Genomic DNA, 57,671 nt, shown 5'->3' with positions numbered 1-57,671 from the left:
GAGCTTGAGCAGCTTGTGCAGCTCGATGTATTCGGTGGTCAAGGCGAAATCGATATTGGGCATGGATGGATTGCGAGATTTATTGGGGCGTGGCTTCCACGCTGATGTCGAGGTCGACGCGGTCACCCACGTCGGGCAGGAAACGCGTCATGCCGAAGGCGCTGCGGGCAATGGCGAGGTGGAAGTCACCGCCGCAAACGTGGCGCGTGCTGCCGGGCATCTTTTCGTCGCCGCAACTGAAACGGCGCACCTCTAGCCGCACAGGCTGCGTCACACCGTGCAGCGTCAGGTTGGCCTCAATGGCGATGAGCTTGCCGCCTTCCACGACAAAGCGGTCGCTGCGCAGGCGGATGACCGGAAACTTCGCAGCGTCGAGAAACTGCTCCGATTTCAGCACGCCATCCAGCACGCGCAGGCGCGTGTTGATGGAGTCGGCGTCGACGGTGAAATCGAAGCCGCCCTGGTGGGTGGCTTCATCGAAGTTGATGGCGCCGTCGATCTTGTCGAAGCGGCCGCGCATCGTGCTCCGATCAAAATGCGATGCGCCGAAGTAGACCGATGTGTGCGCCAGGTCTGGCGCAAATGACGCGGCGAAGGCGGGAGAGGTGAACAACCCCGCCAGCAATAGAATCCATGCACGCATGATGCCTCCGATTATCAGAGGCCCATGGCGCGCATGGGCCTGTGCTTACTTGCCCCAGCTGTCCTTCAGGCCGACCACGCGGTTGAATACGGGCTTGCCCGGCTGCGAGTCGATGCGGTCTGCCACGAAGTAGCCATGGCGCTCGAACTGGAAGCGGTCTTCCGCCTTGGCCGTAGCCAGCGTCGGCTCCAGGAAGGCCGTGACGATCTTCTTGGAGTTCGGGTTCAGTGCATCCAGGAAGTTCTTGTCGCCCGAATCCGGCTGCGGGTCGCTGAACAGGCGGTCGTACAGGCGCACTTCAGCTTCCAGCGCATGTGCGGCGCTCACCCAGTGGATGTTGCCCTTCACCTTCACGCTGTCAGCACCCGGCGTGCCACTCTTCGTGTCCGGAATGATGTTGGCGTGCACGGCGGTGATGTTGCCGTCGGCATCCTTGTCGCAGCCGGTGCATTCGATCACATAGCCGTAGCGCAGGCGCACCTTGTTGCCCGGGAAGAGGCGGAAGTAGCCCTTGGGCGGCGTCTCGGTAAAGTCTTCGCGCTCGATCCACAGCTCACGCGTGAGCGGGAATTCGCGGCGGCCGAGTTCGGATTGCTTCGGGTGCACGGGTGCGGAGCACGGCTCGTTGAAATCGGCCGGCACGTTGTCGAGCACCAGTTTGACCGGGTCCAGCACGGCCACCGAGCGCGGCGCACGCGCGTCGAGGTCGTCGCGCACGGCGCCTTCCAGGATGCTCATGTCGATCCAGCTGTCGGCCTTCGACACGCCCACGCGTTCGCAGAACAGCTGGATCGATTCGGGCGTGTAGCCACGGCGGCGGATGCCAACGAGCGTCGGCATGCGCGGGTCGTCCCAGCCGTCGACGCGCTTTTCCGTCACCAGTTGCAGCAGCTTGCGCTTGCTGGTGATGGCGTAGGTGAGGTGCAGGCGCGCGAATTCGTATTGATGCGGCAGCGGGGCGGCCAGCACGCCGGCATCACGCAGGTGGTCGAGCACCCAGTCATACAGCGGGCGGTTGTTCTCGAACTCCAGCGTGCAGAGCGAATGCGTGATGTTCTCCAGCGCATCGGAAATGCAATGCGTGAAGTCGTACATCGGGTAGATGCACCACGCGTCGCCGGTGCGGTGGTGATGCGCATGGCGGATGCGGTACAGCACCGGGTCGCGCATCACGATGTTCGGTGCGGCCATGTCGATCTTGGCACGCAGCACGTGCTCGCCGTCCTTGTACTTGCCGGCGCGCATGTCGCGGAACAGCGCCAGGTTTTCGTCCACCGAGCGGTCACGGAACGGCGATGGCGTGCCCGGGCGGGTGAAATCGCCCCGATTGGCGGCGATCTGCTCGGCGCTCTGGCTGTCGACGTAGGCCACGCCGCGCTGGATCAGCACCTCGGCAAAGCCGTAGAGCTGCTCGAAGTAGTCGCTGGCGTAGTACAGGTGTTCGCCGCCGGCGTCGCTCCACGAGTAGCCGAGCCAGTGCACGGCGTCGATGATGGAATCGACGTATTCGGTGTCTTCCTTGACGGGGTTCGTGTCGTCGAAGCGCAGGTGGCAGCGGCCGTTGTAATCGCGGGCCATGCCGAAGTTCACCCAGATGCTCTTGGCGTGACCGATGTGCAGGTAACCGTTGGGCTCCGGCGGAAAGCGCGTGACCACCGGCGGAATCGGCTGGCCAGTGGCGTCCTTGCGATTGGCGTAGGTGCCTTGTGCGAGATCGGCGTCAATGATCTGGCGCAGGAAGTTGGACGTCGGGGCGGTGGCGTTGTCTTGGCTCATGGGAGTGCGTGATTCGGCAATCCCGGGATTTTACCGTGCCCGGCGCTCCGCGCCCCGGGACGCTATTTACGCTGGGCCAGGCCATCGAGCGCCTGTGCGCGCAACAGCTCATGCGAGGCGGTGAAGGTCTGTTGGCGCAGTTGTGCGATTTGCGCGGCCCGATCGGCATCCGACAGGCCGGCAAAGGCGTTGATGCGATCGCGTTCACGGGCGTACGCGTCGTAGCGGTTGCGCCAGTCGGCTTCCTCGCGATTGCCCTGGATGAGGCGGTCGGCTACCAGGTTGTCCACCCCCCGGGCCGACAGGCGCTGGCGCATCTCGGCTTCGCTCATGCCCTGCTTTGTCCACGTTTCCATGTCGGCGGCGAGCTTGAGCGGGGCGGAGGCGTCGCGGCGCGCCTGCTGTACCGATGGCGGGAGATTGGCGTCGATGGCGGCGATCCTGGCCGTACGCTGTTCCGGCGTGAGCGACGGGTCGGCCATCACAGCGAGGCGGTCGAGCGCGGCGGCGTCCATCGCGTCGTCATCGCCATACCAGGCCTGGGCGACGTCCGCGCCAAGGTATTGGCGACGCAGCGCGGTGCGCTCGCTCAACTGCTGGCGCAGCGTGGCGATCAGCTCCGGGCGCTGCTGGACCTGTTCGAGGCTCGGCTTGTTGCGGCTGGTGGCGCCGGTTTGAGCCGCCGCCTTGCGATAGGCCAGGTAGTGCTGGAGCAGCGATTGCGCTTCTGCCAGTGCCGGCGTGATCAGCTTGGCGCGCAGATGCGCCTCGGCCATCGACACACGCTGCACCTCGGGCAGCGAGGCGGGCACGTCGAGGAAGTAGTCGAACACCGCGCGATTGGCGGCTTCGAGGATGAGGTGGCCGCTCGTATCCACATGCAGGCCGTCCGGCGCCTGTGTATCGGCCAGCTCCGGTGCAGGCGCGGCCTGTGCCGAAGGTTCGGCGCCGACACTGCCGATGAAGGCGCCCTTGGCCGCCTGCGGCTGCGCCATGGGGGCGTCAGGCGCGTCCGACGCATGCCACCAGTAGACTCCGCCCGCCATCGACACCGCCACCAGCACGGCGACAACAAACGTCATGGGCTGTATCGAGGGCGATTGGGGCTTCATGGTGGCGAATGCCTTGGGTGGTCGAATGCTCGGATGGTCAGAGACCGGCCGTCTTCAGCCGATTGGCCTGCGTGCGGATCACCGCGACCGGGTCGGCCGCGCCCCAGCCGATCAGGCCGAGCAACTGGTTGACCTCATCCAGGTGGTTCCACGCGTAATCCGTCGACAAGACCTGCCCGAACTTCGCGCTGCATACGGAGACAAGCCCGTCGTTCGTCCCCGAACCGCGCGCCTGCATGACGCCGCCGCTGAAAATCAGCACCGGATCAAACACGTCGAGCACGTTCGTGGCAGTGGAGCGGCCCGTCCACGAATACAGCTTCTGCAGGTTGCCGTTGCGCACGTCGGTGGCGCTGCCGGTGTTGCATCCGCTGGCGAGGCCCGCGCTGGGGAACGCCTTGTTGAAATCAGCCGCACCCGATGTCGACAGGATATGCAGCGCCGCAAAGCCGTTCTGCGGATTGCTGTTGCCGTTGAACCAGCCGAGCACCGAGCCGAAGACGTCGGCACCGAGGTTCACGAGCGCCTTGAACGGGGCCGGTGTCGATTCCACAAAGTCCGCGAACTCGGACCCCTTGTGCGGCGTGCCGATGGTAGTGACGGAGGCTACGAGGTTCGGCACCACGGCGGCTGCATAGCGCGATGTCAGTCCGCCCTGGCTGTGTCCGATGAGGTTGACCTTGGCGGCGCCCGTCGTAGCCAGCACGCTGCGGATCTGGCTGACCAGCTGTTCGCCGCGCACGGTTTCATCGTTGAAGGCGGAGACGTCGGCCACGTAGACATTGGCGCCGTTGGCACGCAGGTCTTCGGGGATCTGATACCAGTAATCGACCACGCCGAGAAACTTGCTGGTGCCCGACAGGCCATGCACCAGCACGATCGGGTACTTGGTTGCCGCATAGGTGCCGGCGGCCTGCGCCGGGGCGACGGTACCCAGGGTGAGGGCGGAGGTGGCCAAGACGGCGGCTGCAGCGTGCGTGCGCAGGAAGCCGCGCACTGATCCATACACAACATGGAACAGGGAAGTCTGTGACATTCGGTTGTCTCCTGGACATTGGATAGGTGGTCGACCTCTTTGGGTCGATCGCCCTCCGTTATCCGAAGCGCCGTGCCCAACGTCAACTGGAGTGGAGGTTTGGCTCTAATGCTGCGCCGCCGCGTGCGCAAACAAAAACCGGAGGGCAGGCCTCCGGTTTCGTAGGGTGCGATGCAGCAACATCGCCACGCTTATTCTTCTTGAAACGCTTCCACGCGTTTTCTGTTGATGGCGGGCAGCGCCACCAGCAGGACGAGGATGCCCGCCGCAATCAGCAGCCCCAGCGACAGCGGCCGCGAGACGAACGTGGAGAAATCCCCGCGTGACAGCAACAGCGCGCGGCGGAAGTTTTCTTCCATCATCGGCCCCAGCACGAAGCCGAGCAGCATGGGCGCTGGCTCGCAGCGCAGCTTGACGAACATGTAGCCGATCAATCCGAACAGCGCCGTCTGGAAGATATCGAACGTCGTATTCGACACTGAATACACGCCGATGCAGCAGAACACCAGGATGGCCGGATACAGGAAGCGATACGGCACCTTCAACAGGCGTACCCACACGCCGATCATCGGCAGGTTCAGCACGATCAGCATCAGGTTGCCAATCCACATCGAGGCGATGAGGCCCCAGAACAGCGCCGGGTTGCTGGTCATCACCTGCGGGCCGGGCTGGATGTTGTGGATGGTCATCGCGCCCACCATCAGCGCCATCACTGCGTTGGGCGGAATGCCCAGCGTGAGCAGTGGGATGAAAGACGTCTGCGCCGCAGCATTGTTGGCCGATTCCGGGCCCGCCACCCCTTCGATGGCGCCCTTGCCGAATTCGCTCGAATACTTCGAGGTTTTCTTCTCCAGCGAGTACGACGCGAACGATGCCAGCGTCGCGCCGCCGCCGGGCAGGATGCCCAGGAGCGAGCCCAGCGCCGTGCCGCGCAGTACGGCCGGGATCATGCGCTTGAAGTCTTCGCGGCTAGGCCAGAGGTTGCGGACGTGCTCGACAAAGGTTTCACGATGCTCCTTCTGTTCGAGGTTGGCGATGATCTCGGCAAAGCCGAACACGCCCATCGCCACCGACACGAAGTTCAGCCCGTCGGCCAGCTCCGGCACGTCGAACGAATAACGCGCGGTGCCCGAGTTCACATCGGTGCCGACCAGGCCCAGCAGCAGGCCCAGGACGATCATCGCAATCGCCTTGATGAGCGAGCCCGACGCCAGCACCACCGCGCCGATCAGCCCCAGCACCATCAGCGAGAAATACTCCGCCGGCCCGAAGTTGAACGCGAATTCCGACAGCGGCGTGGCAAATGCCGCCAGGACCAGCGTGGCCACGCAGCCTGCGAAGAACGAGCCCAAGCCCGCGGTGGCGAGCGCCACGCCCGCGCGCCCGCGCCGCGCCATCTGGTAGCCATCGATGGTGGTCACCACCGAAGAGGATTCGCCCGGCAGATTGACGAGGATGGCCGTGGTGGAACCGCCGTACTGCGCACCGTAGTAGATGCCGGCCAGCATGATCAGCGCGGCCACCGGCGGCAGCGCGTACGTGGCCGGCAGCAGCATCGCAATCGTGGCGATGGGGCCCAGGCCCGGCAGCACGCCGATCAGCGTACCGAGCACGCAGCCGATGAACGCGTAGATCAGGTTCTGGATGGAAAGCGCGGTCGAAAAGCCGAGCGCGAGGTTGGCAAAGAGGTCCATGGTGTCGTGTGCCTCGCGCTCAATTGCCGATGAAGGCGGGCCACACCGGGAACTGCAGCTTGAGCCCGTAGACAAACGCCGCGAGGCTCATCACCACCATCACGATGGCGGTGCCGGCCGCGCCCTTCAGCGTGAACTCGTGGCTGGCCATGCTGGAGACCAGCACGAGCACCACAAGCGAGAGCACCAGCCCCAGCGGTTGCAGCAGCAGCCCGAACAGCACCACGGAGCCGAGAACCCACAGCAGCGTCTTGACGTCCCAACGCGGAATGCGGTCGACCACGCCCTTGCGCGACAGCGATTGCACGACTACCACCACGCCCAGCAGCACAAGCACCACGCCCAGCCAGAACGGGAAGTAGCCCGGGCCCATGCTGCCGGCCGTGCCCATGCGGTAGCTGCGCGCCAGAAGGGCAAACGCCGCTCCGGCGACGATGAACATGACGCCGGATGCAAAGTCCTGGTGACTGCGGATCACCGGACGACCTCGTGGATCGTTCTGCAAGTCTGGTCTCCTCGGGATGGCGTGCCGCGCGGGTTCGGCGGGCCGCCTTATGCCTGGTAAGGCGACCAAGTTTGCACGCTAAGCAGACCGGCTTTCAAGCAGCTTGCGGAGGGGAGGGTATGCCGCTTCATGAGCCGGCGCGGCGCCCCGGGCAAACGGTTCAGGGTTTGTCCCTAGCGTTGCCCTGGGCAACATTGGGGCCGCACCGCGCGGTTGCGCGGTCCCCGGTGCAATTACATGCCGATACCGCGCGCCATCAGCACGGCCGCCAACGGAATGAAGATGATCAGGTGCGACTCGACCATGACCCAGCGGCGCGTCTTGGCAATCTCCGACGGCGTGGGCACGAAGTCGGGCAGCGTCTTGCCCTGCTTCTTCCAGCGCAGGATGTTGATGGTCGGAACAATCGACATCAGCCCCACGAGAATGAACAGCCCGATCTTGATGTGGAAGATCGGGTTGTGGACATAAAACGCGTAGCCCTTCGCACCGTAAATCACACGCAGCACGCCGGTGACAACCACCGCGACGGCCGCCACGCCGTACACAGCGTCATAACGTCCCAGGCGTTTGCGGATCTCCGGCGTCATGTCGGGACGCAGCACCACGGCCTCGGCGGTGAGAAAGACGATTAGCGTGAAGATCGAGATGTAATGCAAGTAAGCCAGCAACGCATCAAGCCACATGTGGACCTCGTCAGGGGTGGGGAAATGGTTTGCGCCAAATGCTCCGGTTCAGATCACGCCGCGCCTGCGCAGCGAGTCGACCTGGTCCGCGCTCAGGTTCAACACGTCGCGCAGCACGGCCCCGGTGTGCTCGCCAAGCAGCGGCGGGTGGCTGGCGGCCTTGGGCGGCGTGGCGCTCATCTTGACGGGGCTGCCGACAAGCTTGACAGTGCCCGCGCTCGGATGCGGAAGATCGACACGCAGGCCACGCGCCTGCACCTGCTCGTTGTCGAACACCTCGTCGAGCGAATTGATCGGGCCGCACGGCACCCTGGCGGCTTCGAGCTTGTCGATCCATTCGCCTTTGCCGAAGCGCTTGACCATTTCGGCCAGGATCGGCACCAGCACGTCGCGGTTGGCCACGCGCTGCGGGTTGGTGGCAAAGCGCGGGTCGTCGGCCAGCTCGGGCATGCCGCCCGCATCCACAAAGCGCCGGAACTGCCCGTCGTTGCCGACCGCCACGATGATCCAGCCATTGGCTGCCTGGAACGTCTGATACGGCACGATGTTCGGATGCGCATTGCCCCAGCGCTTGGGCGCCTGGCCGCTGGCGAGGTAGTTGGTGTTCATGTTGGCCAGCATGGCGACCTGCACGTCGAGCAACGCCATGTCGATGTACTGGCCTTCGCCGGTGCGGTCCCGGTGCGCGAGCGCGGCGAGCACGGCCACGGTGGCGTACATGCCGGTCATCAGATCCGAGATAGCCACGCCGGCCTTTTGCGGACCGCCGCCGGGCAGGTCGTCGCGCTCGCCGGTCAGGCTCATGAAGCCGCCCATGCCTTGCACGATGAAGTCATAGCCGGCGCGGGCGGCGTAAGGGCCGGTCTGGCCGAAGCCCGTGATCGAGCAGTAGACGAGGTCTGGCTTCACGGCCTTGAGCGATGCATAGTCGAGCCCGTATTTCGCGAGCTGGCCGACCTTATAGTTCTCGAGCACCACATCGGCGTGCGCGGCGAGCTGGCGGACGATGTCCTGGCCCTCGGGCGTGCTGATGTCGACGGTGATCGACCGCTTGTTTCGATTGGCGGCGAGGTAATAGGCGGCTTCGGCGGTGTTGTTGCCCGCTTCGTCCTTGAGCCACGGCGGGCCCCATGTGCGCGTGTCGTCGCCGGCGCCGGGACGCTCCACCTTGATGACGTCGGCGCCAAAATCGGCAAGGTTCTGTGCGCACCAGGGGCCGGCAAGCACGCGGGTCAGGTCGAGAACACGGAGATGGCTCAGAGCGCCCATGGATTGACGAATCGACACGATTGGAACGGGTGCACTCTACACCACGCTCCGGGGTACCCCCAGCCCCATGCGACGAATGGGCGCTAATACATTAGCAACCCCGTATAATCAATGGTTTGCACTGATCCAAGATGCGCCGGGCGGTTGCCCCAGGCGCCATGCTGACTCCGGCACCCCGCGACATGAAAGCCTCCGATATCCGCCAAAAATTCCTGACGTTCTTTGAGGGCAAGGGCCACACCGTGGTGCGCTCTTCGCCGCTGGTGCCGGGCAACGACCCGACGCTGCTGTTCACCAACTCCGGCATGGTGCAGTTCAAGGACGTCTTCCTCGGTACCGACAAGCGCCCGTACGTGCGCGCGGCCTCCGTGCAGCGCTGCCTGCGCGCCGGCGGCAAGCACAACGACCTGGAAAATGTCGGCTACACGGCGCGCCACCACACGTTCTTCGAAATGCTCGGCAACTGGTCGTTCGGCGACTACTTCAAGCGCGACGCACTCGTGTGGGCGTGGGAGCTGCTGACGCAGGAATACAAGCTGCCGGCTGAGAGGCTGTGGGCCACCGTCTACCAGACCGACGACGAGGCCTACGACATCTGGACCAAGGTCATCGGCCTGCCGCCCGAGCGCGTCGTGCGCATCGGCGACAACAAGGGCGCGCCGTATGCCTCCGACAACTTCTGGCAGATGGCCGAAACCGGCCCGTGCGGCCCGTGCTCGGAAATCTTCTACGACCACGGCCCGGACGTCTGGGGCGGCCCCCCGGGAAGCCCGGAAGCCGACGGCGACCGCTACATCGAAATCTGGAACAACGTGTTCATGCAGTTCGATCGCCAGCTCGATCCGGCGACCGGCGAATACACGCTGACTCCGTTGCCCGCACCGTGCGTCGACACCGGCATGGGCATGGAACGCCTGGCTGCCATCCTGCAGCACGTGCACAGCAACTACGAGATCGACCTGTTCCAGGCGCTCATCGCTGCCGCTGCGCGCGAGACGAACACGAAGGATCTGGCCAACAACTCGCTGCGCGTGATTGCCGACCACATCCGTGCATGCTCCTTCCTGATCGTCGACGGCGTGATCCCGGGCAATGAGGGCCGCGGCTACGTGCTGCGCCGGATCATCCGCCGCGCCATCCGTCACGGTTACAAGCTCGGCTGCCGCGCAGCGTTCTTCCACAAGCTGGTGGACGACCTCGTCGCGCAGATGGGCGAAGCCTATCCGGAACTGCGCGAGGCGCGCGACCGCGTGGTCGAAGTGCTGCGCACGGAAGAGGCGCGCTTCTTCGAGACCATCGAGCACGGCATGTCGATCCTCGACGCCGCGCTGGGCGAGCTGAAGACCTCGGGTGCCAAGATGCTCGACGGCGAGCTGGCCTTCAAGCTGCACGACACCTACGGTTTCCCGCTGGACCTGACGCAAGACGTCTGCCGCGAGAACGACGTGATCGTCGACGAAGCCGCCTTTGACGCCGCCATGACCCGCCAGCGCGAGCAGGCACGCGCCGCCGGCAAGTTCAAGATGGCCGCCGGCACGCTCGACTACACCGGCGACAAGACGACGTTCCACGGCTACGAGCAGCTTGTGCGCGAAACCGCGCGTGTGACGGCGTTGTTTGTCGACGGTGCATCGGTGCAGGAAATGCATCCGGGCCAGACCGGCGTGGTGGTACTGGACCACACCCCGTTCTATGCGGAATCGGGCGGCCAGGTTGGCGACCAGGGCACGCTCAAGGCTGCGACCGTCTGGTTTGATGTGGTCGACACGCTCAAGGTGCAGCCGGACGTGTTCGGCCACCACGGCGAGCTGCGCACCGGCGTGCTGAAGGTTGGCGATGCCGTGGCGGCGGAGGTGGACGCAGTGCGCCGCGCGCGCACCATGCGCAACCACTCGGCCACCCACCTGATGCACAAGGCCCTGCGCGAAGTGCTGGGCAGCCACGTGCAGCAGAAGGGCTCGCTGGTGGATGCGGAAAAAACCCGCTTCGACTTCTCGCACAACGCACCGATGACGCCGCTGCAGATCCGCGAAGTGGAAGCGCGCGTCAACGCAGAAATTTTCGCCAACGCGGCCACGAGCGCCCAGCTCATGGGCTTTGACGACGCAGTCAAGAATGGCGCAATGGCGCTTTTCGGCGAGAAGTACGGCGACGAAGTGCGCGTGCTGTCGATCGGTTCGTCGAAGGAACTGTGTGGCGGCACGCACGTGGCGCGCACGGGCGACATCGGCCTGTTCAAGATCGTGAGCGAATCGGGCGTGGCGGCGGGGATTCGCCGTGTGGAGGCCATCACTGGCGACAACGTGCTGCATTACCTGCAGACGCTCGATACGCGCATCAACGAAGCGGCTGCCGTACTGCGTGCGCAGCCGTCGGAACTGACGTCGCGCATCGTGCAGGTGCAGGACCAGGTCAAGACGCTCGAGAAGGAACTGGAGCGCCTGAAATCGAAGCTGGCCGCAAGCCAGGGCGACGAACTCGTGAGCCAGGCCGTGGACGTTGCCGGTATCAAGGTGCTGGCTGCCAAGCTGGACGGCGCCGATGCCAAGACGCTGCGCGAGACCATGGACAAGCTCAAGGACAAGCTGCAGACCGCCGCCATCGTGCTGGGCAGCGTGACCGACGGCAAGGTCGCGCTGATTGCCGGCGTGACGGCTGATGCCACGGCCAAGGTCAAGGCGGGCGAACTGGTCAACTTTGTCGCCCAGCAAGTCGGCGGCAAGGGCGGCGGCCGCCCGGACATGGCGCAGGCTGGCGGTACGGAACCGGACAACCTGCCGCAGGCGCTGGCCGGCGTGGCGGCGTGGGTGCAGCAGAAGGTCTGATGTAAGCCTTCGCACCGGATGCGCTGAACGGCGCGCGTTCCTGGAAACGGGGCGCGCGCCGTTCGCCTTTGGGGCCCCATTCCGTGCGCCGCGCACGCATCGCAGTCTTGTATAAGCCAGCTTGACAAGTTGGCTGGCAAACGCCAGCCGCTAGAGACAGGCCCCGCCATGGCCTATACCGGAACACGTTGCCGATTGCGTAGAGATTGTGTGCCCCCTGGCAGGCAATTTGCATCGGTGGCGCGCGCTGTTCCCCACAGCGCGGGTTGATCCCATCCCTACCCCCAAAAATCCGAGGAGAACCATGAGCGTCCTATCTGACAAGGTCGACGCCCCGCCACCGCAGCCGCCGCACCGGCTGCTCGGGCGCAAAGGCAAACGATTGGCCCGTGCCGTCGCGGTTGGCGCGCTGCTGACGGCGGGCGTTGGCGCGTCGACGCAGCCGGGTGCGCAACTCGCACCGGAATCGCACGCGCGCAAGGTCAAGGTGCTGATCATCAGCATGTTCGCGCCCGAGGCGCAGCCGTGGATCGACAAGCTCGGCCTCACGCAGGACGTGCCGGTGCCGGGCCTGTCCATCGACTACCCGAACGTGCATTGCAATGCCAGCGACGTCTGCCAGCTCACCACGGGCATGGGCAAGGCGAATGCCGCGTCGTCGGTCTCGGCGCTCATCTACAGCGGCAAGTTCGATCTGCAGCGCACGTACTTCCTGGTGGCGGGCATTGCGGGGATCGATCCGTCGCAGGGCACGCTCGGCAGCGCGGCGTGGGCGCGCTTCCTCGTCGACAGCGACATCGCGTGGGAGATCGATGCGCGCGAGGTGCCCGCCAGCTGGCCGAACGGTTTCATCGGCATCAACACGCAAGGCCCAGGGCAGAAACCGCCGCTGGATTACAAGACCGAAGTCTTTCGCGTGAACGAGGCGCTGCTGCAGAAGGCCCTGGCGCTCTCCAAGGGCGCGGTGCTGGACGACAACGCCACCGCACGGGCCTATCGTGCCAACTACCCGAGCGCACCCGCCAACCAGCCGCCCTCTGTCGTGCAATGCGACACCGCTGCCGGCAACACGTACTGGCACGGCGCCAAGCTGGGCGAGCGCGAAGCCGCGTGGGTCAAGCTGCTGACGGACGGGCAGGGCACGTATTGCACCACGCAGCAGGAAGACAACGCCACCTTTGAGGCGCTCACGCGCGGCGCGAAGGCGGGGCTGCTCGATCTGCAGCGGGTGGCCGTGCTGCGCACTGCATCCAACTTCGATCGGCCGTATCCGGGGCAGACACCGTACGACTCGCTGGTCAACAGCAAATCGGGCGGGTTCGTGCCTTCGCTCAACAACCTGTACTTGGCGGGCGGTCCGCTGGTCAACGAGATCGTCACGCGCTGGAGCGTGTGGAAACACGGAGTGCCCTCGCCATGATCGATTCCCGATTCAAGATGCCCGTACCGCGTTTGCGTACGATCGCCAAGCTCTGCGCCGTCGGTGCCGCAGCGCTGACCTTGAACAGCTGCGCGTATGACGGAGTGAAGGTCATCGTCATCAACATGTTCCAGGGCGAAGCCCAACCCTTTATCGACCGCTACGACCTGAAGGAGAAGGTCTACATCTCCGGCCTGTCGCCCGACGCGCCCAACATGCTGTGCAACTACGACGGCATCTGCCAGGTCACCACGGGCATGGGCTACGCAAATGCCGCGTCGACGATTTCCGCGCTGCTCTATCGCAGCAAGCTGGATCTCTCGCACACGTACTTTGTGATTGCCGGCATTGCGGGCATCGATCCGCGGCAGGGGACGGTGGGCTCGGCGGCGTGGGCGCGGTATGCAGTCGATTACGGTCTTTCGCACGAGATCGATGCGCGCGAGATGCCGGCGGGCTGGCCGTACGGGTACTTCGGCATCGGCACCAAAGGCCCCGGCGAGAAGCCACCGATGGACTATCGCACCGAAGTCTTCCAACTCAACGAGACGCTGCTGCAGAAGGCCTACACGCTGTCGAAATCGGCGACGCTGGAAGACAGCCCCGAGGCCATCGCCTTCCGCAAGAACTACGCGTATGCGCCGGCCAACCAGCCGCCCGCCGTCATCCAGTGCGACGTGGCTTCCGCCGATACATGGTGGGCCGGCCGCAACCTCGGCCAGCGGGCGCGTGACTGGGTGAAGACGATGACCGACAACAAGGGCAACTACTGCACGACGGCGCAAGAAGACAACGCTACGCTGGAAGTCCTGACGCGCGGCGCCCGTGCCGGCAAGGTCGATTTCAGCCGTGTGGCATTGCTGCGTGCCGGGTCCGACTTCGATCGCCCATACGACGGCCAGAGCGCCTCCGACGGGCTCATCAACTACGCGCAGCAGGGCGGCTTTGTGCCGGCCACGCACAACCTCGTCAATGCGGCCAAGCCGTTATTGGACGACATCGTGCAGCACTGGCCCCAGTGGAAACAGGGGGTGCCGGCGAATTAACAGTTGCTGACATCACATTTCAATCTATATAATGCGAATCATTCTCATTTGATGGAAGGCCAGGGGCGAATGCCCGACCGCTGACCACGCTCCCACCGGGCGAGCCAGCAGGTTTCCACCTGCCAGCCAACGGATCGACGCGCCGCGTGATGTATTGCGGCGCGTTTTCTCTTCTCTCAGCGCATTTCCGCGCGTCCGGTTTCGCCAATCCTGATCGACCCTTTGCCCGCGATGAACCGTCATCTCGCGGCTCGCGCCTTCTCGTGCGCGCTCGCCGCCATTCCTCTTGCCGTTTCCACATTGGCGCATGCCGAAGCAGGCCAGCCGGCCGCAGGTAGTGCCACGCTCCACCTGAACGAGGCGACCGTCACGGCAGGCAGCCAGCGGGGCTTTGCAGCCAGCACGGCACAGGTCGGAGCGTTCCGCGGGATGGCGTTGCGCGACATCCCTGCCACCGTGAACGTGGTCACGCGAGAGGCGCTCGACGCGCAGCAGGACACGTCGCTGTACGACGCCCTGCGCAATACGGCCGGCGTGACGCGCCAGCAGCTTTCAGGCGAAACGTTCGACAACCTCGCCATCCGCGGCGTGACGCTGGAGAACCGCACCAATTTCCGCTTCAACGGCTCGATGCCGATGGCTGCACTCACGGCGATCCCGCTGGAAGACAAGGAACGCGTGGAGGTGCTCAAGGGTGTATCGGCGCTGTATTACGGCTACACAACGCCGGGCGGCGTGGTGAACCTCGTGACCAAGCGGGCCGGCAACACGCCGGTGATGACGCTGGGCATGCAGTTCGACAGCAACGGCAGTGTGGTCGGCACGCTGGACGTGGGGCGCCGTTTTGGTGAAGACAATCAATATGGCCTGCGCTTCAACGCGGCGGGCGGTTCGCTGCAGTCGCCGACGAGCGGCATTGACGGTACGCGCCAGCTCGCCGCCGTGGCCTTCGACTGGAAGGTCAGCAGCCGGCTCAGCCTGAAAGCCGACGTGGAATATTCGCGCAAGGTCATCACCGAACAGTCGGTGGTGACGCTGCCCGCCGCAAAAAATGGCGTCATCACGCTGCCGGCCATGCCCGATCCGGCCAAACGCATTGCGCCGGGCTGGGCCGATTTTGACGGCAACAACACCAACGCATTGCTGCGTGCCGATTACACGCTCGCCGATGCATGGCTGCTGACGGTAGAGGGTGGCGTGTCGGAGACGGCGCGGACGCGGGCGTTCTCCGAATTTCGGCTGACGAACACGCTGACGGGCGCCGGCATGTTGTCGGGCCAGCGGCAGAGCGGTCGCTGGAATACCAGCCACGTGCGGGTAGACGTTTCCGGTACCGAGAAGACGGGGTGGATCACGCATGACCTGACCTTTGGCGTGGCGCGATCCGACATGCGTCAGGCGGCCGTGTACTCGGACCGCTTCTCAGGCGCGCAGAACCTGTACAACCCGGTCGACCTTGGCTGGCTGCCGACCACCGGCACCGGCTTTACCGCCGAGCAGCGCGCCGTAGACAGCGGCGTCTACGCGCTGGATCGCATGACGCTGTCGGAGCACTGGCAGGTGATCGCCGGACTGCGCTACACGCGCTATACCAGCGAGCAGGCGCCCAACCGTTATGAAGCCAGCAAGACCACGCCGCTGGGGGCGGTCATCTACAAGTTCACGCCGACGCTGTCGGCGTATGCGTCGTACGCACAAGGCCTGGAAGCCGGAGCGCGCGCCCCAAATACGGCCGCCAATGCCAATGTGGCCATGCCGCCCGCGCTGTCGGAGCAGAAGGAACTCGGCCTGCGTTACGAAACACCGGCCGGCACACAGCTCGCCGCTGCCGTGTACGACATCGACCGCGCGGCGAGCTACACCAACGACGCGAACATCTTCGTGCAGGACGGCCGCGAGCGGATTCGGGGTATCGAGCTGACCGCGCAAGGCCGCGTCACCCAGGATTTGTCGCTGCTGGCCTCGGCCGGCTGGACGGACGCGAAGTTCCGCGGCGTCGGCAACGGCCTCGACGCAAAGACGCCGGAAAACACGCCGCGCAGCACCGCCAGCATCTTTGCCGAATACACGTTGCCGATGCTGCGTGCTGTCTCGTTCAACGCGGGCGCCTACTACCTCGGCCCACGGCCTGTGAACGACGCCAACCAAGCAGAGCTGGGCGGCACGACGCTCTTCAGCGCAGGCGTGCACTATGTGACGCGGATTTCGGGCAAGCGCGCGACGCTGCAATTCAATGTCGACAACCTGACCGACAAGCGTTACTGGGCGGGCGCCGGGAACAATCGTCTGTCGATGGGGGCGCCGCGGCTGTTCAAACTCGGCATGAAGATCGATCTGTGATGCGTGTCAGCCAGCGGCCGCTTTCTTCACTGCGCCCAGCACTTCCATCGGCAGCGGAAAGACAATCGTCGAGCTTTTGTCGCCGGCGATCTGCGTGAGCGTCTGGAGATAGCGCAACTGGATTGCCTCGGGCTGCTGGGCCAGCATGCGTGCGGCTTCGAGCAGCTTTTCCGACGCCTGCAGTTCGCCTTCTGCGTGGATGACCTTGGCGCGGCGTTCGCGCTCGGCCTCGGCCTGACGGGCGATGGCGCGGATCATCGATTCGTTCAGGTCGACGTGTTTGATCTCCACGTTCGCGATCTTGATGCCCCACGGGTCGGTCTGGATGTCGAGCACCTTCTGGATGTCGAGGTTGAGCTTTTCGCGCTCGGCCAGCATCTCGTCCAGCTCGTGCTTGCCCAGGATGGCCCGCAGCGTCGTCTGGGCGAGCTGGCTGGTCGCTTCCAGATAGTTGGCCACCTGGATGATGGCGCGCTCCGGATCGACTACACGGAAATACACCACCGCATTGACCTTGACCGAAACGTTGTCGTGCGAGATCACGTCCTGCGGCGGCACGTCCATCACAACCGTACGCAGATCCACGCGCACCATTTGCTGGATCGCCGGCACGATCAGCACCAGCCCCGGGCCCTTCACGCGCCAGAAGCGGCCCAGCAGAAACACCACGCCGCGCTCGTATTCGCGCAGCACCCGGAACGACGAGATGACCAGCAGCACGGCCAGGAAGATCAGGCCGCCTGCGCTGAAGAAGCCGTAAAGCATTTTTCTTCTCCTTATGAAGACGCCGCGAGGGGGGCAACGGGTTCCACCATCAGCGTCAGCCCACGCCGGCCGATCACGCGCACCTGATCGCCACGCGCGATGCCACCATCGCAGCGCACACGCCAGCGCTCGCCATGGATGCGCGCCCAGCCGTCACTGTCGGCATCGGCGTCCGGTGTATCGACGTCCACTACTTCGCCTGTCATGCCGATGAGCGTATCGCCGCCGGTCACGATCGGCCGCCGTCGCGCACGCACCGCCAGGCTGGAGAGCGCTAGAACAACGGTCAGGCTCACGAAAGCCAGTCCGATGATGAGCGGAAGCGGCACGCCAAAGCCCGGCGTTTGCGTATCGATCAGCATCACCGCACCCAGCACGAACGCAACGATGCCGCCCACGCCGAGCGCGCCGAACGTCGGCAGGAATGCTTCAGCCACCATACAGCCGAGGCCAAGTGCAATGAGGGCGAGCCCCGCGTAGTTGATCGGGAGCATCTGCAGCCCGTAGAGCGCCACCACGATGCACACGGCGCCGAGGATGCCGGGCACGACCATGCCAGGGGTCGAGAATTCGAAGATCAGTGCGTACACGCCCACCGTCAGCAGTAGCAGCGCCAGGCTTGGGTCGGTAATGACGCCGAGGAAGTGATTGCGCCAGTCGGGCTCCAGCGTGACGATCGTGGCTTCGGCTGTACGCAACGTGACCATGCCGGCGGACGTGCGCACCGCGCGGCCATCGACTTGTTTGAGCAGATCAGGGAGGTTTGCCGCAACAAGATCGATCACGTGCTGGCTGGCGGCTTCGGGCGCGTCGAGGCTCACGGCCTCACGCACGGCGCGCTCAGCCCATTCCGCGTTGCGACCGCGCAGTTGCGCCAGGCCCCGGATGTAGGCCGCCGCGTCGTGCATCTGCTTGCGGGCGAGGGTGTCTTCGTTGCTGGAGGAGGCGGCTGGCGCGCTGGCCGGTGTGGCGCCAGGGCTGGGAGCGTGCCCGCCCATGCCGATCGCTACCGGAGAGGCCGCACCCAGGTTCGTGGCGGGCGCCATTGCGGCAACGTGGCATGCATAAAGGATGTAGGTGCCCGCGCTCGCTGCCCGCGCGCCACCGGGGGCCACGTAGCCAGCCACCGGCACGGGCGACGCAAGGATGGCCTGAATGATCTGGCGCATCGACGCATCGAGGCCGCCGGGCGTATCCATTTGCAGTACGACAAGCTGCGCACCTTGGTCGCGCGCCTGTTGCAGGCCGCGGATCACGTAGGCCGCGCTGGCTGGCCCGATGGCACCGTTGACCGGCAACACCACGACCGGCGCCGCTGCCACGGCAAGGCTGGTCCAGACTGCGGCGACGACCGCTGCCAACCATCCCATCCAACGCCGCATCCGCAACGACGGTCGCATTCGCGCCTCCGTCCGTGATTGCCGCGCTTTGCCCGATCAGACCGGCGGCACGGTCCCAGCATCCGCTTTCAGTTTAGGCGGCAATGGCTTCCCGCGCGGTCTTGCTTGCCGCTGCTTGGGGCTCGCTCAGCACCTGCAGGAGCGCCTGCAGGGAGGGTCCGGCCATGTCGCGGTGCCAGGCAAGCAGCGTGTCGACACGGCCCGGCTTGCCGAGCGCGTGGATGCTGATTTCCGGAGCATTCGTATACAGCTCCAGCACCGAGCGGGGCACGAACGCCACACCAATACCGGCTGCCGCGCACGCGATGATGGCGTGGTACGAGCCAAGCTCCAGCACCCGCGATGGCGCCACACCGTCTGCCGCAAACCAGTCTTCGATCAATTGCCGATAGGCGCAGCCGGCTTCGAACGCGAGCAGGCCCGTGGTCTGTACATCCGAAGCGCGACGGATCGGTGGATGGGCGCGGTGGGCAATCAGTACCAGTTCTTCCGAGAAAGCCGGCAGCGTTGTCATGGCGGCGCGCCTGTTGTTCGAGCACGCGGTTTCGGCAACGAACGCGCAATCGACTTCAAAGTTCGATAGTGCCTGGAGGGAGTGGCGCGTGGTCATCGTCACCAGTTCAAGCTGCACGCGCGGCCAGCGTTGATGCAGCGTGGCCAGCAGGGCAGGAAGGCGGCTGGCCGCCGTGCTTTCCATCGAGGCGATGCGCAGGCGCCCGTGCGGTTCGCGCGGCTGCACGGCCTGGCGAGCCTCGGCGGCCAGGCGGAGGATGTCGTCGGCGTAGGTCAGCAGGGTCTGCCCGGCGGGCGTGAGCACCATGCGCTTGCTCTCACGTACGAAGAGTTGCACGCCGAGCGAAGTCTCCAGCTGTCGGATGCGGGTCGTCACATTCGACTGCACGCGATTGAGCTGCTGCGCCGCCCGCGTGACGCCGCCTTCGCGCACGACAGCGCGGAAGATCTCGAGCGAGGACAGATCCATGATGTATCTCAAATGCTAATGGGTTTGTTCAATATAATTCATTTTTCAGGATGAGCGGCCTTGCGTACGATGAAGTGCCAATTCCCTCATCCGGGCCCACTCCATGGAGCACACGCTGTCTTCTCCCTCAGCCTTGTCCGCCGCGCATTCCCAGCGAGCCAGCGCTTGGCGCGTGGCGATTGCGGGCATGGTGGCGCTGTCCGTGGCGATGGGCATCGGCCGTTTCGCCTTCACGCCGATCCTGCCGATGATGCTGCACGACGGCAGCCTGACGCTGGCGCAGGGCAGTTGGCTGGCCACCGGCAATTACCTGGGCTATTTCGTGGGCGCGCTGGCCTGCATGGCAGTGCGCGGCGATGCAGCGCGCCTCATCCGCATCGGTCTGGTTGCGACGGTGCTGCTGACCGCCGGGATGGGCGTGTTGCAAGGGCAGCCTGCGTGGCTTGTGCTGCGCTTTGCGGCCGGTATGGCCAGCGCGCTGGTGTTCGTATTTACGGCGGGCTGGTGCCTGCATCGGCTGACCGAACTGGGCCACGCGGCGCTCGGCGGCATCATTTTCTGCGGGCCGGGTCTCGGCATCGCCATTCCGGGCCTGGCGGCCAGCGGCATGGTGGCGCTGGGTTGGCATGCAACGTCGGCGTGGATTGCGTTTGGCGTGCTGTCTGCGCTGCTTTCGGCGGCGGTGTGGTCGACCATTCGGCCCGAGGCACCGGCGCATGCCGCTCCGGCGCCCGCCGCGTCCGGCAAGGCACCCGGCCTGGATGCGCCCACCAGCGCGCTCACGATTGCCTACGGTCTGGCCGGGTTCGGCTACATCATCACCGCCACGTTCCTGCCCGTGATCGCCCGCAAGGTGCTGCCTGCAGGTTCGCTCTGGCCCGATCTGTTCTGGCCGATGTTCGGTGCCGGCGTGGCGCTCGGGGCATTCCTTTCCACGCGGATCAGCCTGGCGCGCGACAACCGTTCGCTGCTGGCCACGGCCTATGGCATGCAAGCGGTTGCCGTGACCATCAGCATCGTCTGGCCGACAGTGGCGGGGCTTGCGCTTTCGAGCACGCTGCTAGGCCTGCCATTCACGGCGATCACGCTGTTCGCCATGCGCGAGGCGCGCCGGCTCTGGCCGCATGCCGCGCCGCGTCTGATGGGGCTGATGACGGCCGCGTATGGCATCGGCCAGATCGCCGGGCCGCCGCTGGCGAACCGGCTGTTTGCGGCCACGGGCGGCTTCAATGCATCGCTTGCCGTGGCAGCCGTGTCGCTCGTGGCCGGCGTGGTCATCTTTCTTGTGGTCAAGCGCGTTGCCCCGGCGCGTGCGTGATGCGCGGCATGTAAAGGCGCGGACAGCGCGGTCGGTGCACCCGTTCTAGAATGCCTCCTCCATTGGAGGAGCCTCATGTCTTTTGCCCTGCGCCCCGATGCCGTTGTGCCCGGCGGCGAGATCAGCCAAGCCGAGCGTGCGGTGCGCGTCGATCTGGCAGCCGCGTATCGACTGGCCGCGCTCAACGGTTGGGACGATCTGGTCTACACCCATCTGTCTGCGACCGTGCCGGGCGAGCCCGATCACTTCCTGATCAACGCTTTCGGCCTGGCGTTCGACGAAATCACCGCATCCAACCTCGTCAAGATCCATGGCCGCGGCCAGCTAGTCGGCGATTGGCCCGAGGGCGCTGCGCGTCCGTCCGTCAACGTCACGGGCTTTGCATTGCACGCGGCCGTGCATGCCGCACGGCGCGACGCGCAGTGCGTGATCCATCTGCACAATACGGCGGGCATTGCTGTGTCCGCGCAGAAGCGCGGGCTGCTGCCGCTGTCTCAGCATGCGCTGCGGTTTCATCGGCGCATCGCGTATCACGATTACGAAGGTCTTGCCTTCACGCCGGAAGAGGGCGCGCGCCTTACCGCGTCGCTCGGCCATCATTTCGCCATGCTGCTGCGCAATCACGGCACCCTCACCATCGGCCGGACCGTGGCCGAGGCGCACGTGCTGATGGCCACGCTCATCAAGGCATGCGAGATCCAGCTCCAGGCGCTTGCCGGCGGCGAGGTCGTCTCGCCCGCGCCGCACGTGGCAGATCGCGCGGCGGAACAGCTCGAAGATGGCGGCGCCATCGAAGGCGTGATCGAGTGGCCGGCGCTGTTGCGCAAACTGGATAAAATCGACGCTTCGTATCGCGACTGACGCGACTGATACAACCGCCGCGACTATCAGAGCGACGCACTAAACAGGAGACACCATGCCGACTTTCCATATCGAGATGTTCGAGGGCCGCAGCGTTGAGCAGAAGCGCAAGCTCGTCGAAGAGGTGACGCGCGTCACCTGCGAATCGCTGGGCTGCGCCCCGGGCGCCGTCGACATCATCATCACCGACATCAAGCGCGAGAACTGGGCCACCGGCGGTGTGCTGTGGTCCGAGCAGAAGTAACCCGTCCTCTTCCACCTCCATTTGCCGGCCCGCCATGCAGCCCAAGCAGCATTTCGCCTCAGACAACTACGCGGGCTTCTGCCCGGAGTCGCTGAAGTATTTCCTGGAGGCCAACGGCAGCGGCCATGAGCCGGCCTATGGCGATGATTCGTGGACGCAGCGCGTGTGCGACCGCATTCGCGACCTGTTCGAGACCGATTGCGAAGTCTTCTTCGTCTTCAACGGCACGGCGGCCAATTCGCTGGCGCTGTCGTCGCTATGCCAGTCGTATCACTCCGTGATCTGCCACGAGCTGGCGCACATCGAAACCGACGAATGCGGCGGCCCCGAGTTCTTTTCCAACGGCTCGAAGTTGCTGACCGCCAAGGGCGAGAACGGCAAGCTGACCCCGGATGCGGTGGAAGCCCTCGTCACGCGGCGCTCCGATATCCACTACCCGAAGCCCAAGGTCGTTTCGCTGACGCAATCGACGGAAGTCGGCACCGTCTACACCGTCGACGAAGTCCGCGCGATTGCCGCGATTGCCAAGCGTCGGCAGTTGCGCGTGCATATGGATGGCGCGCGTTTTGCCAACGCGGTGGCCTCGCTTGGGGTGCATCCGTCCGAGATCACGTGGCGTGCCGGTGTGGATGTGCTGTGCTTTGGGGGCACGAAGAACGGTCTGCCGGTCGGCGAGGCGGTTGTCTTCTTCGACCGCCGCCTGGCCGAGGACTTTGCCTATCGCGTGAAGCAGGCTGGGCAGCTGGCGTCGAAGATGCGCTTCATCTCGGCGCCGTGGCTGGGTCTGCTCGAGAACGATGTGTGGCTGCGCAACGCGCGTCACGGCAACGCGATGGCGCAGTTACTGCACGCGCGCATTGCCGACGTGCCGGGCGTGCGCATCATGTTCCCGACCGAGTCGAACGCCGTGTTCGCCGAGTTGCCGGTGCCCGCCATTGAGGCGCTGCGCGCCCGCGGCTGGCGTTTCTACACCTTCATTGGTGCCGGCGGCTGCCGCCTGATGTGTTCGTGGGATGTGGAGCCCGAGACGGTGGAAGCCTTCGCCGCCGACATCCGCAACGCCTGTGAGCAAGCTGTCTAACGCATCTCTCTGCCATGAGCTTCGACTACCGCTTCTGCCCCCAATGCGCTACGCCGCTCGTCGAGCAGCACAACGCCGGCCGCCTGCGCATCGCGTGTCCGGTGCCGGACTGCGGCTTCGTCCACTGGAACAATCCGTTGCCCGTCCTGGCGGCGGTTGTCGAATATCGCGGGCAGATGTTTCTCGCGCGCAATGCGCTGTGGCCGGAGGGCATGTTCGCGCTCGTCACGGGTTTTCTCGAACGCGACGAGACACCCGAAGAGGGCATCGCGCGCGAACTGAAGGAAGAGACGAACCTCGACGCTCGCTCGATCTCGCTGATCGGTGTGTATGAGTTCATCCGCAAAAATGAACTGATCATTGCGTACCACGTGGTGGCCGATGGCGAGATCGCGCTGTCGGAAGAGTTGGTTGAATACCGCCTGAAGCCGTTCGAGAAAGTCCGCCCCTGGACGGCCGGCACCGGTTATGCCGTCGCCGATTTTCTGACCGCGCGCGGGCTGCCCGTCAACTACATCGACATCCGCACCGGCGAACCGGCCGAGCCGCCGCCGCGCCAGTGGCAACCCACCCGGCTCGTTACAATCCCGGAATGACTGACGCGAGTGGCACTGCGCCGCTGGCCCGTACCACTGAGGAAGACATGGAGTTTCAAAAGGAAATCGACGCGCGCGGCCTGAATTGCCCGCTGCCCATCCTGCGCACGAAGAAGGCGCTTGCCGACATGCAAAGCGGCGACGTGCTCAAGATTCTTGCCACCGACCCCGGCGCCACGCGCGACTTCCAAGCGTTCGCCAAGCAGACCGGCAACGAGCTGCTGGAGCATAGCGAGCACGACAAGGTGTTCACGTTCTACATGCGCCGCCGCTGATCTGGCAGCGCGTTCAATGAAAACGGGGCGATCCGGCCAAACCGGATCGCCCCGTTTTGATTTGGCGGCGGATCGTTTCACCGACTTTGTGTGGCTACTTGCGCGCTTCCATCGCCATGCGCAGCGCCAGGCTGGTCAGCACGGTGCCCATCAGGTAGCGCTGAACCGATAGCCAGCTCGGCTTGCGCGAGAGGAATGCCGCGATGCTGCCCGCCGTGGCCGCGATCATCGAATTGACGGTCACGCTCACGCAGATTTGTGTCAGCCCCAGGCAGACCGACTGCACCAGCACGCTGCCATGCGCCGGCTCAATGAACTGCGGCAGCAGCGACAGATAGAGCACTGCGACCTTCGGATTGAGCAGGCTGGTCAGCAAGCCCATCGTGTAGAGCTTGCGCGGGCTGTCCACCGGTAGTTCACGCACCTGGAACGGCGCCCGGCCGCCGGGCCGCACCGCCTGCCAGGCGAGGTACAGCAGATAGATCGCGCCGCCAAAGCGCAGCGCATCGTAGGCAAACGGCACGGCCATCAGCAAGGCGGTGATGCCGAATGCGGCGCACAGCATGTAGAAAACGAAGCCCGTGGCGATGCCCGCCAGCGACACCAGCCCGGCGTTGCGCCCCTGGCAGATCGAACGCGAGATCAGGTAGATCATGTTCGGGCCCGGCGTCAGCACCATGCCGAGCGCAACCAAGGCAAAGGTGAGCAGGTTGGTGAGGGTAGGCATGGCGAAATCGCTGTCTGCGGAAAGGGCGAAGAGCTTGCAGGCTAGCACTGGCCGCGATTCGGCCAACAGGTACAGAAATCCATAAATTTTCGCGATTCTGTATCGGTCCCACGTAGACAACACGCCGACGGCAGCGTCGACGCTTGTTTCATTTTTTGGTGAGCGCGGGCTGCGAGGAAGGAACGGCTTACAGAATGCTGAACGATCGGTGACGGCACGCCATGCGTGCGTCATCGGCGTTGCTGAGGGTATGCCGAAATCCTTTTATTCCCCAACCCCCCCGTCCCCATGCGCCTGCATTTCCTCCTTGCCGCCGTGCTGTCCGTGGCGTTGCCTGCTCAAGCCGAGCTTCTCATCAGCGAGTACGTAGAAGGCAGCTCGAACAACAAGGCCATCGAAATCTACAACCCGGACGGCGCCGAAGCCGATCTGTCGGTCTACAAGATCGAGCAGTACAACAATGGCGCCAGCACGCCCACCGCGTCGTTTGCGCTCTCGGGCAAGCTGGCGCCAGGCGCCGTCCATGTGATGGCCCACAGCACACTGGCCAGCGTGCTCGGCAGCCGCGTCAATCAGACTGCGGCGTTCTCCTTCAATGGCGACGATGCGCTGACGCTCACGCGTTCCGGCGTGGTTGTCGACCGCATCGGCCAGGTTGGCTATCAACCGCCGTCCGGCTTCTGGGGTACAGCCAGCGCCGGCACGAAAGACCACACGCTGCGCCGCAAGGGCTCGGTGAAGCAGGGCGATACGGCAGCGACGGCTGCTTTCGATCCGTCCCTCCAATGGGACGCGTTCGACGTCGACGACTTTTCCGACCTTGGGTTGTACAACGGGCAGGGCACCGTCACGCCACCGCCTGCCGCTGCCGTGTGCGGGGCGCCGGCAACGCACCTTGCGGATGTGCAGGGCGCCGGCCCGACCTCGCCGCTGGCCGGTCAGAACGTCGAGATCGAAGCCGTGGTGACCGCCGACTACAGCGGCACCAGCGGTTTCAACGGCTTCTTCGTGCAACAGCCCGACGCGCAGCGCCGCAGACTGCCCGGCGTATCGGAAGGACTGTTCATCCACGCGCCCGGCGTCACAGCCCGTGCGGGAGACCTTGTCCACCTCGTCGGCAAGGTGGAGGAGAAGTATGGCCAGACGCAGTTGACGCTGGCCACCAACGGCATCGCAAGCTGCGCCGGCGGCAACAGCGTGACGCCGATCGACGTGACATTGCCCGTGGCCGATGCGAGGGCGTGGTCCGCGTATGAAGGGATGCTCGTGCGCCTGCCGCAGACCCTCACGGTAAGCGAGACGTACGAACTTGGACGCTACGGCAGTCTGCTGCTCAGCAACGGTCGCCTGCCATTGCCGACAAACGTGGCACGGCCCGCAACTGGCGCGGCCCAGGCATCGGTCAATGCGCTGAACCGCATCGTGCTTGACGATGGCTCCAATCAGCAAAATCCCGCCAGCGTGCGTTACCCGGCGCCGGGCCTGTCGGCGGCAAATCCAGTGCGCGCCGGCTATACCGTGAGCGGTGTGCAGGGCGTGCTTGAAATGCGCTACAACGCCTGGCGCCTGCAGCCTGTCCCGGGTGCGGCCGCGCCGGCTTTCAATGCTGCTGCGAACCCGCGTGCGGGTGCCCCTGCGCGCCACGCTCAGGCCGATGTGCGCGTCGCTTCGTTCAACGTGCTGAACTACTTCAACGGAGACGGCAAAGGGGCTGGCTTTGATGATCCAGCCAATCGAGGTGCCAAGACACGGGCCGAGTTCGAACGCCAGGAAGCCAAGATCGTCGCCGCCATCCGCGACCTCAATGCCGACGTGGTCGGCCTGATGGAAATCGAGAACGACGGCTACGGCGAGCTCAGCGCCATCCGCCGCCTGACGACCCAGCTTGGCGCCGACTGGCGCTATGTCGACCCGGGCATACCGAAGCTCGGCGGCGATGCAATCACGGTGGCAATCATCTACAACGGCCGCACAGTGGAGCCCGTCGGCACGCCGGCCACGCTTGCCATCGACGACAAGAACCGCCAGCCGCTCGCGCGCAGCTTCCGACGCATCGGCGGCACGCAGAACTTCACCGTGGTCGTCAATCACCTGAAGTCCAAGGGCTGTTCTGGTGCGAGCGGCAAGGACGCCGACCAAGGCGATGGCCAAAGCTGCTGGAACCCCACCCGCGTCCGCGCTGCCGGCCTGATCGCCGACTGGCTGGCGATCTCGCCGACCGGCGTGGCGGACATCGGCAAGCTCCTGATCGGCGACCTCAACAGCTATGCCAAGGAAGACCCCGTCGTGCTGTTCGCCGACAAAGGCTATGCCGACATGGTGGCGAAGTTCGTCGGCACGGATGCGTACAGCTACGTCTATGGCGGCGAAGCCGGCTACATCGATCATGCGCTCGCCACCTCCGGCCTGGCCGAGCGCGTGCGCGCCGTGCACGAGTGGCACATCAACGCCGATGAGCCGATTGCGCTGGAATACTCGTTCGCCCACAAGAGCGCCGAACAGCAGCAGACGTTCTACGCGCCGGACGCCTACCGCTCGTCGGACCACGATCCGGTGCTGGTCGACCTCGCGCTCAGCACGCAGACGGCAGGCGGCGGCACGAATCCGGAAGCCGATGCGGCGGCGGGTGCGGCCACGGGCAGCACAGGGGTGGGGGGTGCCGGTGCGGTGGACCCGATCCTCGGGCTCGCACTGGCCGCCGCTGCGGTAGCCCTCGCGCGACGTCGTGCGTCTCGGTTCTGAGCGTCTGCGCTTTTCCTCGGGCGACGCGCGGCAGCTCCATCGCCAGTCGAATCGCATCCATGCGTTCGTTGACCGTTCGACACAGCCTTCAGGTCGTTTCCGGCCATCCGGCTCGGGACTGAATTAAGCTTCTGAACTGGCGCGATCAGCAACATCGCGAACCCGACGCGCCGAGGCAATCGATTCCGGTATGGGGATGGGGGGGAGATGTGAGCAATGTAGCCGCGGCGGTCCGCGCGCTGATCTTAGGCTTCTGGCTCGGCTTGATGTCCGGCGGCAGCAATGCGGCCCCAACTTCGCTGTTCACCCCCGAAGAGGATGCCTGGATCGCCGCGCATCCGATCGTGCGCACCTGCGTGGATGCGCATTGGCGTCCGTTCGAGTTTGTCAAAGCCGGCAAGGTGGCCGGCATGGTTCCATCGTTCCTCGATGCGGTTGCCCATGTGAGTGGGCTGCGTTTCGAATATGTGGAAGGTGCGTGCTGGAACGGCTCGCTGGCTGCACTGAAGCTCGGGCAGGTGGACATGCTCCCCGACTGGAGCAAGGACGAAGCCGTGGCACCCTACCGAGACGGTTACATCGCGAGCACGCCGTACTATGTCGGGACAATCGCCATCGTTACGGCGGAACAGGAAAACCTGTTCGCCAGTTTCTCGCAACTGTCCGGCAAGCGGCTTGCGATCAAGGGCGGCGGTGGTCTTGAACTGGCCATCCGCCGCAGCTCCGTCCCCGTGAAGTTGGTAACGTTTCAAAACGAGTCCGACGCGTTGCAGGCGGTTGTTGACGGCGTTGCCGACGCCGTACTCGGGACGGACGCTTCGATCGTTCCGCAACTGCACCGGCAGTTCAAGGGCCGGCTGTTTCTCTCGGGCAGCCTCTGGGACCGGCCCTATGCGTTGACGATGGTCACGCGCGATGACAATCCCATGCTCGCGTCGATTCTCGATAAATCGCTGACCGCCATTTCGGCGTCGGAGGCCGACGCTATCCGGCAGCGGTGGCAGGAAACGACCGACTACGGCGCGCCGTCGCTCGCCTCGATCCTGCATTACCGCTGGCGCCAGGTCGCTCTCGTTGCGGCCGTTGTTCTGGCGTTTGCGGTGTTGGCCTATGTGCTATGGCGTGCGCGTGTGGCCGCCGTTCGCAGTGAGCGTGACAAGGCGATGTTCCTCGCATTCATCAGCCACGAAATCCGCACGCCGATGCACACGATTCTTGCGTCGCTGGAACTGCTGCAGCGCTCGCAATTGACCGGCCAGCAAGCCAGTCGCACGGATGCCGCTGTCTCGGCGTCGGAAACGCTCTTGGCGCTGCTTGACGATGTCCTTGAATACTCGCGTCTCGAATCTCGCAGCGTGACACTCGCGCTTCAGCCTACGGCGATCGGGCCGTGGGCCGAGCAGACTCTGGACATGGTCCGTTGGCGCTCCGATGAGAAGAAACTGGCGTTATCGCTCGATCTCGCCTGCGCGCCGGATTTCAGCGTGGAGATCGACGCCATGCGCGTACGGCAGATCGCACTGAATCTGCTGGTGAACGCCATCAAATTCACCGCGGCCGGCAAGGTCGTTTTTCGCGTCGACTATCTGCCCGGAAGGCGGCGCGGCACTGGAACGCTCGTGCTCGAGGTCAGGGACACGGGCATGGGCATTCCGCCCGAGCGCCAGCGGAACATTTTCGAGCCGTATGCACGTGTGGAAAGCCCGGGAAATCGCGGTGCGAGCGGAACTGGGCTGGGCTTGTCGATCTGCCACGAACTCGTGGAGTTGATGGAGGGCGTGATCACCGTCAGCAGCAGCCCCGAAGTCGGCACGGTATTCACCGTCATGTTGCCGACACGCGAGGCGCACGCAGCGGTGGCGTTGCCGAAGGCTGCGGAAACAGCATTGGCGTCTGCGCCTCACGCAATATCGCCTCCTCGGACGGTAAAGGCGCCGTCGCCGGAATCGGAGGAGGGGCCGCTGGTCCTAGTGGTGGATGACCACGAAGCGGTGCAACACGCGATCCAGCATCAGCTTGAGGCACTGGGCTGCCGGTCTGCAATCGCCGGCACCGGTGAGGCCGCGCTCGAACAGTTTGCGTCAGCAGCGTTTGACATGGTGCTGCTCGACTGCAATCTGCCGGGGATTGATGGATATACCGTCGCGCAGCGCATGCGAAACATCGAACATCAGCGCGGAGGCGAGCGCACGCCCATTGTGGCCATCTCGGCTGTGACAGGCGACACGCACCGCGTCCGGTGTTTCGACAGCGGCATGGACGGCGTCCTTAGCAAGCCGCTGCGCCTTGCCGCCTTACGGGAACTGATCGCGCTTTGGTGCGGCCATGGTGATTCCGGCTCCCGTACGGTGCAGGCAGAGCGCGAGACGGAATCGACGGTGGACGTGCTGGCGATCTATCGAGAGACCATGAAAACCGATCTTGAAATGCTCGCGCAGGGTCTCGCAGATCGGAATATCGAGCAGGCACGTCGCGCGGCACATCGGATATCCGGTGCCGCTGCCGTTGTGGACGACCTGCGAACGCGCCAAGTGGCAAGCGAATTGGAGCGGCATCTTTCGAAGGCGTCGGGGGGCATCACGGCAGACGCGCATGCGCTCCTGGCGGAACTCCAATCGCTGCACCCGACGGACAGCGCCACTACCTGAATTTGTCAACGGAGCGAACGTCGCTCCGGTTCCGTATCCCCCCACATATGCCGTGTACGCCTTGCCTGAGGCGGCACGGAGCCTTGTGCTGCAACGATTTCCGGGTTCTGCCGCATGCCTAGCGAGTCGCCTCGTTCGTGACGAGAATGTCTCCGCGCGCCCCAATGCCTAAAGCGGAGGCGTGCGAGCAGAACGCAAGAATCCCTCCGCTTTTTCAGAACAGTCTGATATGGCGCAGCCGCCACGCTTGGAATACTTGCGCCTGCCTTCTTCGATAGGCATTTGTTCTCGACCAAATCCCGCACGTTCGTGCTGCGGATTCAATCTAAGGGTAAGTCAATGAAAGCAAAACTGTTCCTGGCTGGCGTCGCCGTGTCTGCTCTTTCTTTCGCCGCAATGGCGCAAGCAGCGCCTGCGTCGGTGGATGGCGTTATCAATTTCCAAGGCACGATCCTGAGCGACACCTGCAAGGTGTCTTCGCTCACCGGCGATGCAGGCACCATCAACGTGAACATGGGCAAGATCGCTGCGGACGACATCGGCACGGTTGCTGCACCGAAGCTTCTGACCAGCGGTTCTGGCTCGGCCAACATTGACGTGGTGTGCAAGACGGGCGCCAAGGTCAGCATGAAGTTCGCCGGTAAGGCGGCCGACCTGAGCGCCGACAAGAAGACGCTGCGCGTGAATAGCGGCAACACCGCTGCAGGTTTCGCACAAGGTGTGGGCATCGCCGTGTACGAAGGTACGGGCGCAGGTGCAAACGCGTTCGACCTGAGCAACGGCGATCTGCTGGCACAGACCACGGTGCCGGCGACCGGCGGGGCAGTCAACGTCCGGTTCTCCGCCGCCTATGTGGCCGCAGACGCGGCCAAGATCAAGCCGGGTATTGCCAACGCCAGCCTGCCGTTCACGCTCACCTACGAGTAAACGTAAGCCAAGCGCCAGCCAACGCGGCTGGCTTCAATCGGCAGCGGTCATTACCCCGCTGCCGCCTATTTCTTCACAGGCAGTTCCGGATATGAAAGCAAAACGATACGCCGTTGGCGCGGCGTTGGCGTGCGCGTTGGTTGCGTCCGCGAGCCACGCCAGCATTTCACTCAGCACCACGCGCGTCATCTTTGATGGAAAGAACAAGGAAAGCTCAGTCGTCGTCAGCAATGATGGTCAAGATGCGCTGCTCCAGGCGTGGCTGGATCCATTGGAAGACGTAGCCAATGCCCAACTGCCGTTCGCAATTACACCGCCTTTGGCAAAGGTTGGTGCCAAGCAGCAGCAACTGCTGCGTGTGCTGTACGAAGGCGTCGGCATGCCAACGGATCGCGAATCCGTATTTTGGCTGAACGTCCAGGAGATTCCTCAGACCGCCAAAGAAGACAACGTCCTGCAATTGGCTGTTCGTCAACGCATCAAGGTGTTCTACCGGCCCACCGGTCTGGCTGGCGATCCGGTCAAGGCGCCTACACGCCTGCAATGGCAGTTGAACCAGGGCGCCGGCAAAGGGCTGCTGCGCTTGACCAATCCGAGCCTGTATCACGTGACCGTGGTGGACGCCAAGGTGCATGTCGGCAGTGCAGAGGAGCCCGTCATCGACGCGAAGATGATCGCGCCTAACTCGACGGTTGCTGTGCCCGTCAAGCTGCCGGCGGCCGGAGCCGGCGCACCCGAGCTCCGCTACGACGTCATTAACGACTACGGCGGCCGCCAAAGTTACCGCGTCACCTTGCACAGCAGTCAGCCGAGCACGCCGGTCTCAGCCGGCAATTGATTGAGCTGGCCTAACGCCAGTTCGATTCCGCCAGCCCGCCTGGGCTGGCTTAGCCCGCACCCACCGTAGCGGAGCTTGCCTATGTGACAGCCATCCGATTCACAAAGCCAGAAGCGAGCATTGCAATGTCTACCTGCCAGACGACCAAAGCGTTCTCCAGAAAGGCCGTTGGGAAAGCGGCTCCTGTACGCCTGAGCACAACGCCGCTCTACCTGGCCGTGTGTCTTGCGATGATGAACAGCGCGCGCGCCACCGAAGGGGAGACGCTCGTCGCACAGGTGGATCCAACGCTCCTCGCATTCAATACGAGTTTCCTGAACGGCCAAGGACGGCCAGCGGACCTGAGCGCCGTACTGAGTTCGGGCAGCAGCGTGCCGCCCGGAAACTATCGGGTGGAGGTGGAGGTCAACGGTAATCTGGTCGGCCGTCGCGACATCGATTTCTACCAAGACACCGACAAGGCCAAGCTGCGCCCGTGCCTGACGGCGAAGATGCTTCAGGACTTCGGTGTCAACCTGAGCGCGATCAACCCGCCGCTGGATGTCAACAGCCAAGCCTGCCTTGATCTGCCGCACCTGCTGGATCAGGCATCGGTCGATTTCGATGCCGGCAGGCTGCAGCTCAATCTGAGCATTCCGCAGGCCTTTCTTTCCCGCGCGGCGCGCGGCTATATAGACCCTGCGCTGTGGGACGAAGGGGTCACTGCCGGCTACGTCAACTACCAGTTCAGCGGCAACTACGGTCACAGCCACATCGGCACTGACAGCAGCAGCTACTTCGTTGGCCTGCAGAACGGCGTGAATATAGGTCGCTGGCGCCTGCGAAACGAGTCCACGCTCACCGGTAGCAACAGCGGCCAGACGCGCTTCAAGAGCAACCGCACGCTCGTGCAGCGCGACGTCGATGCCATCAAGGGCCAGCTGACGTTCGGCGAGCAGTATTCCGACGCGACGTTGTTTGATAGCGTGCGGTTTCGCGGTGTGCAAGTCACTTCTGACGATGCCATGCTGCCCGACAGCGAGCGCGGCTATGCGCCGGTGGTGCGCGGTCAAGCAGCCACCAACGCGGTGGTCGAGGTGCGCCAGAGCGGCTATGTGCTCTATCGGGCCAACGTGCCGCCTGGCCCGTTCCAGCTGACCGACATCTTCCCGTCCGGCTCCAATGGCGATCTGGAGATCACCGTCATTGAAGCTGACGGTAGCAAGCGCGTCACGCATCAGGCGTTCTCCAGCCTGCCGCTGATGCTGCGCAAGGGGCGCCTGAAGTATAGCTTTGCAGCCGGCAAGTACGATGGGGACCAGGGCCCCGCGCCTAATCTGGTCAGCGGCTCGCTCGTCTATGGCCTGACCGACAACAGCACGGTGGCGGGCGGCCTGCAAGTGTCGAAAGACTTCCAGGCCTTGAACGTGGGGGTCGGTACGAACACGCCCGTCGGCGCCCTGTCGGTGGACATCACGCAGTCGAGCAGCCGCGCGCAGGGTAAGCGCGACACCGGACAGAGTGTGCGCATCTTGTATGCCAAGACTTTTACGCGCACCAACACGAACTTCACGCTCGCGGCCTATCGCTACTCGACGTCGGGCTATCGCACGTTTAACGACCACGTTAACGACCTGCATAACGCCGATGGCGTGCAATCCGGCCGCAGCCGCTCGCGCGTCGACTTGACGACCAGCCAGGACCTAGGCGGACCTGATCGCAAGTATGGCAGCGTCTACCTGAACGTCAGCCAGCAGACCTATTGGAACCAGCCGGGCTCCAGCCGCAGCATCAGCGTCGGCTACGGCAACAACTGGAAACGGCTCAGCTACAACCTGAGTCTCAGCCAGACGAAGGACAGCCGCTTTGGCAGCAACGGCAGCAATACGCAGGTCATGCTCACGATGTCGATCCCGCTGGGTGGCAAGCTGCAATCACAGCGTGCTTACACCAACGTCAGCAACGACAGTAGCGGCGGCACAAACATCCAGAGCGGTCTGAGTGGTTTCATCAGCGAAAAGACGTCATATGCCATGCAGGCCGGCTATACCAGCAGCGGGCGTGGCGCGACGGGCGGTGCAAGCATTACACACGATGCCGATGCTGGCCAGCTTTCAGCCAACATCAATGTCGCACGGGACTACCAATCGGCCAGCATGAATGCCATGGGTGCCGTAGTGGTACATGGCGGCGGCGTCAACCTGAGCCGTACTGTCGGCGACACCTTTGCGCTCATGAAAATGGAGGGCCTCAAGGGCACGGACATCCGCACCGACGGTGGCATTCCGGTTGGTAGAAACGGCTACGCGGTGGTGACCTACGCACAGCCTTACCGGCTGAGCGCTTTGCGTCCCGACACGCATAACCTGGGCGCCGACGTCGAGCTCGAAGACACCGTCAAGCAGGTCGTGCCGCGCCGCGGCGCCATCGTGCAGGCGACCTTTCGTGGCTACAGCGGTCGGCGTGCGCAGTTCACTCTGCAACAGATCGACGGCAAACCGGTGCCGTTTGGCGCCAGCGTGCAAGACGCGCAAACCGGCAAACAGTTGGGCATTGCGGACCCGAATGGCAATGCGTTTGTGCTGCTCAACCAGGAGCAGGGCACGTTGGTTGTGAAATGGAAAGAAGGCCAATGCCAGGCACCCTATGCGTTGCCGAAAGCAGAAGCTGGCCGGAACTACCAGCGGCAGACGTTGCGTTGTAGATAGCCACCGGGCTCTCGAATCCTCCGCGGCCATGGATACATGGTCCATCGCATATAAGCAAAACTTGGAAAGAATCGTCGATGCAAAAAAATCTATACCCCCTCGAGTCGGATCATCTTCTCCGCGCTTTCTGTATGGCCGCGTTCTTCTTGGCGGCTCTGCTCGCCTCGCCAGCTGACGCCGCGAACTGCACGATGCATCAAGGCGCCGTCGTCAAGCAACTCGCGTTTCAAATACCTTCAAGCTTTACCGTACCGCGCGATGCACCCATCGGTACCGTTATCTATGAAAGCGCACCTATCACGAACAGCGCACAAGACACACCGGCCTTCACCTGTACTGGCGCCTTCCGCTGGGGTTTGGTGAATTCGGTCGGAGGGATTCCGCCTGCCGCTACCAAAGTCGATATGCCGATCGGAAATACCGGACTGGCGTGGGGCCTCGTCTACGATAACAAGAAGTCGACTCCAGCACCGCTACCCGCAGCTTCACTGGGGATCCAACAGGTAGCGGACACCTACACATTCGTGAGCACGTCTTTCTCGTTAAGGATCAGGAAGATTGGCCCAGTTGCGCCAGGCGCTGCCGTTGAGGCGGGGCTTCTGGGGTATGTCAACATGAATGACGAGTTCAACGTCTTTATCGTTCGAACCTCCACAAAGGCAAGCGTTACAGCCCAGAGTTGCAGGACGCCAGATGTCATCGTGCAGATGGGAGATCGGAATCGTGTCGGACAATTCAAAGGTGTTGGCACTTCGTTGGCGCCTGTGAATTTTTCGATCAATCTGAACGAGTGCCCCTCGGGCATTAGCAAGGTTTCTTATCTACTGAAGCCAAACACCCAAATCTTGGATGCCGCGCAGTCGGTCGTCGCGCTCGACGCTGAATCGGTAGCTAAGGGGGTCGGCCTGCAGGTTCTTGACCAGAACGGAAAGCCGGCGGTGTTGAACGAGAAGATCGCTTTTAGCGAGTACGACAAGGCTGGTGGAAATTTCAGTATCCCGCTAAAAGCAGCCTATCGGCAAACCGCTCCAGTCGTTGGAGCGGGCACAGCGAATAGCTCGCTGACTTTTGTGATGAGCTACGAGTAGCTTCGATTTCACGCGGCTTCATTGAACGCCGCCGGTGCAACTGGTGCATCGGCGGGATGCGACATCCGAATGTGGGGTTCGTCGTCCACCTGACTTTCGGGCCAAGTCGGCGAGCTTTGCGCCCCAACAAAAAACCCCGCAGAGCCAAGCCCAGCGGGGTTTTTTGCCAAACGTTGAAGCCGTTTGAAAGATGTTTGGTGGAGCCGGCGGGAATCGAACCCGCGTCCGCAAGCCCTCCACAGAGAGTTCTACATACTTAGTTCTGTCATTTGATTTAACCGCCGCATCGCGGACGAACACGCTCTACGACGGCGATTCACTAAGTTTTCGTCTCTAGGCCCGTGACTCACCTAAAGCTTATCTGACGTAAATGACCTCGCTGGTCTTGCGACCCTAGCCCGTCAGCGAGCCAGTGCGAGGACGGCGGCCCTTAGGCTGCCAGTGCGTAACGTTCGTCGTTAGCAGTTATTGCATTCCCATTGATTAACGAGGTGACGGGTCCTCGGTATGCCCTCCGCTGCTTCGCAACCCACGTCGAAACCAGGTCGGCCCCAGTAAGGAAGTGTCAATTATCCCATAGATGGGCTACTTCAGCGAGAAATCAACCCGCGTCGTCTTGCCCTTGTCCTTGATGCCCTCTGCGTTGAGCTTGGGGGCGACAACAAAGAGGCGCCCCGGATCCACGCGTTCAGCAAGTGCAACATGCACCGCATTCGCGCGACGCTGCGCGAGCTCACGCAAATCCGCATCCGTCACTTGCACGTTGGTTTCCATCAGCTTGCGCATCTCGTCGGGCGGCAACGATTTGGCAAGCCCGATCACGTTGCGCGGTTTTGGGAACTTGGCGGCTTTGTATGCGCGTTCAAGGTACTTGTTCTCCTCTTCCGGCTTGACGGTGGTATCTGCCTCAGCAGCGTCGCCCGCGTCCTTGAGTTTCTGCTCGCGAATCTGACGGTTCACGGCCTCGCGGCGCAGGCCGTCGCGGTCGAATTCCGGATCGACGCGACCGACGATGTCGACCTTCAGAGCAGGGCGGTCCTTGAGCGCCGTGGCAAGTTTGTCCAGTTTGGCGACCGATGCCTGGCTGATGTTCGACGTGCCCGGATCGAACTCGATGTAGCCGAGTTCTTCGCCGCCGCTGCCGCCAAACGCGCTGGCCAGCAGCGAGAACGGCGCCGTCACAGCGCGTGCGATCAGGTTGACGAACGCTCGCAGGATGACGCCTCCGATGCTGAACTGCGGGTCATCCAGCGAGCCCGATACCGGCACGCGCACGTCGATCTCGCCGCGCGAATTCTTCAGCAGCGCCACTGCCAGCCGCACCGGCAGATTGGTCGCGTCCTTACTTTCTACGCGGTCGCCGAAGGTGAGCTGGTCGATGAAGATGTGGTTGTCGGCGGTCAACTTGCCCTGGTCGAGCAGGTAGTGCAGATCCATCGTCAGCTTGCCCTTGGTGATCGGGTAGCCGGCGTACTTGGCGGAGTAGGGCGTGAGGTTGGTCAGTTCCACGCCGTCGGCCTTGGCTGTCAGATCCACAAAGGCCGTAGGCGCGAGCGGGTTCACCTTGCCGTGGATGTCCACCGGTGCCGTGCTGTCGACACTGCCGCGCAGCGTCACATCTGCGGGTGTCTGGTTGGCCGCCGTGCTGATCGTACCGATCGAGCCTCCGATGGCGGTCAGGTTGGCGGTGTAGTTCGGCTTGACGAAGTTGTCGGTGAAGCGGATGTTGCCGTCCTGCAGCGTGATGGCGTCAACGCGCAGGTCGGCGCTGCCGGCTTTGGGCGTGGGGCCCGTGGCTGTGACGGTGACGGCCGATGCGGGTGCCGCAGTGGGGGCCGAAGCCTCCACGGGTGCGGCTGCCGGGGCGGAAGCCGCTGCGGCCGATGCCGATGCAGGTTCGCTTTGCGTTAGCGAGCGTCGCTCCTCGGTCGGCTGCACGCGGATGTCCTGCAGGTTCAGGCGTCCGTTCGGATTGATGATGATCCGCGCGTAGAACGTCGACAGCGCCACCGCGCCCACCCGCACACGCGGCGTGGTGCCGTCGTAGTTGGCCTGGATGCGGTTGAGCGCGAGCGAACGCCAGCGCAGGAAGTCGTCCGAACTCAAGCGGTCTTGCAGGCGCACGTTGCCCAGTGTCGCGTTGCCCTGGTAGTTCAGCGTCAGCGCCTTGCCCTGGTTGAGCACGAGGCGCCCGTCCATCGATAGCAGCGCGCTCGTAATCGCCGCGTTCAACGACTTGTCCAGATACGGATCGAAGCCTGCGAGCGACAGGTTCTGCGAGTTCACGCGCAGGTCGGCCTTGAGCGGCTGCGGCACGACCTCGCCGCGCACATCGAGCTTGCCCTTGGCACCCAGCCCTGCGCCAATTTGCACGCTGACCGGTTTGCCGAGATCGGAGGAGGCGTTCTGCACGACCACGTTCAGCGGCTCGACACGCACCTTGACCGGGCGCGAGTTCGATTGGTCTTCAAAGCCGACAGCGCTGTTGTCCAGCTTCAGCGTTTGTACGGTCACTGCCCAGGGTTTTTCGGCCGGGGCGTTCGGCTTTGCGCCGGACTTGGCCGGCGCTGTCGACTTGCCCGCCACCGATTGCGGACCATCGAGCAGCGTCAACGTGGTTGTGCCGTCCTTCTTGCGCAACGCCTCGATCTGCAGGCCATCGGCGCGCACTTCGTTCAGGGCGATGGTGCGGGCGCTCAGGTCAAAGCGCTTCACGTCTGCGCGCAGCAGCTTGGCTCGCAGCGCGGTGTCCTTGCCCGTGGCCGGCGCCAGCGACAGGTCGGCCAGGCTTGCGGTCAGCGGTTCCGCGCGCACGTTGAATTTGTCCGGCCCGAATTCGAGCGCCACCTTGCCGTCGGCCGATAGCGCACCGCTCTGCAATTGCGGTGCGCCCGCCTGGCGCAGATACGGGCTGATGCCGACCAGCTTCACGCCGTCCAGCTTCAGTTCCAGCTCGCCGGTGTTCTTCTCCAGCGAAGTGTTGCCTTTGACATTGAGCGTGCCGCCTTGCGCCAGCTTGGCGCCCACATCGAGCGAGGTCGGACCGCCCAACGTACGCACGCGAATGTCGCCGTGGAGGTCTTCCAGTATCAGGTCGGCAGCCGGCTGCGTGGTCGCGTCACGCCAGTGGACGGTGCTGTTGGTCAGTTGAAGCTTGTTGACCGCCACATCCAACGGTTTCGGCTTTGCGGTGGTCGCGGCCTCGGCCGTGGCAGCTTTCGCTTCGGCAGGTGCCGGCTTGCCGGCGAGTTGCGCGAAATTGATCGCTCCATCCGCACCGCGCGTGGCATCAACGCGCACGCCATCCAGCGTCAGCGCATCGAGGCGGAATACGTTGTCGAGCGGGCGCACGTCGGCAAGCGTTGCGCGCACTTGTTTGGCCGCCACCAGTGGCGCTTTGTTGGCATCGACCACTTCCAGGTTGTCGAGGCCAGTCGTGCCACGCACGCGCAGTATCGGCGCGCCGCTCTTCGGCTTTTGAAAGTCGATCGTCAGGTCGGTCGTCAGCTTGCCTTGCGGCACCCCCACCGGAAGCGGGCCGGGCACGTAGCCGAGGTAGCGAGGCAGATCCAAGCCATCGATCTTGACGTTGAGGTTGGATTCAAGCGAATCGGCGAATGGCTTTGTCTTGCCCGCAAAATGCAGCGGAGCGCCGTCGATGCGCGCGGCCAGCAGCGGCTGCACAAAGATGTCCACGTCGGCTGGCAGGCTCGCCAGGAACGGCACGCCGATCTGCAGGCCATCGACCTTGTGCTGGGTGCCGAGTGGCTGGTCAACAAAATCGATAGCGCCGTTGGCCAACTGCAGATTGGCAAAGACGAAACGGGCCGGCTCGTTCGACTTCGGCTTGGGCGGGTTCTCCGGCTGGCTTAGCCGGTCGACGATGTCGGAGAAGTTGAAGCGCTGCTCGGCAGTGCGCACGATGCGCACGTGTGGCGCGTCAATGCTGAGTTCTTCAATGACAGGGGCGCGGCGGAAGATCGAACTCCACGACGCGTTCATATGCAGGTGGCCAACGTCGACGAACGGTGTCTTTCCGTCGCGCTCGGTCACGTGGAACTGGTCGACATCAAGCCGCAGCGTGTATGGGTTGATGCTGATCTTGCCCACCGAAACCGGCCGTTCCAGCAGCTTGCTGAGCTGGGTTTGAGCTACGTGGCGCAGCAGTGGCGGGCCGCCGAAGGCGCCGAGCAAACCGAACACCACCAGGAAGACCAGTACGCCGATCCCAATGCGCTTGGTGCGCCGGGATGTACCGACTCGCGCCACGCGTTGCCAGCCGGCCGTGCCGCGCACGCGTTCAAGCCGTGCGCGCCAGCCGTGGGTATTTGATTGCAGTTCAGGGCGCGAATCGGGGGAGGTACTCATGCTGGTGTCGGCGGCCATAGCGTGGCCTACTTCGTCAGTCGGTCGACCGCCACGTCCCCGATGGGAGGCAGCGGTCCTGAAAAGTGCGGCGCCCAGGCCTTCACCTGAGCATCGTGGTCAAGCGCGTTTCGATTCGAGCAGCAGCGGAATCAGCTCGGCCGCGCTGGCAATCAGCGCATCGGCGCGCCATTCCACGGGCGATGGTCCATTACCACAATAGCCGTAACTGGCCGCAATGGTAGGCATGCCGGCGGCGCGGCCGGCTTCAATGTCGCGAAGGTCGTCGCCCACGTAGACGATCTGCCGTGCATCGACGCCGATAGAGTCGGCCGCATGCAGCAGCGGGGCAGGGTGGGGCTTGGCGTGCGGCGTCGTGTCGCCCGCAACGACGCACGCCGGCGGCACCGGCAACGGCAACTGTGCAACCAACGGTACCGTCAGTCGGCCCGACTTGTTGGTGACGATCCCCCAGGGAATACCGGCACGGCCCAGTTCGGCCAGCACGTCTGCCATGCCCGGAAACAGCTGTGTACGCACGCAGATTTCCGCCTCGTAGTTGGCGAGAAATGCCAGTCGCAGCGTTTCGAACTCCGCGTCCCCCGGCCCAACGCCGAAGGCCACGCCAATCAGCCCGCGCGCACCATGCGAGGCCACCGGGCGAAGCGCTTCGTAGTCGACCGGCTCGAGGCCGCGGTCAGTGCGCACCTTGTTGGCCGCCGCGGCCAAATCGGGAGCCGTGTCAGCCAGCGTGCCGTCCAGATCGAACAGCACCGCGCCCAGCGGATCGGGAAACCGGCGCGCCATCATGCCTCGACCGGACGGCGCGTCGCCATCAGGTAGTTGACGCTCGTGTCCTGCGTAAGAGCGTAGCGGGCGGTGATGGGGTTGTATTCCAGCCCGCGCATCTCTTGCGCCTGAAGGCCGGCCGCGCGTACGAACGCGCTCAGCTCTGACGGGCGGATGAACTTAGCGTAATCATGCGTGCCGCGTGGCAGCATGTTGAGGACATATTCCGCGCCAATGACGGCCAGCAGATACGCCTTGGCATTCCGGTGGATGGTGGAGAAAAAGACGTATCCACCCGGTTTGACCAGCGTCGCGCAAGCGCGCACAACCGACGCCGGATCAGGCACATGTTCGAGCATCTCCATGCAAGTGACGACATCGAAGCTGCCCGGCTCGCGTGCGGCCAACGCTTCTGCGGCGATCTCCTCGTAATCGACGGTAACGCCCGCCTCGAGGCTATGCAGGTCGGCAACACGCAATGCTTTGCGGGAGAGATCGATGCCTTTGACGATGGCCCCGGCACGCGCCATGCTCTCTGAGAGGATGCCGCCGCCGCAGCCCACGTCGACGATGCGTTTGCCTGCCAGCGGCGTGATGGACTGAATCCAGTCAAGCCGCAGCGGGTTGATTTCGTGCAAGGGTTTGAACTCGCTGTTCGGGTCCCACCAGCGGTGGGCGAGTTCACTGAATTTTTCGAGTTCGCCGGGATCGGCGTTCGCGTGAGTGGTCGTCATGTTGCGCTGCGCCAGGGCATATCGGCTAGGTGAGGAAATGTACCAAAAAGCGAGGCCCCGACCAAATTAAGCGTCTGCGAAAAGGTTTCACATTGAAACAGACGTGAACAAACGCGCATGCAATTCCTCCAACTGTCTCCTTCGCTCAAGGAGAGATCAATGAAATCCAAACAAATTCTGATAGCAGCGGGTGTTGTGGGCCTGACGGTCCTGGCTGGATGCGCCGCGCCGGGTTACGGCGGTGGCTATAACGGCGGGTATTCTCAACAGCCTCCGGCGTACGGCCAGCAACCGGCTTACAGCGGGCAGCCGCAGCAAACGGGCGCTCTTTATGGCCGCGTGGAATCGATCCAGCCGATGCAAGCCCCGGCCAATAGCCCGGGCATCTTGGGCACGATTATCGGTGGTGTGGCCGGCGGTATCCTCGGTCACCAAGTGGGCGGTGGTACGGGCAACACCGTTGCGACCATTGGTGGCGCAGCGCTTGGCGCCTATGCAGGCAACCAGGTTGAACAGCGCGCCGGCGCCGGTGGGCAAACCGTGTACCGCATCAGCGTGCGCCTGGACGATGGCCGCGTCGCGACCGTGACACAGCGGAATCCGAACAACCTGCGTGTTGGCGATCGCGCCATGGTCGCCAACGATCAGGCGACACCTTCTTATTAGTAAGAGGGGCAGTTTTAAAAAAGGGGCGCTGGGCGCCCCAAAAGCAAAAAAGCGATGGCGCATTTGGCGTCATCGCTTTTTCAATGCCCATCCCGAAGTAGACCAGACGAGGAAGATCCGCAGACCTATGGACGAAAAAAAGCCCAGCTTTCGCTGGGCTTTTTCCCGGTGTGAACCGACTTACTGAGCCTTGCGGGTGCCGACCACTTCGACGTCCACGCGGCGGTTCGGTTGCTGGCAGGCGATTTGTGCCTTGCGAGCGCCCTTGCACGACTTCGGATCAACCTTCAGCTGGCGCTTGCCCTTGCCTTCCGTGTAGACACGGTTGGCTTCGATGCCCTTACTGACCAGGTAGCCCTTGACGGCTTCAGCACGACGGACCGACAGGCGGTCGTTGTACTTGTCCGAACCGAACGAGTCGGTGTGGCCAACGGCGATCACGACTTCCAGGTTGATGCCATTCAGCTTCGAGACCAGGTCGTCCAGCTTGGCCTTGCCTTCCGGCTTCAGCACAGCCTTGTCGAAATCGAACAGGGTGTCAGCAGCGAACGTAACCTTTTCGCTCGACACAACCGGAGCAGCCGGAGCAGCCGGAGCAGCGGTCGGAGCAGCAGCCGGGGCCAGAGCGCCGTCGCACTGAGCGTTGGCGGTTGCCGGCGTCCAGAAGCCGTTGCGCCAGCACAGTTCGTTCGTGCCGTTCTTCCAGACCCACTCGCTCGTGCCGTTACCCCAGTTGTCGTTGACGGCCTTCTTTTCGTAGGGCACCGACTGAGCGTAAGCGGACGCAGCCATGGCTACCGCAGCTGCAGCGAACGCGAGCTTGGCAAATTTTTTCATATTTCTCCTCTCAGGATGAGATCACCGCAGAAGACTGCGAGCAGATGGGACGAAAACAAGTCATACATTCTTCGGAGTATAACATTCTCGGTGTGGTGAAGGCTCCACTTCGAACAATGTCTGCCTCTTCGCTGGGGGATTGTGCCACAAGCACGCACTCCTAAAAAGCAAATATAAGCGATTCGAACGGGGCGCCATGGCCTTGTGGTGTGTACGCAACAAGGCAGGAAATGGCTCGCAAACCCTTATGGGGATTGGCTCGCCGGTTTTGCCTTCCCTCGCAGGGAACGTGCCCGGGGTTGACGATGCGTCGCTCGCGCGCATGAGGGGAGGGGGCTTGCGGCATGGTAAAATGTTCTGTTATTCGCGCAACCGCAGCGTCCTGTGGTGCGCGTCGCTGTGCTCACTAGGGACCTCCCACCGTTCGCCCAATGGATCAATTCGCCAAAGAGACACTCCCGGTATCGCTCGAAGAAGAAATGCGTAGTTCGTACCTCGCTTACGCCATGAGCGTGATCGTGGGCCGCGCGCTTCCCGATGTGCGGGATGGTCTCAAGCCGGTGCATCGCCGTGCGCTCTATTCGATGCACGAGCTGAACAACGACTGGAATCGCCCCTATAAAAAGTCCGCTCGTATCGTTGGCGATGTGATCGGTAAGTACCACCCCCACGGCGACACTGCTGTATACGACACCATCGTGCGGATGGCGCAGAACTTCTCGCTGCGCTACATGCTGGTCGACGGCCAAGGCAACTTCGGCTCCGTCGACGGCGACAACGCGGCGGCGATGCGTTACACCGAAATCCGCCTCTCGAAGATCGCCCACGAACTGCTGGCCGACCTCGACAAGGAAACCGTCAATTTTGAGCCGAACTACGACGGCTCCGAAACTGAACCATCCGTTCTGCCGGCGCGCATTCCCAACTTGCTGATCAATGGCTCGTCCGGGATTGCGGTGGGAATGGCGACGAACATTCCGCCGCACAACCTCAATGAGGTGGTTGATGGCTGCTTGCACTTGCTGCGCAACCCGGAAGCGACGGTCGACGAGCTGATCGAACTGATCCCGGCGCCGGACTTCCCGACGGCGGGCATCATCTACGGCATTTCGGGTGTTCGCGAGGGCTATCGCACCGGCCGCGGCCGTGTGGTGATGCGCGCCAAGACGCACTTTGAAGATATCGACCGCGGCCAGCGCCAGGCGATCATCGTCGACGAACTGCCGTATCAAGTTAACAAGCGCACGCTGCTGGAGCGTATTGCTGAGCTGGTCACCGAAAAGCGTATCGAAGGCATTTCCGACATTCGCGACGAGTCGGACAAGTCCGGCATGCGCGTGGTGATCGAACTGAAGCGCGGCGAGGTGCCGGAGGTTGTGCTCAACAACCTCTATAAGAATACCCAGCTGCAAGACACGTTTGGCATGAACATGGTGGCGCTGGTCGACGGCCAGCCGCGCCTGCTGAACCTGCGCCAGATGCTGGAGTGCTTCCTGCTGCATCGCCGCGAGGTGGTGACGCGTCGCACCGTGTTCGATCTGCGCAAGGCGCGCGAGCGTGGTCACATCCTGGAAGGTCTGGCTGTTGCGCTTGCCAACATCGACGAGTTCATCGCCATCATCAAGGCCGCCCCGACCCCGCCGGTCGCGAAGGCTGAGTTGATGAGCCGCAGCTGGGATTCGGGGCTCGTGCGGGACATGCTTGTTCGGGCAGAGAGCGAAACCTCTGGTGGTGGCGCCGCGTATCGGCCGGAAGGTCTGCTCCCGGTGTTTGGTATGCAGGGCGACGGCTTGTACAGGCTGTCGGATACGCAAGCGCAGGAAATTCTGCAGATGCGCCTGCAACGCCTCACCGGGCTGGAGCAAGACAAAATCGTCCAGGAATACCGCGAGGTGATGGCGCAGATCGCCGATCTGTTGGACATCCTTGCGAAGCCGGAGCGCATTACCGCCATCATCGTCGAGGAACTGACCGCGATCCGCGCGGAATTCGGCGATGAGCGTCGCTCGCAGATCGAGCACAATGCGACCGAGTTGGATACAGAAGACCTCATTACGCCGCAAGATCTGGTGGTGACGCTGTCCCACAGCGGCTACATGAAGAGCCAGCCGATTTCCGAGTATCGGGCGCAAAAGCGTGGCGGCCGCGGCAAGCAGGCTGCGGCGACGAAGGAAGACGACTGGATCGACACGCTCTTTGTCGCCAACACCCATGACTACATCTTGTGCTTCTCGAACCGTGGCCGCCTGTACTGGCTGAAGGTTTGGGAAGTGCCGCAAGGCAGCCGCAATTCGCGCGGTCGTCCGATCGTCAATATGTTCCCGCTGTCGCCGGGCGAGAAGATCAACGTGATCCTGCCGGTGAAGCAGTTCGACGAGCAGCACTTCGTCTTTATGGCCACCTCCAAGGGGACGGTCAAGAAGACGGCGCTCACCGAATTCTCGAATCCGCGCAAGGCCGGCATTATCGCGGTGGATCTGGACGAGGGCGATTTCCTGATCGGCGCGGACATTACCGATGGTCAGCATGATGTGATGCTGTTCTCCGACGCCGGCAAGGCCGTGCGCTTCGATGAAAACGACGTGCGCCCGATGGGTCGCCAGGCGCGCGGTGTGCGCGGTATGAATCTCGAAGAGAACCAGCAGGTGATTGCCATGTTGGTCGCGCCGGCAGAAACCGCGGGTGAAGGGGCTCAATCCGGTGCGGGTAGCGTGCTGACCGCCACCGAGAACGGCTACGGTAAGCGCACACCGATCTCGGAGTACACCCGGCACGGCCGCGGCACGAAGGGCATGATCGCCATCCAGACCTCCGAGCGTAACGGTAAGGTCGTGGCCGCCGCGCTGGTGGCGCCTGAAGACGAGATCATGCTAATCACGACGGGCGGGGTGCTGATCCGCACGCGTGTGGACGAGATCCGTGAAATGGGCCGCGCTACGCAGGGCGTCACGCTCATCGCGGTGGGTGAGGGCAACAAGCTGTCCGGACTGCAACGTGTGATGGAGTCCGATGCTGAAGGCGCGGATGCTGTTGAAGGCGCCGATGCGGCGGATGCCGCCCCGGGTGCCGATGCACAGTCGGATGACAGCAGCGAGACATAATTAGAAACATCTTTTGCTTGCCGTTAGGCGCAGTTCTGTCATGATGCCGGACCTGTGCGCGGCAAGGGCCTGGAACTTTTGCATCACACGCCCGGCCTAAACGCAACGCTTATCTCAAGGGAGCAACAATGCACAAGAGTCTCAAACTCAAACATCTGATCGTGGTGGCCGGTTTCGCTCCGCTGTTTGCATTCGCGCAGGCTGGCGACGCTGACAAGACGGCAGCCATCAAGGACCTGCTGACGACGATGAACGTCGACGCAGCCATCAAGGGTCAGGGTGAAGTGCTGGCCAACGGCGCAAAGCAGGAAGCCCCGCTGGTGCTGGAGCAGGCACTGGTGGAGAACAAGACTCTGAACGACAAGCAGAAGCAAGCGGCTGTCGACAAGCTGAAGAAGAATGGCGCTGTGCAGCGCATGACCGACGGCGCTGGCAAGGACTTCGACACGGAAGCCTTCCGCAAGGACGCCCTGCAAGCCCACTATGACTCGCTGGGCAAGTACTACTCGACCCAGGAAATCAAGGACCTGACCACGTTCCTGAAGACGCCCAGCGGCCAGAAGTTCATGGCCAACCAAGGCAAGGCCATGCAGGAAGTGTGGGGCAATGTGATGCAGAAGTACGGTCCGCAAGTCGGCAAGAAGATGCGCGACATGGCTGACAAGGAAGTCGCTGCTGCTGCGAAGTAATTGACCGGCATAGACAGACGATCGGGACACAATCCCCGTCGGGTTGTCAGTTGGTAGATAATGGCTGTTTGGGTTTGCGCCCAGACAGCCATTTTTCTTTTGCCCTTCGTCCTATGAACCAAGCGGATCGAGCCCTCCAAGCCAGCCAGGCGCGCGTCTACAACTTTTCGGCAGGGCCGGCAGTGCTGCCGCTCGAGGTGCTGGAGCAGGCGAAGGAGGAGATGGTCTCCTGGCACGGCAGTGGCATGAGCGTCATGGAGATGAGTCATCGCGGCCGCGAGTTTGAAAGCATCCTGGCAGCGGCGTTCAGCGATTTGCGCCAGTTGTTGGCCGTGCCGGACAACTACGAAATCCTTTTCCTGCAAGGTGGTGCCATCGCCGAAAACGCGATCGTGCCGCTGAACCTGATGCGCCGGCTGTCGGCCGATGCACCGAAGGCAGACTACATCGTCACCGGCACGTGGTCGATCAAGTCGCAACAGGAAGCGCGCAAGTACGGCGAGGTGAACATCGCCGCGACCAGCGAGGCCGAGCGCTTCCACAAGATCCCGGATGTGTCGAGCTGGAAGCTGTCGTCGGACGCGGCCTACGTGCACCTCTGCACAAACGAAACCATTGTTGGCGTTGAGTATCAGGAAACGCCCGACGTCGGTCAGTCGCACGGGCGTGTGGTGGTATCCGACGTGTCGAGCCACATTCTCTCGCGGCCGATCGACTGGAACGGCTACCAGGTCCTGTACGGCGGGGCGCAGAAAAACATCGGCCCTGCCGGCCTGACGATCGCCATCGTCCGCAAGGACCTTCTGGGCCATGCGCACCCGCTATGCCCGTCTGCATTCAACTGGCGCCTCGTGGCCGAGAACGGCTCGATGTACAACACGCCGCCCACTTACGCCATCTACATCGCGGGGCTTGTGTTCCAGTGGATCAAGCGCCAGGGCGGGGTTGAGGCGCTGGAAACGCGCAACATCATCAAGTCGAAGATGCTGTACGACTTCATCGACGCCAGCAGCTTCTACCGCAATGAGATTCATCCGACGTGCCGGTCGCGCATGAATGTGCCGTTCTTCCTCAACGACGAATCCCGCAACGAGGCGTTCCTCACACAGGCGCGCGAGCGCGGGTTGGTGCAGCTTAAGGGCCACAAGTCCGTGGGCGGCATGCGAGCGAGCATCTATAACGCGATGCCGCTGGAAGGTGTGGAGGCGCTGGTCGACTTCATGCGTGAGTTTGAACGAGTGTCGGCGTAAGGCCCACCCTCAATCACGGCAGAACATTGCGCGAAACGCCCGCTTCGCGTGGCAATTTGCAATCCGTTGCCGAACCCGATTCCTACAATGACTAGTCAGTCAGACGATACGAAGCAAAACAAGGACGCTGCATTGGCGGCGGAGCTTGCGCCGTTGCGCACGCAGATCGACGCCATCGATAACCAGCTTCTTTCGCTCCTCTCCGATCGCGCCAAGGTGGCGCAGGAAGTGGGCGAGGTGAAGAAGCGCTATTCGTCGCCGGCATTCCGGCCGGATCGCGAACTGCAGGTCATTCGCAAGATGCAGTCGGGCAATCCGGGGCCGCTGCACGACGAGAGCATCGCCGCCATCTGGCGCGAGGTGATGTCGGCGTGCCGTGGCCTGGAACAGGCGCTGCGGATCGGTTACCTCGGCCCGGCGGGTACGTTTTCGGAGCAGGCGGTGATCGCGCATTTCGGACACGAGATCCAGCCGATGCCGTGCCCGAGCATCGACGAAGTGTTTCGCGCGGCGGAGTCCGGCACGGTCGATTGCGGCGTGGTGCCGGTCGAAAATTCGACGGAAGGCGTGGTGTCGCGCACGCTCGATCTGTTCTTGCAGACGTCGCTGAAGATCAGCGGCGAGATTGCGCTGCGGGTGCACCATAACTTGCTGCACAAGACGGGCGACATGTCGCAGGTGAAGGTGGTGCGTGCGCATGCGCAGGCGCTGGCGCAGTGTCAACGGTGGTTGAACACGAACTATCCGAACCTGCCGCGCGAGGCCGTGTCGAGCAACGCCGAGGCCGCGCGCATGGCTGGCGAGGACGAAACGGTCGCCGCGCTGGCAAGCGTGCAGGCAGCCAACCGCTACGGCCTGCACGTGGTGCGTGCCAATGTCGAAGACGATCCGCACAACCGCACGCGCTTTGTCGTGATCGGCAATTACGAGACGGAGCCGAGCGGACGCGATCAGACGTCGTTGATTTTGTCGGTGCCGAACGAGGCCGGCGCCGTCTACAAGTTGCTGGCCCCGTTGGCCGAGAACGGCGTGTCGATGTGTCGTTTCGAGTCGCGTCCGGCGCGCAGCGGCGCCTGGGAGTACTACTTCTACGTCGACGTGGAAGGTCATCAGCGCGACCCGCAAGTGGCGCGCGCGCTGGAAAAGCTGCGTCATGACGCGGCGTATTTCAAAGTGTTGGGGTCCTATCCCTCGGCACATTGAGGGATTCAAGGCGCTCTGCATGGGCAGAGCGTCGATAACGGAGGAGCACCCCATGTCTTTGCAGTTCGGCCCCGAGTATGTCCGCGCCATCGCCCCCTACGTGGCCGGCAAGCCGATTTCCGAAGTGGCACGTGAGTTCGGCCTGGATGCCGCGCGCATCGTCAAGCTGGCGTCCAACGAAAATCCGCTGGGCATGCCACAGTCAGCCAAGAACGCGATGGCTGCGGCCATTGACGAACTGGCGCGCTATCCGGATGCCAACGGCTTCAGCCTGAAGGCCGCGCTGCATGCCAAGTTTGGCGTGCCGGAAACATGGATCACGCTCGGCAACGGCAGCAATGACATCCTCGAACTGGCCGCTCGCGCGCTGGTGTCGCCGGGGCAGGCTGTGATGTATGCGCAGCACTCGTTTGCCGTGTATGCGCTGGCCGCGCAGGAGGTGGGCGCGCGCGCCATCGAGGTGCCGGCCCGCGATTACGGCCACGATCTTGACGCGATGGCCGCTGCCATCACGCCGGACGCCCGCCTGATCTACATCGCCAACCCGAACAACCCGACCGGCACGTTCCTGCCGGCCGATGCGATTGCGACGTTCCTGGCAAAGGTGCCGCCGACGGTGGTCGTCGTGCTGGACGAGGCGTACAACGAATTTCTGAAGCCGGAGCAGCAGTACGACTCCACCGCGTGGGTGCGCCAATACCCGAACCTGCTGGTGTCGCGCACGTTCTCCAAGGCGTACGGGCTGGCCGGCTTGCGTGTGGGCTACGGCATTGCGCAACCGCAATTGACCGATCTGCTCAATCGCATCCGCCAGCCGTTCAACGTCAACAGCCTGGCGCAAGCAGCGGCAGTAGCGGCGCTCAACGACGCAGAATTCCTGCGCCAATCGGCCGAACTGAACGCTGCCGGTTACGTGCAACTGACGGAGGCGTTTGATCGGCTGGGTCTCCAGTACGTACCGTCGGCGGGCAATTTTGTGCTGGTTCGCGTGGGTGATGACACGAGCGCCGGTGCGCGCGTGAACATTGCATTGCTCAAGCAAGGTGTGATCGTGCGTCCGGTCGGCAATTACGGCTTGCCGCAATGGCTGCGCATCAGCATCGGCTTGCCGGAAGAGAACGCCACATTCATCGCCGCCCTGGAGGCAGCGCTGGCGCAGGAAAAAGCGGCCGCGTAACTTCCGTCGCAACCGCGGTGGCGCCCCGTTTCACGCATCGGGCGCCGAGCACATCGGGCTACAATGCCGCTTTGTTTTTTTCTGGCAGGGCGGTGTTGTGGCCTCTTCTTTTTCGAGTTCCCGGTTGGTGATTGTTGGCGTGGGCCTGATTGGCGGCTCGCTGGCGCTCGGCTTGCGTCGCGCCGGGGTGGTGGGGCATGTCGTGGGCGTCGGCCGATCGGCTGCGTCGCTTGAGGCCGCGATCCGTCTGGGCGTGATCGACGAAGCGTTGCCGATGGAAGAGGCCGTGCGCGGCGCCGACATGGTGGTGCTATGCGCACCCGTCGCGCAGACGTTGCCGTTGCTGCTCGCCATGCAGCCGCATCTGGGGCCGGACACCATCGTTACGGATGCCGGCAGCACCAAATCCGACGTCATCATGGCCGCCAAGACGGCGCTGGGCGATCAGGTCAGCCAGTTCGTGCCGGCGCATCCGATTGCCGGCCGTGAGCTGAATGGCGTGGAGGCAGCGCTGGCCGATCTCTATATCGGCAAAAAGACCGTGCTATGCCCTCTACAGGAAAACCGTCGCAGCGATATCGCCCGTGTGCAGGCGATGTGGGAAGCGGCGGGCGCCTATTGCCACATCATGTCGGCCGTGCAGCACGACGCCGTGTTTGCCGCCGTGAGCCACCTGCCGCACGTGCTGTCGTACGCGCTGGTCGCGCAGATCATCAATGCCGAAGATGCGTCGCTCAAGCTGGATTTTGCAGGCGGCGGTTTCCGCGATTTCACGCGCATCGCCGCATCATCGCCGGAAATGTGGCGCGACATCTGCCTCTCGAATCGCGATGCGTTGCTGCGGGAACTGACAACGTATGAAGCCGTGATCGGCCGTTTGAAGACGATGATTGCAGAGCAAGACGGCGCGTCGCTCGAGCGGGTGTTCCGCCGTGCCAGCGAAGCGCGTCTGGCGTGGCCGCAACGTGCGGCGTACGGAAATGCAGCCGGTGGGCAATCCGAATAACGTTTTGAACTGAATGGATTCATGGAACATCTCGACGTCGGTCCGCTGAAGACGGCGCGCGGCACCATCAAGCTGCCGGGCTCGAAGAGCATCTCCAATCGTGTGCTGTTGCTCGCCGCACTCGCGCAGGGCGAAACCGTGGTGCGCGACCTGCTCGACTCTGACGACACGCGTGTCATGCTCGATGCGCTGGGCAAGCTGGGCGTCGCGGTCGAAGGCCTGGGCGACAACGCATACCGTGTCACCGGCACCGGCGGCCGCTTCCCGAACAAGTCGGCCGACCTGTTCATGGGCAATGCGGGCACAGCCATCCGCCCGCTGACGGCCGCGCTGGCGCTGCAAGGTGGCGAGTACACGCTGCACGGCGTGCCTCGCATGCACGAACGGCCGATCGGCGACTTGGTCGATGGCCTGCGCCAAGTCGGTGCGCGCATCGACTACACGGGCAACGAGGGCTATCCGCCGCTGGCAATCCACGCCGCGCCAGTCAAGATCGACGCGCCGATCCGCGTGCGCGGCGATGTGTCGAGCCAATTCCTGACGGCATTGCTGATGGCGTTGCCTCTGGTGGAGTCTGCGGGCAACGTCACCATCGAAGTGGTGGGCGAGCTGATTTCCAAGCCGTACATCGAGATCACGCTGAATCTGATGGCGCGCTTCGGCGTGCAGGTCGCGCGTGACGGCTGGGCGTCGTTCACGGTGCCGACCGGCGTGGCCTACAAAGCGCCGGGCGAGATCTTTGTGGAAGGCGATGCCTCGTCGGCGTCGTACTTCCTTGCGGCCGGCGCGCTGGGCGGCGGGCCGGTACGTGTGGAGGGCGTTGGCATGTCGAGCATCCAGGGCGACGTCCGCTTTGCCGACGCGCTGAACCGCATGGGCGCCAACGTGATGGCCGGCGGCAACTGGATCGAAGTGCGCGGCGCCGAACGCGACGACGGCAAGCTGCACGCTGTCGAGTTGGATTGCAACCACATTCCAGATGCGGCCATGACGCTGGCGGTGGCTGCGTTGTTTGCTGACGGCACGACTACCTTGACGAACATCGCAAGCTGGCGCGTCAAGGAAACCGACCGCCTGAGCGCCATGGCCACCGAACTGCGCAAGCTTGGCGCCGAGGTTGAAGAGGGCGCGGACTACATTCGCGTGACGCCTCCGTCGCAATGGACGCCGCCGGCCGGTGGCATCGACACCTACGATGACCATCGCATGGCGATGGCTTTCTCGCTGGCAGCGTTCGGCCCGGTGCCGGTCCGTATCAACGACCCGCGCTGCGTCGCCAAGACGTTCCCGGAATATTTCACGGCGTTCGGCGGCATCACCGCCTGAACCGCAATTAACTGCACGCACTTCATCATGTCCGACACCGCTGCTTCCATGCCGTACCCGGTCATCACCATCGACGGTCCGACCGCATCTGGCAAGGGCACGGTCGCTCACCAGATCGCTGACCTGCTCGGTTTTCACTTGCTTGATAGCGGGTCGCTGTACCGGTTGGTGGCGCTTGCCAGCATGCGCGAGAACATCGACGACCACGACGTTGAAAGTCTCGTGCGGATCGCCCGCGAACTGGATGTGCGCTTTAAGGCGGATCACATCTGGCTCAAGGGCGAGGATGTGAGCTTGGCCCTGCGCCACGAGTCCGTTGGCAATCAAGCTTCGGCAATCGCCGTGCATGGCGCGGTGCGGGAGGCGCTGCATGCACGCCAGCGCGCGTTCCTGGAGGCGCCCGGCCTCGTGGCCGATGGCCGCGATATGGGCACCGTGGTTTTCCCCGAAGCGGTGCTTAAGGTGTTCCTGACGGCAAGCGTGCAGGCACGCGCCGAGCGGCGCTATAAACAATTGATTGCAAAGGGTTTTTCTGCTACAGTGGAAAGTCTTTCGCAGGACTTGGAGGCGCGTGATTTGCGGGATCGCACCCGCAGTGTCGCACCGCTGCGTCCGGCGCAAGATGCGCGGCAACTGGATTCGTCCGACATGACGGTCGATGAAGTCGTCGCGCAGGTACTGGACTGGTACCGTCAGGTGCAGGGCGCCAACAAGGCAAACTGACCCGGCTGAACTGGTTCGATCGGTGCCGGTGGCATGTCGCTGCCGGCGGTTGTTCAACTCGTAACCCCGCATGCGTGTCTTCGCCCGTTCTGTGCGAAAGCAATGCGAGGCATGTTCTGCGGATGTCCATTTTTTATGTCCCAAACTAACGAATCTTTTGCCGCCCTGTTCGAAGAGTCGATCGCCAAGTCCAATATGAAGGCTGGCGAAGTGATCTCTGCGGAAGTTGTGCGTATCGACCACAACTTCGTCGTTGTGAACGCGGGCCTGAAGTCTGAAGCTTTTGTTCCGGTCGAAGAGTTCCTGAACGATCAGGGCGAGCTGGAAGTGCAAGTCGGCGACTACGTTTCGGTCGCAATCGACGCGCTGGAAAACGGCTACGGCGACACGATCCTGTCGCGCGACAAGGCCAAGCGTCTGGCTTCGTGGCTGAACCTTGAGAAGGCACTGGAATCCGGCGAGATCATCTCCGGTACGGTGACCGGCAAGGTCAAGGGCGGCCTGACCGTCATGGTCAACGGTATTCGTGCATTCCTGCCGGGTTCGCTCGTCGACGTGCGTCCGATCAAGGACACCACGCCGTACGAAGGCAAGACCCTCGAATTCAAGGTCATCAAGCTGGATCGCAAGCGCAACAACGTTGTGCTGTCGCGCCGTGCCGTGGTCGAAGCCACGCTGGGCGAAGAGCGTCAGAAGCTGATGGAAACGCTCAAGGAAGGTGCAATCGTCAACGGTATCGTCAAGAACATCACCGACTACGGCGCGTTCGTGGATCTGGGTGGCATCGACGGTCTGCTGCACATCACCGACCTGGCATGGCGTCGTGTGCGTCACCCGAGCGAAGTGCTGTCGGTTGGCCAGGAAATCACCGCCAAGATCCTCAAGTTCGACCAAGAGAAGAACCGCGTCTCGCTGGGCGTCAAGCAACTGGGCGAAGATCCGTGGGTCGGCATCTCGCGCCGCTACCCGCAAGGCACCCGCCTGTTCGGCAAGGTGACCAACCTGACCGACTACGGCGCGTTCGTTGAGATCGAAGCCGGCATCGAAGGCTTGGTGCACGTGTCGGAAATGGACTGGACCAACAAGAACGTTGCTCCGTCCAAGGTTGTCCAGCTGGGCGACGAAGTGGAAGTCATGGTCCTGGACATCGATGAAGACAAGCGTCGTATCAGCCTGGGCATGAAGCAGTGCAAGGCCAACCCGTGGGACGATTTCGCTCGTAACCACAAGAAGGGCGACAAGCTGGCCGGCCAGATCAAGTCGATCACCGACTTCGGCGTGTTCATCGGCCTGCCGGGCGGCATCGACGGCCTGGTGCACCTGTCGGACCTGTCGTGGCAAGAGACTGGCGAAGAAGCCGTTCGCAAGTACAAGAAGGGCGACGAAGTGGAAGCCGTGGTGCTGGCGATCGACGTCGACAAGGAACGCATCTCGCTGGGTATCAAGCAACTGTCGGGCGACCCGTTCAACAACTTCGTGTCGACCAACGACAAGGGCTCGATCGTGCAGGTCACGATCAAGACCGTTGATCCGAAGGGCGCCGTTGTGCAGCTGGCTGACGACGTGGAAGGCTACCTGCGTGCCTCGGAAATCTCGAGCGACCGCGTGGAAGACGCCCGCAACGTGCTGAAGGAAGGCGAAACGATGACCGCGATGATCGTCAACATCGATCGCAAGTCGCGCAACATCAACGTCTCCATCAAGGCGAAGGACAGCGCCGACCAACAGGAAGCGATGCAGAAGTTCTCGGCGGATACCGGCGCAGCTGGTACCACGAACCTCGGCGCGCTGCTGAAGGCCAAGCTGAACGAAACCAACCAGTAAGCATCCACCGGGTCGACCCTAAAGAACGACGAGGACGCGCGCAAGATGCCCATGACCAAGTCCGAACTCGTGGAAAAGCTGGCCGCCCGCTTTCCGCAGTTGCTGCTGCGGGATGCGGACATCGCGGTCAAGACGATCCTCGATGCGATGTCCGACGCGCTGGCGGACGGGCACCGCATCGAGATCCGCGGGTTCGGGAGTTTCGGTCTGAATCGTCGTCCGCCCCGAGTCGGTCGCAATCCCAAGTCCGGCGAGAAGGTGCTGGTCCCTGAGAAACGGGTGCCGCACTTCAAGGCCGGCAAGGAATTGCGAGAAAGGGTCGACCGCAGTTTGGAGCGACAAGGCGAGCCTTCTTCGGAGGGCGAGCCTGCCGTGTCGCTTGCGGCTGTAAAGGCCGGCCGACAGGTTGACAGTAGCCGTCAGACTGCCGGTTTTCCGGTAGATGGGTCGGTGCCGCTGGCCATGTCGCGCTGAGCCACGTAACACTTGGTTGTTTCAGGAACGCCCCGCCTGCCGGGGCGTTTTTTATTCCGGCAATGCCTGTGTCCACGCCCTGCGTGGCTGGCCGCCATATGAATCCGCTACAATGCGGCACATCCCGGCAATCGTGCCGCCAATTGCGTCGCATCCTGCAGCCGCACCGCCGCCCGTTTCTGAATCCGCATGAAATTTCTCGTCTGGGTCATCCGTATCCTGTTGTTTGTGCTGCTCTTCGTGCTGGCACTGCACAACACGGCGGAAGTCTCGCTCGTGCTGCCATTCGGCGTGGTCTGGCACGCACCGTTGATCCTGATCGCCTTGGCGTTCTTTGTTGTCGGCATCTTGCTGGCCATGCTGGCGATGGCGCCGCGCGTGATGCGGCATCGCTTTGCGGCAAGCCGCCTGCGTCGTCAGATCGGTCGCATGAAGAAGGCCGAAGCGGTGACCGAGGTGCCGACGCCGGTCGTTGTCGATTCTCCGTATCACGTTCCCGGCCCCAAGGTCTGACGCATGGATTTTGATCTCTGGTGGCTGTTGGCCATCCCCCTGGTGTTTGGCTTGGGCTGGGTGGCCGCCCGGCTCGATGCCCGCCAGTTGCGTACCGAACAATCGTCGCTGCCTCGCTCATATTTCAAGGGCTTGAATTTCCTGCTCAACGAGCAGCCGGACAAGGCCATCGACGCCTTCATTGAAGTTGCACGGCTGGATCCCGAGACCACGGAACTGCACTTTGCGCTCGGCAGCCTGTTCCGTCGGCGGGGCGAAACCGAACGCGCCATCCGCGTTCACCAGAACCTTGTGAACCGCCCTGATTTACCGCCCCACGAGCGCGATCACGCGTTATTTGAACTGGGACAGGATTTTCTGCGTGCGGGGCTGCTGGATCGTGCCGAAGAATCCCTGCGCATGTTGATGGACGGCACATTTGCTGAGCCGGCCAAGCGCGTGCTGCTTGAGCTATACGAAGTCGAGAAGGAATGGCGCAAGGCCATTGACGCCGCACGCGAGCTGCAGAAGCTGCAAGGCAAGGATTACGCCGTGCAGATCGCACAGTTCTGCTGTGAGGTGGCGCAGGAAGCGCTGCAGCGCAAAGACGTGCCGACCGCCGTCGAATGGCTCGAGCGCGCCCTGCAAGAGAACCCGAAGAACGTGCGCGCCACCATTCAATTGGGCGACGTTGCACAAGGGCAGGGCGATATCGAGGGCGCCATCAAGCGTTGGCGCAGCATCGAACAGCAGAACGCGGCCTTCTTGCCGTTGGTGGCGGAGCGTCTGATGAAGGCGTACACGCAGCTTGGCCGCGCCGCCGAGGGGCTTGCCTGGTTGCGATCGAAGATGGACGCCCGACTGGGCCCTGAATTGCTCGATACGGTCTACAAATACGAATTGGACGTACACGGTATCGATGATGCCGTGGCACTGATGCGCGACCAGATCCGCCGTCAGCCTTCGTTGATGGCATTGACTCGACTGGTGGAAGCCGAAGCGACCCGCGCGTCTGAAGCCGTTGGTCATGAAGCGCCGGTGACGGTCGACGTCGCCGAGAGTGCGCTGGCGGACCCGGTGGAAGCAGGGAGTAATGCCGACATCCAGCGCGCGCAGGATCTCGGCGCCATTCGGGATTTGCTGCAAAGTCGAACGCGCAACCTGGCGCGCTACACCTGCCAGGAGTGCGGTTTCCGCGCGCGTCTGTTTTATTGGCAATGCCCCGGCTGCAACCGCTGGGAGACGTATGCCCCGCGCCGTACCGAAACGCTCGGCGGCAGCGGTGGCGCCAGCATGTAATTCAGTCCGGCGCGGTGTATTTGCGGCGACCGCGCAGGCGCTTTTTTAATCTTCAAGTGTTCGTATGAAAATCACCATCATCGGTAGCGGTTATGTCGGTCTGGTCACCGGCGCGTGTCTGGCGGAGCTGGGCAACGATGTGTTCTGCCTCGACGTCGACCAGAAGAAGATCGACCTGCTCAACG

The 57,671-nt window shown here is 63.4% G+C and carries 47 protein-coding genes and 1 other RNA gene (1 of these 48 running past the window's edge); 30 read left to right on the top strand and 18 right to left on the bottom strand.

Annotation, left to right across the window (positions count from 1 at the left end; genetic code table 11):
- The 9 genes from AAHM38_RS17075 to AAHM38_RS17035 form a co-directional block, all read right to left on the bottom strand.
- Positions 1 to 63: the beginning of an RNA-binding S4 domain-containing protein gene (locus AAHM38_RS17075; protein WP_012435106.1), read on the bottom strand. It extends 159 nt beyond the left edge of the window; only the first 63 of its 222 coding nucleotides appear in the window; it begins with the start codon at positions 61 to 63; its stop codon lies off the left edge, out of view.
- Positions 64 to 79: 16 nt separating this feature from the next.
- Positions 80 to 643: a YceI family protein gene (locus tag AAHM38_RS17070; RefSeq protein WP_009238751.1), complete on the bottom strand. Its 564-nt coding sequence runs from the start codon at positions 641 to 643 to the stop codon at positions 80 to 82.
- Positions 644 to 688: 45 nt separating this feature from the next.
- Positions 689 to 2,419 carry a glutamine--tRNA ligase/YqeY domain fusion protein gene (locus tag AAHM38_RS17065; protein ID WP_116574717.1) on the bottom strand — a complete coding sequence of 577 codons (1,731 nt, stop codon included), beginning with the start codon at positions 2,417 to 2,419 and terminating at the stop codon, positions 689 to 691.
- A 62-nt stretch (positions 2,420 to 2,481) separates the two neighbouring features.
- A complete protein-coding gene (locus AAHM38_RS17060; RefSeq protein ID WP_257019792.1) occupies positions 2,482 to 3,501 on the bottom strand; it encodes a lipase secretion chaperone in 1,020 nt (339 codons plus the stop codon).
- A 67-nt stretch (positions 3,502 to 3,568) separates the two neighbouring features.
- Positions 3,569 to 4,567 (bottom strand): lipase family alpha/beta hydrolase, encoded by a 999-nt coding sequence (locus AAHM38_RS17055; protein ID WP_116574719.1) that lies wholly within the window; start codon positions 4,565 to 4,567, stop codon positions 3,569 to 3,571.
- A 191-nt stretch (positions 4,568 to 4,758) separates the two neighbouring features.
- Positions 4,759 to 6,261, bottom strand: a complete 1,503-nt coding sequence (locus tag AAHM38_RS17050; protein ID WP_065857188.1) for a tripartite tricarboxylate transporter permease — start codon at positions 6,259 to 6,261, stop codon at positions 4,759 to 4,761.
- A gap of 19 nt (positions 6,262 to 6,280) precedes the next feature.
- Positions 6,281 to 6,703, bottom strand: a complete 423-nt coding sequence (locus AAHM38_RS17045) for a tripartite tricarboxylate transporter TctB family protein (protein ID WP_257019794.1) — start codon at positions 6,701 to 6,703, stop codon at positions 6,281 to 6,283.
- Positions 6,704 to 6,999: 296 nt separating this feature from the next.
- Positions 7,000 to 7,452, bottom strand: coding sequence for a DUF2214 family protein (locus AAHM38_RS17040; RefSeq protein WP_009238745.1), 453 nt, complete (start codon positions 7,450 to 7,452; stop codon positions 7,000 to 7,002).
- 48 nt (positions 7,453 to 7,500) lie between these two features.
- Entirely contained in the window at positions 7,501 to 8,721 is a 1,221-nt protein-coding gene (locus AAHM38_RS17035; RefSeq protein ID WP_116574721.1) for a CaiB/BaiF CoA transferase family protein, read from the bottom strand.
- A 182-nt stretch (positions 8,722 to 8,903) separates the two neighbouring features.
- Here AAHM38_RS17035 and alaS point away from each other — a divergent pair, with 182 nt between their 5' ends.
- From alaS to AAHM38_RS17015, 4 genes are all read left to right on the top strand, one after another.
- Positions 8,904 to 11,546, top strand: a complete 2,643-nt coding sequence (gene alaS, locus AAHM38_RS17030; protein WP_116574722.1) for an alanine--tRNA ligase — start codon at positions 8,904 to 8,906, stop codon at positions 11,544 to 11,546.
- Positions 11,547 to 11,850: 304 nt separating this feature from the next.
- A complete protein-coding gene (locus tag AAHM38_RS17025) occupies positions 11,851 to 12,966 on the top strand; it encodes a purine-nucleoside phosphorylase (protein WP_116574723.1) in 1,116 nt (371 codons plus the stop codon).
- Positions 12,963 to 14,012, top strand: coding sequence for a purine-nucleoside phosphorylase (locus AAHM38_RS17020; RefSeq protein ID WP_116574724.1), 1,050 nt, complete (start codon positions 12,963 to 12,965; stop codon positions 14,010 to 14,012). The genes AAHM38_RS17025 and AAHM38_RS17020 overlap by 4 nt, the downstream gene beginning before the upstream one ends.
- A gap of 231 nt (positions 14,013 to 14,243) precedes the next feature.
- The gene (locus AAHM38_RS17015) at positions 14,244 to 16,352 is read left to right on the top strand and encodes a TonB-dependent siderophore receptor (RefSeq protein ID WP_012761533.1); all 2,109 of its coding nucleotides are present in this window, start codon (positions 14,244 to 14,246) and stop codon (positions 16,350 to 16,352) included.
- Positions 16,353 to 16,358: 6 nt separating this feature from the next.
- Here the strand turns inward: AAHM38_RS17015 and AAHM38_RS17010 are convergent, their stop codons facing one another.
- The 3 genes from AAHM38_RS17010 to AAHM38_RS17000 form a co-directional block, all read right to left on the bottom strand.
- Positions 16,359 to 17,117, bottom strand: a complete 759-nt coding sequence (locus tag AAHM38_RS17010) for a slipin family protein (protein ID WP_065857198.1) — start codon at positions 17,115 to 17,117, stop codon at positions 16,359 to 16,361.
- 11 nt (positions 17,118 to 17,128) lie between these two features.
- Positions 17,129 to 18,517 (bottom strand): NfeD family protein, encoded by a 1,389-nt coding sequence (locus AAHM38_RS17005; RefSeq protein WP_116574725.1) that lies wholly within the window; start codon positions 18,515 to 18,517, stop codon positions 17,129 to 17,131.
- 73 nt (positions 18,518 to 18,590) lie between these two features.
- Positions 18,591 to 19,499 carry a LysR family transcriptional regulator gene (locus AAHM38_RS17000; RefSeq protein ID WP_116574726.1) on the bottom strand — a complete coding sequence of 303 codons (909 nt, stop codon included), beginning with the start codon at positions 19,497 to 19,499 and terminating at the stop codon, positions 18,591 to 18,593.
- Between the two features lie 103 nt (positions 19,500 to 19,602).
- On the opposite strand from AAHM38_RS17000, the gene AAHM38_RS16995 reads away from it, so the two are divergent.
- The 6 genes from AAHM38_RS16995 to AAHM38_RS16970 all read left to right on the top strand — a co-directional run bounded on the left by AAHM38_RS16995 (position 19,603) and on the right by AAHM38_RS16970 (position 23,874).
- On the top strand, positions 19,603 to 20,817 hold the full coding sequence (locus AAHM38_RS16995; RefSeq protein WP_009238736.1) for a YbfB/YjiJ family MFS transporter: 1,215 nt from the start codon (positions 19,603 to 19,605) through the stop codon (positions 20,815 to 20,817).
- Positions 20,818 to 20,892: 75 nt separating this feature from the next.
- Positions 20,893 to 21,678, top strand: coding sequence for a class II aldolase/adducin family protein (locus AAHM38_RS16990; RefSeq protein ID WP_116574727.1), 786 nt, complete (start codon positions 20,893 to 20,895; stop codon positions 21,676 to 21,678).
- Between the two features lie 55 nt (positions 21,679 to 21,733).
- On the top strand, positions 21,734 to 21,922 hold the full coding sequence (locus AAHM38_RS16985) for a 4-oxalocrotonate tautomerase (protein ID WP_004629375.1): 189 nt from the start codon (positions 21,734 to 21,736) through the stop codon (positions 21,920 to 21,922).
- 34 nt (positions 21,923 to 21,956) lie between these two features.
- On the top strand, positions 21,957 to 23,003 hold the full coding sequence (locus AAHM38_RS16980) for a threonine aldolase family protein (protein WP_009238734.1): 1,047 nt from the start codon (positions 21,957 to 21,959) through the stop codon (positions 23,001 to 23,003).
- 14 nt (positions 23,004 to 23,017) lie between these two features.
- Entirely contained in the window at positions 23,018 to 23,599 is a 582-nt protein-coding gene (locus AAHM38_RS16975) for an NUDIX hydrolase (RefSeq protein WP_012761538.1), read from the top strand.
- A 47-nt stretch (positions 23,600 to 23,646) separates the two neighbouring features.
- Positions 23,647 to 23,874, top strand: a complete 228-nt coding sequence (locus AAHM38_RS16970; protein ID WP_004629370.1) for a sulfurtransferase TusA family protein — start codon at positions 23,647 to 23,649, stop codon at positions 23,872 to 23,874.
- 94 nt (positions 23,875 to 23,968) lie between these two features.
- On the opposite strand, the gene AAHM38_RS16965 is transcribed toward AAHM38_RS16970, so the two are convergent.
- A complete protein-coding gene (locus AAHM38_RS16965) occupies positions 23,969 to 24,601 on the bottom strand; it encodes a LysE family translocator (protein WP_012761539.1) in 633 nt (210 codons plus the stop codon).
- Positions 24,602 to 24,889: 288 nt separating this feature from the next.
- Between AAHM38_RS16965 and AAHM38_RS16960 the strand changes: the two genes are divergently transcribed.
- From AAHM38_RS16960 to AAHM38_RS16935, 6 genes are all read left to right on the top strand, one after another.
- Positions 24,890 to 27,343, top strand: coding sequence for an ExeM/NucH family extracellular endonuclease (locus AAHM38_RS16960; RefSeq protein ID WP_116574728.1), 2,454 nt, complete (start codon positions 24,890 to 24,892; stop codon positions 27,341 to 27,343).
- A 209-nt stretch (positions 27,344 to 27,552) separates the two neighbouring features.
- The gene (locus tag AAHM38_RS16955; protein ID WP_116574729.1) at positions 27,553 to 29,991 is read left to right on the top strand and encodes an ATP-binding protein; all 2,439 of its coding nucleotides are present in this window, start codon (positions 27,553 to 27,555) and stop codon (positions 29,989 to 29,991) included.
- A gap of 339 nt (positions 29,992 to 30,330) precedes the next feature.
- Positions 30,331 to 30,918: a fimbrial protein gene (locus AAHM38_RS16950; protein ID WP_012761542.1), complete on the top strand. Its 588-nt coding sequence runs from the start codon at positions 30,331 to 30,333 to the stop codon at positions 30,916 to 30,918.
- A gap of 124 nt (positions 30,919 to 31,042) precedes the next feature.
- On the top strand, positions 31,043 to 31,756 hold the full coding sequence (locus AAHM38_RS16945; protein WP_225694653.1) for a fimbrial biogenesis chaperone: 714 nt from the start codon (positions 31,043 to 31,045) through the stop codon (positions 31,754 to 31,756).
- A gap of 125 nt (positions 31,757 to 31,881) precedes the next feature.
- Positions 31,882 to 34,443: a fimbria/pilus outer membrane usher protein gene (locus AAHM38_RS16940; protein WP_012761544.1), complete on the top strand. Its 2,562-nt coding sequence runs from the start codon at positions 31,882 to 31,884 to the stop codon at positions 34,441 to 34,443.
- A 131-nt stretch (positions 34,444 to 34,574) separates the two neighbouring features.
- Positions 34,575 to 35,531, top strand: coding sequence for a fimbrial protein (locus AAHM38_RS16935; RefSeq protein ID WP_257019791.1), 957 nt, complete (start codon positions 34,575 to 34,577; stop codon positions 35,529 to 35,531).
- A gap of 195 nt (positions 35,532 to 35,726) precedes the next feature.
- On the opposite strand, the gene ssrA is transcribed toward AAHM38_RS16935, so the two are convergent.
- From ssrA to ubiG, 4 genes are all read right to left on the bottom strand, one after another.
- Positions 35,727 to 36,084, bottom strand: a transfer-messenger RNA (tmRNA) gene (ssrA, locus tag AAHM38_RS16930).
- Positions 36,085 to 36,116: 32 nt separating this feature from the next.
- Positions 36,117 to 39,899, bottom strand: a complete 3,783-nt coding sequence (locus AAHM38_RS16925; protein WP_116574879.1) for a DUF748 domain-containing protein — start codon at positions 39,897 to 39,899, stop codon at positions 36,117 to 36,119.
- A 117-nt stretch (positions 39,900 to 40,016) separates the two neighbouring features.
- Complete coding sequence (locus tag AAHM38_RS16920; protein ID WP_041668017.1) at positions 40,017 to 40,706, bottom strand: HAD-IA family hydrolase; 690 nt, start codon at positions 40,704 to 40,706, stop codon at positions 40,017 to 40,019.
- Positions 40,703 to 41,419 carry a bifunctional 2-polyprenyl-6-hydroxyphenol methylase/3-demethylubiquinol 3-O-methyltransferase UbiG gene (gene ubiG, locus AAHM38_RS16915; RefSeq protein WP_012761548.1) on the bottom strand — a complete coding sequence of 239 codons (717 nt, stop codon included), beginning with the start codon at positions 41,417 to 41,419 and terminating at the stop codon, positions 40,703 to 40,705. The genes AAHM38_RS16920 and ubiG overlap by 4 nt, the downstream gene beginning before the upstream one ends.
- Before the next feature lie 159 nt (positions 41,420 to 41,578).
- Here ubiG and AAHM38_RS16910 point away from each other — a divergent pair, with 159 nt between their 5' ends.
- Complete coding sequence (locus AAHM38_RS16910) at positions 41,579 to 42,085, top strand: glycine zipper 2TM domain-containing protein (RefSeq protein ID WP_012761549.1); 507 nt, start codon at positions 41,579 to 41,581, stop codon at positions 42,083 to 42,085.
- 180 nt (positions 42,086 to 42,265) lie between these two features.
- On the opposite strand, the gene ompA is transcribed toward AAHM38_RS16910, so the two are convergent.
- A complete protein-coding gene (gene ompA, locus AAHM38_RS16905) occupies positions 42,266 to 42,922 on the bottom strand; it encodes an outer membrane protein OmpA (protein WP_004629211.1) in 657 nt (218 codons plus the stop codon).
- Positions 42,923 to 43,353: 431 nt separating this feature from the next.
- Here ompA and gyrA point away from each other — a divergent pair, with 431 nt between their 5' ends.
- From gyrA to AAHM38_RS16840, 13 genes are all read left to right on the top strand, one after another.
- Positions 43,354 to 46,023: a DNA gyrase subunit A gene (gene gyrA / locus AAHM38_RS16900; RefSeq protein WP_116574731.1), complete on the top strand. Its 2,670-nt coding sequence runs from the start codon at positions 43,354 to 43,356 to the stop codon at positions 46,021 to 46,023.
- Positions 46,024 to 46,151: 128 nt separating this feature from the next.
- Positions 46,152 to 46,712, top strand: a complete 561-nt coding sequence (locus tag AAHM38_RS16895; RefSeq protein ID WP_012761551.1) for a DUF2059 domain-containing protein — start codon at positions 46,152 to 46,154, stop codon at positions 46,710 to 46,712.
- A gap of 113 nt (positions 46,713 to 46,825) precedes the next feature.
- A complete protein-coding gene (gene serC / locus AAHM38_RS16890) occupies positions 46,826 to 47,962 on the top strand; it encodes a 3-phosphoserine/phosphohydroxythreonine transaminase (protein ID WP_012761552.1) in 1,137 nt (378 codons plus the stop codon).
- Positions 47,963 to 48,049: 87 nt separating this feature from the next.
- On the top strand, positions 48,050 to 49,165 hold the full coding sequence (gene pheA / locus AAHM38_RS16885) for a prephenate dehydratase (RefSeq protein WP_009238658.1): 1,116 nt from the start codon (positions 48,050 to 48,052) through the stop codon (positions 49,163 to 49,165).
- A 52-nt stretch (positions 49,166 to 49,217) separates the two neighbouring features.
- Positions 49,218 to 50,342 carry a histidinol-phosphate transaminase gene (gene hisC / locus AAHM38_RS16880; protein ID WP_116574732.1) on the top strand — a complete coding sequence of 375 codons (1,125 nt, stop codon included), beginning with the start codon at positions 49,218 to 49,220 and terminating at the stop codon, positions 50,340 to 50,342.
- Between the two features lie 97 nt (positions 50,343 to 50,439).
- Positions 50,440 to 51,348 (top strand): prephenate dehydrogenase, encoded by a 909-nt coding sequence (locus tag AAHM38_RS16875; RefSeq protein WP_116574733.1) that lies wholly within the window; start codon positions 50,440 to 50,442, stop codon positions 51,346 to 51,348.
- Positions 51,349 to 51,369: 21 nt separating this feature from the next.
- On the top strand, positions 51,370 to 52,674 hold the full coding sequence (gene aroA / locus AAHM38_RS16870) for a 3-phosphoshikimate 1-carboxyvinyltransferase (RefSeq protein ID WP_116574734.1): 1,305 nt from the start codon (positions 51,370 to 51,372) through the stop codon (positions 52,672 to 52,674).
- Positions 52,675 to 52,701: 27 nt separating this feature from the next.
- Positions 52,702 to 53,397, top strand: a complete 696-nt coding sequence (cmk, locus tag AAHM38_RS16865; RefSeq protein ID WP_012761557.1) for a (d)CMP kinase — start codon at positions 52,702 to 52,704, stop codon at positions 53,395 to 53,397.
- A gap of 135 nt (positions 53,398 to 53,532) precedes the next feature.
- Positions 53,533 to 55,221: a 30S ribosomal protein S1 gene (rpsA, locus tag AAHM38_RS16860; RefSeq protein ID WP_009238653.1), complete on the top strand. Its 1,689-nt coding sequence runs from the start codon at positions 53,533 to 53,535 to the stop codon at positions 55,219 to 55,221.
- Between the two features lie 45 nt (positions 55,222 to 55,266).
- The gene (locus AAHM38_RS16855; protein WP_009238652.1) at positions 55,267 to 55,695 is read left to right on the top strand and encodes an integration host factor subunit beta; all 429 of its coding nucleotides are present in this window, start codon (positions 55,267 to 55,269) and stop codon (positions 55,693 to 55,695) included.
- Between the two features lie 189 nt (positions 55,696 to 55,884).
- Complete coding sequence (locus tag AAHM38_RS16850) at positions 55,885 to 56,208, top strand: LapA family protein (RefSeq protein WP_116574735.1); 324 nt, start codon at positions 55,885 to 55,887, stop codon at positions 56,206 to 56,208.
- A gap of 3 nt (positions 56,209 to 56,211) precedes the next feature.
- Positions 56,212 to 57,486, top strand: a complete 1,275-nt coding sequence (lapB, locus tag AAHM38_RS16845) for a lipopolysaccharide assembly protein LapB (RefSeq protein WP_116574736.1) — start codon at positions 56,212 to 56,214, stop codon at positions 57,484 to 57,486.
- A 64-nt stretch (positions 57,487 to 57,550) separates the two neighbouring features.
- The coding region (locus AAHM38_RS16840) for an NAD-binding protein (protein WP_342234308.1) at positions 57,551 to 57,671 on the top strand (121 nt) is incomplete at its 3' end.

Source organism: Ralstonia sp. OTU4908 (genome assembly GCF_038440115.1).
GTDB classification, from domain to species: Bacteria; Pseudomonadota; Gammaproteobacteria; order Burkholderiales; family Burkholderiaceae; genus Ralstonia; species Ralstonia pickettii.
The sequence above is the reverse complement of the archived record's forward strand: the minus strand, read 5'-3'. Positions and strand labels throughout refer to the sequence as shown.

What these genes read in the sequence shown, in the direction of transcription:
- AAHM38_RS17070 (WP_009238751.1), bottom strand. Translation starts at nt 643, where the DNA reads ATGCGTGCATGGATTCTATTGCTGGCGGGGTTGTTCACCTCTCCCGCC.
- AAHM38_RS17065 (WP_116574717.1), bottom strand. Translation starts at nt 2,419, where the DNA reads ATGAGCCAAGACAACGCCACCGCCCCGACGTCCAACTTCCTGCGCCAG.
- AAHM38_RS17060 (WP_257019792.1), bottom strand. Translation starts at nt 3,501, where the DNA reads ATGACGTTTGTTGTCGCCGTGCTGGTGGCGGTGTCGATGGCGGGCGGA.
- AAHM38_RS17055 (WP_116574719.1), bottom strand. Translation starts at nt 4,567, where the DNA reads ATGTCACAGACTTCCCTGTTCCATGTTGTGTATGGATCAGTGCGCGGC.
- AAHM38_RS17050 (WP_065857188.1), bottom strand. Translation starts at nt 6,261, where the DNA reads ATGGACCTCTTTGCCAACCTCGCGCTCGGCTTTTCGACCGCGCTTTCC.
- AAHM38_RS17045 (WP_257019794.1), bottom strand. Translation starts at nt 6,703, where the DNA reads ATGTTCATCGTCGCCGGAGCGGCGTTTGCCCTTCTGGCGCGCAGCTAC.
- AAHM38_RS17040 (WP_009238745.1), bottom strand. Translation starts at nt 7,452, where the DNA reads ATGTGGCTTGATGCGTTGCTGGCTTACTTGCATTACATCTCGATCTTC.
- AAHM38_RS17035 (WP_116574721.1), bottom strand. Translation starts at nt 8,721, where the DNA reads ATGGGCGCTCTGAGCCATCTCCGTGTTCTCGACCTGACCCGCGTGCTT.
- alaS (WP_116574722.1), top strand. Translation starts at nt 8,904, where the DNA reads ATGAAAGCCTCCGATATCCGCCAAAAATTCCTGACGTTCTTTGAGGGC.
- AAHM38_RS17025 (WP_116574723.1), top strand. Translation starts at nt 11,851, where the DNA reads ATGAGCGTCCTATCTGACAAGGTCGACGCCCCGCCACCGCAGCCGCCG.
- AAHM38_RS17020 (WP_116574724.1), top strand. Translation starts at nt 12,963, where the DNA reads ATGATCGATTCCCGATTCAAGATGCCCGTACCGCGTTTGCGTACGATC.
- AAHM38_RS17015 (WP_012761533.1), top strand. Translation starts at nt 14,244, where the DNA reads ATGAACCGTCATCTCGCGGCTCGCGCCTTCTCGTGCGCGCTCGCCGCC.
- AAHM38_RS17010 (WP_065857198.1), bottom strand. Translation starts at nt 17,117, where the DNA reads ATGCTTTACGGCTTCTTCAGCGCAGGCGGCCTGATCTTCCTGGCCGTG.
- AAHM38_RS17005 (WP_116574725.1), bottom strand. Translation starts at nt 18,517, where the DNA reads ATGCGACCGTCGTTGCGGATGCGGCGTTGGATGGGATGGTTGGCAGCG.
- AAHM38_RS17000 (WP_116574726.1), bottom strand. Translation starts at nt 19,499, where the DNA reads ATGGATCTGTCCTCGCTCGAGATCTTCCGCGCTGTCGTGCGCGAAGGC.
- AAHM38_RS16995 (WP_009238736.1), top strand. Translation starts at nt 19,603, where the DNA reads ATGGAGCACACGCTGTCTTCTCCCTCAGCCTTGTCCGCCGCGCATTCC.
- AAHM38_RS16990 (WP_116574727.1), top strand. Translation starts at nt 20,893, where the DNA reads ATGTCTTTTGCCCTGCGCCCCGATGCCGTTGTGCCCGGCGGCGAGATC.
- AAHM38_RS16985 (WP_004629375.1), top strand. Translation starts at nt 21,734, where the DNA reads ATGCCGACTTTCCATATCGAGATGTTCGAGGGCCGCAGCGTTGAGCAG.
- AAHM38_RS16980 (WP_009238734.1), top strand. Translation starts at nt 21,957, where the DNA reads ATGCAGCCCAAGCAGCATTTCGCCTCAGACAACTACGCGGGCTTCTGC.
- AAHM38_RS16975 (WP_012761538.1), top strand. Translation starts at nt 23,018, where the DNA reads ATGAGCTTCGACTACCGCTTCTGCCCCCAATGCGCTACGCCGCTCGTC.
- AAHM38_RS16970 (WP_004629370.1), top strand. Translation starts at nt 23,647, where the DNA reads ATGGAGTTTCAAAAGGAAATCGACGCGCGCGGCCTGAATTGCCCGCTG.
- AAHM38_RS16965 (WP_012761539.1), bottom strand. Translation starts at nt 24,601, where the DNA reads ATGCCTACCCTCACCAACCTGCTCACCTTTGCCTTGGTTGCGCTCGGC.
- AAHM38_RS16960 (WP_116574728.1), top strand. Translation starts at nt 24,890, where the DNA reads ATGCGCCTGCATTTCCTCCTTGCCGCCGTGCTGTCCGTGGCGTTGCCT.
- AAHM38_RS16950 (WP_012761542.1), top strand. Translation starts at nt 30,331, where the DNA reads ATGAAAGCAAAACTGTTCCTGGCTGGCGTCGCCGTGTCTGCTCTTTCT.
- AAHM38_RS16940 (WP_012761544.1), top strand. Translation starts at nt 31,882, where the DNA reads ATGTCTACCTGCCAGACGACCAAAGCGTTCTCCAGAAAGGCCGTTGGG.
- AAHM38_RS16935 (WP_257019791.1), top strand. Translation starts at nt 34,575, where the DNA reads ATGGCCGCGTTCTTCTTGGCGGCTCTGCTCGCCTCGCCAGCTGACGCC.
- AAHM38_RS16925 (WP_116574879.1), bottom strand. Translation starts at nt 39,899, where the DNA reads ATGAGTACCTCCCCCGATTCGCGCCCTGAACTGCAATCAAATACCCAC.
- AAHM38_RS16920 (WP_041668017.1), bottom strand. Translation starts at nt 40,706, where the DNA reads ATGATGGCGCGCCGGTTTCCCGATCCGCTGGGCGCGGTGCTGTTCGAT.
- ubiG (WP_012761548.1), bottom strand. Translation starts at nt 41,419, where the DNA reads ATGACGACCACTCACGCGAACGCCGATCCCGGCGAACTCGAAAAATTC.
- AAHM38_RS16910 (WP_012761549.1), top strand. Translation starts at nt 41,579, where the DNA reads ATGAAATCCAAACAAATTCTGATAGCAGCGGGTGTTGTGGGCCTGACG.
- ompA (WP_004629211.1), bottom strand. Translation starts at nt 42,922, where the DNA reads ATGAAAAAATTTGCCAAGCTCGCGTTCGCTGCAGCTGCGGTAGCCATG.
- gyrA (WP_116574731.1), top strand. Translation starts at nt 43,354, where the DNA reads ATGGATCAATTCGCCAAAGAGACACTCCCGGTATCGCTCGAAGAAGAA.
- AAHM38_RS16895 (WP_012761551.1), top strand. Translation starts at nt 46,152, where the DNA reads ATGCACAAGAGTCTCAAACTCAAACATCTGATCGTGGTGGCCGGTTTC.
- serC (WP_012761552.1), top strand. Translation starts at nt 46,826, where the DNA reads ATGAACCAAGCGGATCGAGCCCTCCAAGCCAGCCAGGCGCGCGTCTAC.
- pheA (WP_009238658.1), top strand. Translation starts at nt 48,050, where the DNA reads ATGACTAGTCAGTCAGACGATACGAAGCAAAACAAGGACGCTGCATTG.
- hisC (WP_116574732.1), top strand. Translation starts at nt 49,218, where the DNA reads ATGTCTTTGCAGTTCGGCCCCGAGTATGTCCGCGCCATCGCCCCCTAC.
- aroA (WP_116574734.1), top strand. Translation starts at nt 51,370, where the DNA reads ATGGAACATCTCGACGTCGGTCCGCTGAAGACGGCGCGCGGCACCATC.
- cmk (WP_012761557.1), top strand. Translation starts at nt 52,702, where the DNA reads ATGTCCGACACCGCTGCTTCCATGCCGTACCCGGTCATCACCATCGAC.
- rpsA (WP_009238653.1), top strand. Translation starts at nt 53,533, where the DNA reads ATGTCCCAAACTAACGAATCTTTTGCCGCCCTGTTCGAAGAGTCGATC.
- AAHM38_RS16855 (WP_009238652.1), top strand. Translation starts at nt 55,267, where the DNA reads ATGCCCATGACCAAGTCCGAACTCGTGGAAAAGCTGGCCGCCCGCTTT.
- AAHM38_RS16850 (WP_116574735.1), top strand. Translation starts at nt 55,885, where the DNA reads ATGAAATTTCTCGTCTGGGTCATCCGTATCCTGTTGTTTGTGCTGCTC.
- lapB (WP_116574736.1), top strand. Translation starts at nt 56,212, where the DNA reads ATGGATTTTGATCTCTGGTGGCTGTTGGCCATCCCCCTGGTGTTTGGC.